59 protein-coding genes, 1 tRNA gene and 1 pseudogene (1 of these 61 running past the window's edge) are annotated in these 54773 nt (G+C 71.2%); 42 read left to right on the top strand and 19 right to left on the bottom strand.

What is annotated here, in order from left to right; translation table 11 throughout:
* Positions 1-71: the final stretch of a DUF202 domain-containing protein gene (locus ABZ215_RS22410; RefSeq protein WP_237339533.1), read on the top strand. It extends 214 nt beyond the left edge of the window; 71 of the gene's 285 nt are visible here — the last part of the coding sequence; the start codon falls outside the window, past its left edge; its stop codon occupies positions 69-71.
* On the opposite strand, the gene ABZ215_RS22405 is transcribed toward ABZ215_RS22410, so the two are convergent.
* Positions 40-1443 carry a PLP-dependent aminotransferase family protein gene (locus tag ABZ215_RS22405; RefSeq protein ID WP_354951293.1) on the bottom strand — a complete coding sequence of 468 codons (1404 nt, stop codon included), beginning with the start codon at positions 1441-1443 and terminating at the stop codon, positions 40-42. The two genes, ABZ215_RS22410 and ABZ215_RS22405, sit on opposite strands and share 32 nt — an antisense overlap.
* Before the next feature lie 80 nt (positions 1444-1523).
* On the opposite strand from ABZ215_RS22405, the gene ABZ215_RS22400 reads away from it, so the two are divergent.
* The 3 genes from ABZ215_RS22400 (at position 1524) to fdhA (ending at position 4767) form a co-directional block, all read left to right on the top strand.
* Positions 1524-2138 carry a disulfide bond formation protein DsbA gene (locus ABZ215_RS22400; RefSeq protein ID WP_354951291.1) on the top strand — a complete coding sequence of 205 codons (615 nt, stop codon included), beginning with the start codon at positions 1524-1526 and terminating at the stop codon, positions 2136-2138.
* A gap of 160 nt (positions 2139-2298) precedes the next feature.
* Entirely contained in the window at positions 2299-3507 is a 1209-nt protein-coding gene (locus tag ABZ215_RS22395) for an MFS transporter (RefSeq protein ID WP_354951289.1), read from the top strand.
* A gap of 39 nt (positions 3508-3546) precedes the next feature.
* Positions 3547-4767, top strand: coding sequence for a formaldehyde dehydrogenase, glutathione-independent (gene fdhA / locus ABZ215_RS22390; protein ID WP_354710409.1), 1221 nt, complete (start codon positions 3547-3549; stop codon positions 4765-4767).
* Positions 4768-4809: 42 nt separating this feature from the next.
* Here fdhA and ABZ215_RS22385 read toward each other — a convergent pair whose 3' ends face one another.
* Entirely contained in the window at positions 4810-5424 is a 615-nt protein-coding gene (locus ABZ215_RS22385; RefSeq protein WP_354951287.1) for a TetR/AcrR family transcriptional regulator C-terminal domain-containing protein, read from the bottom strand.
* A gap of 66 nt (positions 5425-5490) precedes the next feature.
* Here ABZ215_RS22385 and ABZ215_RS22380 point away from each other — a divergent pair, with 66 nt between their 5' ends.
* Together ABZ215_RS22380 and ABZ215_RS22375 are read left to right on the top strand one after the other, a co-directional pair.
* Positions 5491-6873, top strand: coding sequence for a DHA2 family efflux MFS transporter permease subunit (locus ABZ215_RS22380; protein ID WP_354951285.1), 1383 nt, complete (start codon positions 5491-5493; stop codon positions 6871-6873).
* Positions 6870-7679 (top strand): SDR family NAD(P)-dependent oxidoreductase, encoded by an 810-nt coding sequence (locus ABZ215_RS22375; RefSeq protein ID WP_354951283.1) that lies wholly within the window; start codon positions 6870-6872, stop codon positions 7677-7679. Before ABZ215_RS22380 ends, ABZ215_RS22375 begins: the two co-directional genes overlap by 4 nt.
* Here ABZ215_RS22375 and ABZ215_RS22370 read toward each other — a convergent pair.
* Together ABZ215_RS22370 and ABZ215_RS22365 are read right to left on the bottom strand one after the other, a co-directional pair.
* Positions 7639-8316 (bottom strand): phenylalanine--tRNA ligase beta subunit-related protein, encoded by a 678-nt coding sequence (locus ABZ215_RS22370; RefSeq protein ID WP_354951281.1) that lies wholly within the window; start codon positions 8314-8316, stop codon positions 7639-7641. The genes ABZ215_RS22375 and ABZ215_RS22370 overlap by 41 nt on opposite strands.
* The gene (locus tag ABZ215_RS22365) at positions 8313-8912 is read right to left on the bottom strand and encodes a LysE family translocator (protein ID WP_020417758.1); all 600 of its coding nucleotides are present in this window, start codon (positions 8910-8912) and stop codon (positions 8313-8315) included. The genes ABZ215_RS22370 and ABZ215_RS22365 overlap by 4 nt, the downstream gene beginning before the upstream one ends.
* A 28-nt stretch (positions 8913-8940) precedes the next feature.
* Here ABZ215_RS22365 and ABZ215_RS22360 point away from each other — a divergent pair, with 28 nt between their 5' ends.
* Genes ABZ215_RS22360 through ABZ215_RS22350 form a run of 3 tightly spaced genes read left to right on the top strand, consistent with a single transcriptional unit; the run spans position 8941 to position 11563 of the window.
* The gene (locus ABZ215_RS22360) at positions 8941-10401 is read left to right on the top strand and encodes a PLP-dependent aminotransferase family protein (RefSeq protein ID WP_354951278.1); all 1461 of its coding nucleotides are present in this window, start codon (positions 8941-8943) and stop codon (positions 10399-10401) included.
* The gene (locus ABZ215_RS22355) at positions 10398-10520 is read left to right on the top strand and encodes a hypothetical protein (RefSeq protein WP_272883812.1); all 123 of its coding nucleotides are present in this window, start codon (positions 10398-10400) and stop codon (positions 10518-10520) included. The genes ABZ215_RS22360 and ABZ215_RS22355 overlap by 4 nt, the downstream gene beginning before the upstream one ends.
* Positions 10517-11563 carry a C45 family peptidase gene (locus tag ABZ215_RS22350; RefSeq protein ID WP_354951276.1) on the top strand — a complete coding sequence of 349 codons (1047 nt, stop codon included), beginning with the start codon at positions 10517-10519 and terminating at the stop codon, positions 11561-11563. The genes ABZ215_RS22355 and ABZ215_RS22350 overlap by 4 nt, the downstream gene beginning before the upstream one ends.
* A gap of 71 nt (positions 11564-11634) precedes the next feature.
* Here the strand turns inward: ABZ215_RS22350 and ABZ215_RS22345 are convergent.
* The 3 genes and pseudogenes from ABZ215_RS22345 to ABZ215_RS22335 form a co-directional block, all read right to left on the bottom strand.
* A pseudogene (locus tag ABZ215_RS22345) lies at positions 11635-12042 on the bottom strand (substrate-binding domain-containing protein); the annotation flags it as partial.
* 65 nt (positions 12043-12107) lie between these two features.
* Positions 12108-12206, bottom strand: a complete 99-nt coding sequence (locus tag ABZ215_RS22340; RefSeq protein ID WP_354951274.1) for a hypothetical protein — start codon at positions 12204-12206, stop codon at positions 12108-12110.
* Positions 12207-12282: 76 nt separating this feature from the next.
* Complete coding sequence (locus ABZ215_RS22335) at positions 12283-12825, bottom strand: hypothetical protein (RefSeq protein WP_354951272.1); 543 nt, start codon at positions 12823-12825, stop codon at positions 12283-12285.
* 323 nt (positions 12826-13148) lie between these two features.
* On the opposite strand from ABZ215_RS22335, the gene ABZ215_RS22330 reads away from it, so the two are divergent.
* On the top strand, positions 13149-14054 hold the full coding sequence (locus tag ABZ215_RS22330; RefSeq protein WP_354951270.1) for an NADP-dependent oxidoreductase: 906 nt from the start codon (positions 13149-13151) through the stop codon (positions 14052-14054).
* An 18-nt stretch (positions 14055-14072) separates the two neighbouring features.
* On the top strand, positions 14073-14255 hold the full coding sequence (locus ABZ215_RS22325; RefSeq protein WP_354951268.1) for a hypothetical protein: 183 nt from the start codon (positions 14073-14075) through the stop codon (positions 14253-14255).
* On the opposite strand, the gene ABZ215_RS22320 is transcribed toward ABZ215_RS22325, so the two are convergent.
* Positions 14252-14653: a VOC family protein gene (locus ABZ215_RS22320; RefSeq protein ID WP_354951266.1), complete on the bottom strand. Its 402-nt coding sequence runs from the start codon at positions 14651-14653 to the stop codon at positions 14252-14254. The genes ABZ215_RS22325 and ABZ215_RS22320 overlap by 4 nt on opposite strands.
* A 55-nt stretch (positions 14654-14708) precedes the next feature.
* A complete protein-coding gene (locus ABZ215_RS22315) occupies positions 14709-15161 on the bottom strand; it encodes a DUF1801 domain-containing protein (RefSeq protein WP_354951264.1) in 453 nt (150 codons plus the stop codon).
* Between the two features lie 106 nt (positions 15162-15267).
* Here ABZ215_RS22315 and ABZ215_RS22310 point away from each other — a divergent pair, with 106 nt between their 5' ends.
* Positions 15268-15876 carry a TetR/AcrR family transcriptional regulator gene (locus ABZ215_RS22310; protein ID WP_354951262.1) on the top strand — a complete coding sequence of 203 codons (609 nt, stop codon included), beginning with the start codon at positions 15268-15270 and terminating at the stop codon, positions 15874-15876.
* A 359-nt stretch (positions 15877-16235) separates the two neighbouring features.
* On the opposite strand, the gene ABZ215_RS22305 is transcribed toward ABZ215_RS22310, so the two are convergent.
* Positions 16236-16308, bottom strand: a tRNA-Arg gene (locus tag ABZ215_RS22305).
* A 189-nt stretch (positions 16309-16497) separates the two neighbouring features.
* On the opposite strand from ABZ215_RS22305, the gene ABZ215_RS22300 reads away from it, so the two are divergent.
* Positions 16498-17415 (top strand): cation diffusion facilitator family transporter, encoded by a 918-nt coding sequence (locus tag ABZ215_RS22300; RefSeq protein WP_354951260.1) that lies wholly within the window; start codon positions 16498-16500, stop codon positions 17413-17415.
* A 377-nt stretch (positions 17416-17792) separates the two neighbouring features.
* Here the strand turns inward: ABZ215_RS22300 and ABZ215_RS22295 are convergent, their stop codons facing one another.
* Positions 17793-18500 carry a DUF305 domain-containing protein gene (locus ABZ215_RS22295; protein ID WP_237339549.1) on the bottom strand — a complete coding sequence of 236 codons (708 nt, stop codon included), beginning with the start codon at positions 18498-18500 and terminating at the stop codon, positions 17793-17795.
* Between the two features lie 5 nt (positions 18501-18505).
* On the bottom strand, positions 18506-19300 hold the full coding sequence (locus ABZ215_RS22290) for a DUF3105 domain-containing protein (protein WP_354951258.1): 795 nt from the start codon (positions 19298-19300) through the stop codon (positions 18506-18508).
* 102 nt (positions 19301-19402) lie between these two features.
* Here ABZ215_RS22290 and argS point away from each other — a divergent pair, with 102 nt between their 5' ends.
* The 6 genes from argS to rho all read left to right on the top strand — a co-directional run bounded on the left by argS (position 19403) and on the right by rho (position 28089).
* The gene (gene argS / locus ABZ215_RS22285) at positions 19403-21058 is read left to right on the top strand and encodes an arginine--tRNA ligase (protein WP_237339550.1); all 1656 of its coding nucleotides are present in this window, start codon (positions 19403-19405) and stop codon (positions 21056-21058) included.
* A gap of 6 nt (positions 21059-21064) precedes the next feature.
* Complete coding sequence (gene lysA, locus ABZ215_RS22280; RefSeq protein WP_020417774.1) at positions 21065-22501, top strand: diaminopimelate decarboxylase; 1437 nt, start codon at positions 21065-21067, stop codon at positions 22499-22501.
* A gap of 5 nt (positions 22502-22506) precedes the next feature.
* A complete protein-coding gene (locus ABZ215_RS22275) occupies positions 22507-23814 on the top strand; it encodes a homoserine dehydrogenase (RefSeq protein WP_020417775.1) in 1308 nt (435 codons plus the stop codon).
* Entirely contained in the window at positions 23811-24875 is a 1065-nt protein-coding gene (gene thrC, locus ABZ215_RS22270) for a threonine synthase (protein WP_123683642.1), read from the top strand. Before ABZ215_RS22275 ends, thrC begins: the two co-directional genes overlap by 4 nt.
* On the top strand, positions 24872-25753 hold the full coding sequence (gene thrB / locus ABZ215_RS22265) for a homoserine kinase (RefSeq protein ID WP_237339551.1): 882 nt from the start codon (positions 24872-24874) through the stop codon (positions 25751-25753). Before thrC ends, thrB begins: the two co-directional genes overlap by 4 nt.
* Positions 25754-26145: 392 nt before the next feature.
* Positions 26146-28089, top strand: coding sequence for a transcription termination factor Rho (rho, locus tag ABZ215_RS22260; protein WP_354951256.1), 1944 nt, complete (start codon positions 26146-26148; stop codon positions 28087-28089).
* Positions 28090-28152: 63 nt separating this feature from the next.
* Here rho and ABZ215_RS22255 read toward each other — a convergent pair whose 3' ends face one another.
* Positions 28153-28653 (bottom strand): CHAP domain-containing protein, encoded by a 501-nt coding sequence (locus tag ABZ215_RS22255; protein WP_354710390.1) that lies wholly within the window; start codon positions 28651-28653, stop codon positions 28153-28155.
* Between the two features lie 220 nt (positions 28654-28873).
* On the opposite strand from ABZ215_RS22255, the gene rpmE reads away from it, so the two are divergent.
* Together rpmE and prfA are read left to right on the top strand one after the other, a co-directional pair.
* Positions 28874-29104 (top strand): 50S ribosomal protein L31, encoded by a 231-nt coding sequence (rpmE, locus tag ABZ215_RS22250; RefSeq protein ID WP_017987296.1) that lies wholly within the window; start codon positions 28874-28876, stop codon positions 29102-29104.
* 82 nt (positions 29105-29186) lie between these two features.
* On the top strand, positions 29187-30266 hold the full coding sequence (gene prfA, locus ABZ215_RS22245) for a peptide chain release factor 1 (protein WP_020417780.1): 1080 nt from the start codon (positions 29187-29189) through the stop codon (positions 30264-30266).
* A gap of 3 nt (positions 30267-30269) precedes the next feature.
* Here the strand turns inward: prfA and ABZ215_RS22240 are convergent, their stop codons facing one another.
* A complete protein-coding gene (locus ABZ215_RS22240; protein ID WP_354951253.1) occupies positions 30270-31031 on the bottom strand; it encodes an alpha/beta fold hydrolase in 762 nt (253 codons plus the stop codon).
* 59 nt (positions 31032-31090) lie between these two features.
* Here ABZ215_RS22240 and ABZ215_RS22235 point away from each other — a divergent pair, with 59 nt between their 5' ends.
* From ABZ215_RS22235 to ABZ215_RS22170, 14 genes are all read left to right on the top strand, one after another.
* A complete protein-coding gene (locus tag ABZ215_RS22235; protein WP_020417782.1) occupies positions 31091-31438 on the top strand; it encodes a MerR family transcriptional regulator in 348 nt (115 codons plus the stop codon).
* Between the two features lie 22 nt (positions 31439-31460).
* Positions 31461-32324, top strand: a complete 864-nt coding sequence (prmC, locus tag ABZ215_RS22230) for a peptide chain release factor N(5)-glutamine methyltransferase (protein WP_020417783.1) — start codon at positions 31461-31463, stop codon at positions 32322-32324.
* A 220-nt stretch (positions 32325-32544) separates the two neighbouring features.
* Complete coding sequence (locus tag ABZ215_RS22225) at positions 32545-33195, top strand: L-threonylcarbamoyladenylate synthase (RefSeq protein ID WP_354951251.1); 651 nt, start codon at positions 32545-32547, stop codon at positions 33193-33195.
* Positions 33195-34355 (top strand): MraY family glycosyltransferase, encoded by a 1161-nt coding sequence (locus tag ABZ215_RS22220; RefSeq protein ID WP_020417785.1) that lies wholly within the window; start codon positions 33195-33197, stop codon positions 34353-34355. Before ABZ215_RS22225 ends, ABZ215_RS22220 begins: the two co-directional genes overlap by 1 nt.
* Positions 34352-34783 carry a hypothetical protein gene (locus tag ABZ215_RS22215; RefSeq protein ID WP_020417786.1) on the top strand — a complete coding sequence of 144 codons (432 nt, stop codon included), beginning with the start codon at positions 34352-34354 and terminating at the stop codon, positions 34781-34783. Before ABZ215_RS22220 ends, ABZ215_RS22215 begins: the two co-directional genes overlap by 4 nt.
* A 370-nt stretch (positions 34784-35153) precedes the next feature.
* On the top strand, positions 35154-35936 hold the full coding sequence (gene atpB, locus ABZ215_RS22210; protein WP_027935824.1) for a F0F1 ATP synthase subunit A: 783 nt from the start codon (positions 35154-35156) through the stop codon (positions 35934-35936).
* 63 nt (positions 35937-35999) lie between these two features.
* Positions 36000-36257, top strand: coding sequence for a F0F1 ATP synthase subunit C (locus ABZ215_RS22205; RefSeq protein ID WP_020417788.1), 258 nt, complete (start codon positions 36000-36002; stop codon positions 36255-36257).
* Positions 36258-36286: 29 nt separating this feature from the next.
* Positions 36287-36841 carry a F0F1 ATP synthase subunit B gene (locus ABZ215_RS22200; RefSeq protein ID WP_017987306.1) on the top strand — a complete coding sequence of 185 codons (555 nt, stop codon included), beginning with the start codon at positions 36287-36289 and terminating at the stop codon, positions 36839-36841.
* A gap of 11 nt (positions 36842-36852) precedes the next feature.
* Positions 36853-37671 (top strand): F0F1 ATP synthase subunit delta, encoded by an 819-nt coding sequence (locus ABZ215_RS22195; protein WP_027935825.1) that lies wholly within the window; start codon positions 36853-36855, stop codon positions 37669-37671.
* A 49-nt stretch (positions 37672-37720) separates the two neighbouring features.
* Positions 37721-39364, top strand: coding sequence for a F0F1 ATP synthase subunit alpha (gene atpA, locus ABZ215_RS22190; RefSeq protein WP_020417790.1), 1644 nt, complete (start codon positions 37721-37723; stop codon positions 39362-39364).
* A gap of 8 nt (positions 39365-39372) precedes the next feature.
* Positions 39373-40320, top strand: coding sequence for a F0F1 ATP synthase subunit gamma (locus ABZ215_RS22185; RefSeq protein WP_354710421.1), 948 nt, complete (start codon positions 39373-39375; stop codon positions 40318-40320).
* On the top strand, positions 40321-41745 hold the full coding sequence (atpD, locus tag ABZ215_RS22180; RefSeq protein WP_354951249.1) for a F0F1 ATP synthase subunit beta: 1425 nt from the start codon (positions 40321-40323) through the stop codon (positions 41743-41745).
* Between the two features lie 114 nt (positions 41746-41859).
* Positions 41860-42225 (top strand): F0F1 ATP synthase subunit epsilon, encoded by a 366-nt coding sequence (locus ABZ215_RS22175; protein ID WP_027935827.1) that lies wholly within the window; start codon positions 41860-41862, stop codon positions 42223-42225.
* Between the two features lie 24 nt (positions 42226-42249).
* Positions 42250-42684 (top strand): DUF2550 domain-containing protein, encoded by a 435-nt coding sequence (locus tag ABZ215_RS22170; protein WP_020417793.1) that lies wholly within the window; start codon positions 42250-42252, stop codon positions 42682-42684.
* Between the two features lies 1 nt (position 42685).
* On the opposite strand, the gene ABZ215_RS22165 is transcribed toward ABZ215_RS22170, so the two are convergent.
* The 3 genes from ABZ215_RS22165 to ABZ215_RS22155 form a co-directional block, all read right to left on the bottom strand.
* Positions 42686-43132: a protein-tyrosine phosphatase family protein gene (locus tag ABZ215_RS22165; protein WP_020417794.1), complete on the bottom strand. Its 447-nt coding sequence runs from the start codon at positions 43130-43132 to the stop codon at positions 42686-42688.
* A gap of 71 nt (positions 43133-43203) precedes the next feature.
* The gene (locus ABZ215_RS22160; protein ID WP_017987314.1) at positions 43204-43776 is read right to left on the bottom strand and encodes a cob(I)yrinic acid a,c-diamide adenosyltransferase; all 573 of its coding nucleotides are present in this window, start codon (positions 43774-43776) and stop codon (positions 43204-43206) included.
* Between the two features lie 10 nt (positions 43777-43786).
* Positions 43787-45292: an insulinase family protein gene (locus tag ABZ215_RS22155; RefSeq protein ID WP_354951246.1), complete on the bottom strand. Its 1506-nt coding sequence runs from the start codon at positions 45290-45292 to the stop codon at positions 43787-43789.
* 153 nt (positions 45293-45445) lie between these two features.
* Between ABZ215_RS22155 and murA the strand changes: the two genes are divergently transcribed.
* Both murA and ABZ215_RS22145 read left to right on the top strand, forming a co-directional pair.
* Positions 45446-46720 (top strand): UDP-N-acetylglucosamine 1-carboxyvinyltransferase, encoded by a 1275-nt coding sequence (murA, locus tag ABZ215_RS22150; RefSeq protein ID WP_237339558.1) that lies wholly within the window; start codon positions 45446-45448, stop codon positions 46718-46720.
* Between the two features lie 235 nt (positions 46721-46955).
* On the top strand, positions 46956-47252 hold the full coding sequence (locus ABZ215_RS22145; RefSeq protein WP_354951244.1) for a Uma2 family endonuclease: 297 nt from the start codon (positions 46956-46958) through the stop codon (positions 47250-47252).
* Between the two features lies 1 nt (position 47253).
* Here ABZ215_RS22145 and ABZ215_RS22140 read toward each other — a convergent pair whose 3' ends face one another.
* Positions 47254-47883: a LysE family translocator gene (locus tag ABZ215_RS22140; RefSeq protein ID WP_020417798.1), complete on the bottom strand. Its 630-nt coding sequence runs from the start codon at positions 47881-47883 to the stop codon at positions 47254-47256.
* 126 nt (positions 47884-48009) lie between these two features.
* Here ABZ215_RS22140 and ABZ215_RS22135 point away from each other — a divergent pair, with 126 nt between their 5' ends.
* From ABZ215_RS22135 to ehuA, 5 genes are all read left to right on the top strand, one after another.
* Positions 48010-50031 carry a protein meaA gene (locus ABZ215_RS22135; protein ID WP_354951242.1) on the top strand — a complete coding sequence of 674 codons (2022 nt, stop codon included), beginning with the start codon at positions 48010-48012 and terminating at the stop codon, positions 50029-50031.
* 154 nt (positions 50032-50185) lie between these two features.
* The gene (ehuB, locus tag ABZ215_RS22130; protein ID WP_027935830.1) at positions 50186-51079 is read left to right on the top strand and encodes an ectoine/hydroxyectoine ABC transporter substrate-binding protein EhuB; all 894 of its coding nucleotides are present in this window, start codon (positions 50186-50188) and stop codon (positions 51077-51079) included.
* A gap of 22 nt (positions 51080-51101) precedes the next feature.
* On the top strand, positions 51102-51809 hold the full coding sequence (gene ehuC, locus ABZ215_RS22125; protein ID WP_354710380.1) for an ectoine/hydroxyectoine ABC transporter permease subunit EhuC: 708 nt from the start codon (positions 51102-51104) through the stop codon (positions 51807-51809).
* The gene (gene ehuD, locus ABZ215_RS22120) at positions 51809-52465 is read left to right on the top strand and encodes an ectoine/hydroxyectoine ABC transporter permease subunit EhuD (protein ID WP_237339872.1); all 657 of its coding nucleotides are present in this window, start codon (positions 51809-51811) and stop codon (positions 52463-52465) included. The genes ehuC and ehuD overlap by 1 nt, the downstream gene beginning before the upstream one ends.
* A 1-nt stretch (position 52466) precedes the next feature.
* Entirely contained in the window at positions 52467-53231 is a 765-nt protein-coding gene (gene ehuA / locus ABZ215_RS22115; protein WP_020417803.1) for an ectoine/hydroxyectoine ABC transporter ATP-binding protein EhuA, read from the top strand.
* On the opposite strand, the gene ABZ215_RS22110 is transcribed toward ehuA, so the two are convergent.
* Positions 53170-54597 (bottom strand): serine hydrolase domain-containing protein, encoded by a 1428-nt coding sequence (locus ABZ215_RS22110; RefSeq protein WP_354951240.1) that lies wholly within the window; start codon positions 54595-54597, stop codon positions 53170-53172. The two genes, ehuA and ABZ215_RS22110, sit on opposite strands and share 62 nt — an antisense overlap.
* Between the last annotated feature and the right edge of the window lie 176 nt (positions 54598-54773).

Genomic DNA, 54773 nt, shown 5'->3' with positions numbered 1-54773 from the left:
TCGGCGCGGCGACCATCGCGGTCGTTCTGGCCGGTCTCCTCACCGCGGTCCAGGTCGTCCTGCTGCCCTGAACGCGTCGCGCAACAGGCGGAGACCGGCCACGATCCCGTCCGGCGACACGGCCCCGTAGCCGAGCGCGAGCCCCTGCTCGGGCGGCGAATCGGCGTAGTAGGTGTGCAGCCGGTCGAACGCGACACCCGGGGCGTGCAGGGCCGACGTGTCGACCACCGACCTGGCGCACACGTGCAGGCCCGCGGCCGAGGGCACGAGCCGGAGCCAGTCGCCGAATTCCCGCTCCAGCGTGCGCACGATCAGCTCGTGCCGGGCCGCGTACTCGCGAGTGGCCTTCCGGACGTGCCGGGTCAGCAGGCCCTCGTCCAGGAACCGGGCGAGCGCGGCCTGCGTGGTGAGGTCACCGTGCCAGTCGGTGAGCTGTTTGGCCTTGAGCAGCGCGGGCCGCAGCGCGGCGGGGGCGATCAGGAAACCCAGCCGCAGCATCGGCAGCAGCGTCTTGGAGAACGACCCCACGTAGATGACCCGCCCGGCGCGGTCGAGGCTCTGCAACGGGTCGAGTGGCCGCCCGGCGAAGCGGAACTCGCTGTCGTAGTCGTCCTCGACGATCACCGCGTCCCGCCGCCCGGCCCACTCGAGCAGGGCGGCCCGGCGCGCCGGCGACATCGGTGTGCCCAGCGGGAACTGGTGCGACGGCGTCACGTACACCAGCCGGGCGGCGTTCGGGATCCGGTCCACGACGATCCCCTCGCCGTCCACCGGCACTCCGGTGACCCGCGCGCCGAGCGATGCGAGCAGCCGCCGCGCCGGGGGATAGCCGGGTTCCTCGACCGCGACGCACGCGCCCGGTTCGACCAGCACCCGGCCGACGAGGTCGAGCGCCTGCTGCGCGCCCTGCGTGACCAGCACGTCCTCGGCCGCCGCCCGCACCGACCGCGCGATGCCGAGGTGACGCGCGATCGCCGCTCGCAGTCCACTGTGGCCGGACGGATCACCGTAGCCGGCCGGGATCTCGTGACCTCGCAGGCTCTGCGAGACCAGGCGCCGCCAGGTCTGCAGCGGGAACAGGCTCGCATCCGGGACGCCGACGCGGAAGTCGTAGCGCACCGGCGGCGCCTCGACGGGGTCCGGCAGCGTGTCCCAGAACGGCCGCGCGGCGAGCACGCCCCGGGGCGCCCGGCGGGGCTGCCGCGGTGCGGTGCCCGCGACGAACGTCCCGGCCCCGACGCGGCCGGTCAGTAGACCCTCGGCGGTGAGCCGGTCGTAGGCGGCGGCGACCGTGTTGCGGGAGACGGCGAGGGTCCGCGCGAGCTCCCGCGACGGCGGCAGTCGCTCGCCTGGCCGGAGGCGTCCGTCGGCGATCGCGTCGCGGACCTGGCGGTAGATCTGCGCGACGAGGTCACCGCCGGTCAGGCTGATGTGCAGGTCCACCACGGCTCCGAAAATGGCCCAAACAAGCAGATAGGAATTGGAGCTTACCTCGGGCCAATCGGCTGTCTAGCGTTTCCGCCATGACGACAGCCGACCTCTGGTTCGACCCGAAGTGCCCGTGGGCCTGGATCGCCTCGCGCTGGCTGCTGGAGGTGGAGCGGGTGCGGGACGTGCGGGTCCGGTTCCACGTGCTGAGCCTGTCGCTGCTCAACGAGGGGCGTGCGGTCGAGCCGTGGTACCGGGAGTGGCTGGACAGCGCCTGGGGCCCGGCGCGGGTCGCGATCGCCGCGGAGCGCAGGTGCGGCAACGAGGTGCTGCGTGACCTCTACACCGCGCTGGGCAGGCGGATCCACCTCGACCGCGCGCCGCTCGGGCCCGACCTGTACCGCGAGGCGCTGGCCTCGTGCGGCCTGCCGGTGGACCTCGCGGAGGCCGCCGCCACCACCGAGCACGACGAGGCGCTCCGCGCGAGCACGGCGGCGGGGCTCGGGCCGGTGGGGGAGGACCTGGGCACGCCGGCGATCCACGTGACCGGCCCCGACGGCGAGGTCAACGCCTTCTTCGGCCCGGTGGTCACGCCGGTCCCCCGCGGTGCCGCGGCGGGCCGGCTGTGGGACGGCGTTGTGCTGGTCGCGGGCACCGACGGTTTCTTCGAACTGAAGCGGGCCCGCACACGGCGCCCGGTGACGTCATGACCGCCGCGGGGCTGCTCGTTGTGGCGCAGCAGGCCAATTCGTTGCGCGGCGGCGCGTATTACGTCGCGTCCGCCCTTGGGCTGCCGCTCGGCTGGGCGGCCGTCGCAGGAGTGGGTGTGGGCCACCGCGCCGACGGGTACGGGCCGCACCGGGGCGTGTCATGACCGCCGCGCGGCTGCTCGCCACGGCGCAGCTGGTCAACTCGCTCGGCGACGGCGCCTACTACGTCACCTCCGCCCTGTACTTCACGCTGGTCATCGGTCTGCCGCCGGCCCAGGTGGGGCTCGGGCTGACGCTCGGCTGGGCGGCAGGCGCGATCGCCGGGGTGGGGGCCGGTCACCTCGCCGACCGGTACGGGCCGCGGCGGGTCGCGGTGCTGCTCGCGCTCGGCACGGCCGTCGCGCTCGGCGGGTTCGTCTTCGCCACCTCGTTCCCCGCCTTCCTCGCACTCGCGGGCGCCTACGCCTGTGGCCAGAGCGGGCTCGCCGCCGCACGGCAGGCGCTGCTCGCCGGTCTGGTCGAGCCCGCCGGCCGCACCCGGGTGCGCGCCCACCTGCAGGCGGCCACGAACGCGGGGCTCGCGATCGGCGCCGCGGCCGGGGGCGTCGCGCTGCAGGCCGGCACCGCGCTCGCCTACCAGGTGGTGTTCGCCGCCGACGCCGCCGGGTTCGTGGTCGCGGCGGTGATCCTGTCGCGCGTGCCGGAAGTCGCCGTGGTCCGCGACAGCCCGCGACGGGCGGTGCTGCGCGACCGGCCGTACGCGGTACTGGCCCTCCTGCACACGATCATGATGCTGAACATGCCGCTGCTCAGCCTGGTCATTCCACTGTGGATGGTCGAGCGAACGGACGCGCCTGCCTGGCTGGTGTCGGTCCTGCTGCTGGTCAACACGGTGAGCGTGGTGCTGTTCCAGGTCCGGGTCGCGCGCCGGGTGTCGGGGCTGCGCACCGCCGCCCGTGCCGCGCGCGGCGCCGGGATCCTGATGCTGCTCGCCTGCGCGGTGTACGCGTCGTCGGCGGGCGTCTGGGTGGTGCTGCTCGTCGCGGCCGTCATCCAGGTGGCGGGGGAGATGCTGCTCGCCGCGGGCGCCTGGGAGATCAGCTTCACGCTCGCGCCCGACGGGAAACAGGGCCAGTACCAGGGGTTCTTCGCCTCCGGCGTGGCGATCGCCCGGATGGCGGGGCCGGTGCTGCTGACGACGTTGGTCCTCGGCGGTGGTGTGGTGGGGTGGCTGGTCCTCGGCGCGCTGTTCCTGCTGACCGGTCTCGGGTTCGCGCCCGTGACGCGGTGGGCCGCTCGCGAGCGCTTCCCGGAATGGTCTTCCGGCCCTAGGCCCGGCGCCGCGCACGTTCCTAGCATCGGGTCCTGACCGTTCAACGGCGAACGAGGAATCGAGGCGGCAGAACTCATGGCGGGCAACAAAGCGGTCACCTATCTGGGACCCGGCAAGGTCGAGGTCGACACCATCGACTACCCGACCTTCTCGATGAAGGACGGCCCCGGCGTGCACCAGGCCAACGTGGGGCGGGAAACCCAGCACGGTGTCATTCTCAAGAACGTCGCGACCAACATCTGCGGCAGCGACCAGCACATGGTGCGTGGCCGCACGACCGCGCCGGAAGGGCTGGTGCTGGGCCACGAGATCACCGGCGAGGTGGTCGAGACGGGCCGGGACGTCGAGTTCATCAAGGAGGGCGACCTGGTCTCGGTGCCGTTCAACATCGCCTGCGGACGGTGCCGCAACTGCAAGGAGGGCAAGACCGGGATCTGCCTCAACGTCAACCCGGACCGGCCCGGGTCGGCCTACGGTTACGTCGACATGGGCGGCTGGGTCGGCGGGCAGGCCGAGTACGTGATGGTGCCGTACGCGGACTGGAACCTGCTGAAGTTCCCGGACCGCGACCAGGCCATGGAGAAGATCCTCGACCTGGCCATGCTGTCGGACATCTTCCCGACCGGTTTCCACGGCTGCGTCAGCGCGGGCGTCGGCGTCGGGTCGACCGTGTACATCGCGGGCGCCGGACCGGTCGGGCTGGCCGCGGCGGCGTCGGCGCAGCTGCTCGGCGCTGCGGTGGTGATCGTCGGCGACCTCAACGCCGACCGGCTGGAGCAGGCCCGCAGCTTCGGCTGCGAGACGGTGGACGTGTCGAAGGGCGACCCGAAGGACCAGATCGCCGAGATCCTCGGCGTGCCCGAGGTCGACTGCGGTGTCGACGCCGTCGGGTTCGAGGCGCGCGGGCACGGCAAGGAAGCGTCCGACGAGCACCCGGCGACGGTGCTGAACTCGCTGATGGACATCACCGCGGCGGGCGGCGCGCTGGGCATCCCGGGCCTGTACGTGACCGGCGACCCGGGCGCGGCCGACGAGGCCGCGCGGCACGGCTCCCTGTCCATCCGGATCGGCCTGGGCTGGGCGAAGTCGCACGCGTTCACCACCGGACAGTGCCCGGTGATGCGCTACCACCGGCGCCTGATGATGGCGATCCTGCACGACCGGGTCCAGATCGCGAAGGCGGTCAACGCGACGCCGATCCCCCTGGCCGAGGCCCCGCGGGGCTACCAGGAATTCGACCACGGCGCGGCGCGCAAGTACGTGCTCGACCCGCACGGGTTGCTGGCCAACGCCTGAGGGGGTGCCGTGCCGGGGGCGCGCTGCTCCCGGCACGGCCGGTCAGCCGTAGGCGCGCAGGAAGGTGTCGACAGCCGCGGCGGCGACGGCGTTCCGTTCGGCCGCCGGGAGCGCCCGCGTGCCCAGCCGGGTCCGCGACTCCAGGGGCGCGGTGAGCAGCGCCCCGAACTGCTCCGCCGCCCGCGCCGGGTCCGTGATCTTCAGCCGGCCCTCCAGGGCGAGGCGGGCCAGGCGGTCGGCGAGCGCGTCGGTCACGACGTTGGTTCCGGCGCGCGTCTGGACGGTGTCCAGCAGTTCCGGGAAACGTGCCAGTTCGGCCTGCAGGAGCCGCCGGAACGCCCACGACCGGTCGTCGGTGTAGCAGTCGATCAGGCGGCGGCCCACCTGCTCCAGCGCGGCCCGCAGGTCCTCGCCCGCGTCGCGGAGCCGGTCCACCGCCGCCAGGTTGTCCGCGATCGCCTTGGCCGCCTCCGCCGTCATCGACTCGCGGAACAGGTTCGCCTTCTCGCTGAAGTGGTTGTAGACCGTCGGCTTCGCCACGCCGGCCTCGGCCGCGACCTCGGCGACGCACGCCTGCGCGTAGCCCTGCCGCGCGAACACCGTGAACGCCGCGTCCAGGATCGCCTGCCGTTTGTCGATGCGTCCACGCGTGGCCATACCCGCATGCTACTCGAATTGAACCCGTGGGTTCACTTGTTCTGACGAGTAAGCTAACTTGAACCCATGAGTTCAATCAGCGCGGACGAACGCCTCGACCAGGCGCTCGTCCGGATGATCACCGCGGTCCTGCTCGGCGGGATCCTGGGCATCCTCAACAGCACGATGGTCGCCACCGGCACGGATGTCCTCGCCGCCGACTTCGGCGCCTCGCTGAGCACGATCGGCTGGGCCACCACCGGTTTCCTGCTCGCCGTCACCGTCGCCATCCCGTTCACGACCTGGGCCGTGGACCGCTTCGGCGGACGCCGGATGTGGCTGTCCGGGCTGGCCGTGTTCCTGGCCGGCTCGCTGGCCGCCGGGTGCGCGTGGGACGTCGGCAGCCTCATCACCGCGCGGGTCGTGCAGGGTCTCGGCGCCGGCATCCTCGACCCGCTGGTCCTGACGCTGCTCGCGCGCGCCGCCGGACCCGCTCGCGCCGGGCGCGTGATGGGCCTGATGGGCGTGGTGCTCTCGCTCGGGCCGGTGCTCGGCCCGGTCGCCGGAGGCGCGGTGCTGGACGTGCTCCCCTGGCGGTGGATGTTCCTGCTCAACGTGCCGCTCGGGCTGGTCGCCGTGCTGCTCGCGCTGCGCTCCGTCCCGCGCGACGACGGTCCGGCAGTGGCCCCGGCGCCGCTCGACGTGCGTGGGCTCGCGCTGCTCGGCCCGGGGTTCGCTGCCCTTGTCCTGGCGCTGTCGCAGGCCGCGGAGCACACCGCGTTCGCCACCGCGTCCGTGCTCGTCCCGCTCGTCGCCGGTGTCGTCCTGCTGCTCGCGTACGGTGGGCACGCCAGGCGCGCCTCGGCGCCGCTCATCGATCTGCGCCTCTTCGCGCGGGGCGGGTTCACCGCGAGCGTCGCGGTGATGGCGCTCGTCGGGCTCGGCACGTTCGCGAACCTGTTCGTCCTCCCGCTCTACTACCAGCAGGTGCACGGCCACGACGTGCTCGCCGCCGGGCTGCTCGTCGCGCCGGTCGGCCTCGGCGGGGCGCTGTCGATGCCGCTGGCCGGGCGGCTGTCCGACCGGATCGGGGCGCGGGTGCTGGTGCGCGCGGGCGCGGTCGTGGCCCTGCTCGCCGGGCTGGGCTTCACCTGGATGGGCCCGGACGCGGGTCAGGCGTGGCCCGCGGTGGCCGCGTTCGTCATGGGCCTGGGGCTCGGCTTCGTCGGCGCGCCCACGATGGGCTCGCTGTACCGGACGCTGCCCGCGGAGCTGGTGCCGCAGGGCAGCTCGGCGCTGTACATCCTCAACCAGCTCGGCGCGTCGATCGGCGTGGTCGTCGTGACGCTGATCCTGGAAACCGCGGGTGACGCGATGGCCGGTTTCCACGGCGTGTACTGGTTCGCGGTCGGCGCGCTCGTCGTGGTGCTGGCGGCGAGCCCGCTGCTGCCCGGGAGGGCGGAGCGGTGAAGACGGTGGTCATCACCGGTGGCACAGACGGGATCGGCGCGGGAGTGGCGCGCGAGCTGCTGGGGCGCGGCGACCGGGTGGTCGTCGTGGGCCGGAACCCGGCGAAGGCGCCGCCGGGCGCGGAATTCGTGCCCGCCGACCTGAGCCTGGTGGCGGCGGCGCACGCGGCAGCCGACGAAATCACCGCGAAGCACCCGCGGATCGATGCGCTCGTGCTGTGCGCCCGGTTCTTCCGCGCCCGCAGGCACGTGACCCCCGAGGGCTTCGAGGACAACTTCGCGCTGTTCTACCTGAGCCGGTTCGTGCTGGCGGAGCGGCTGGCCGGTGCACTGTCCGGAGCGGACACCCCCGTGATCGCGAACGTGGCCGGGCCGGGCGCCCCGTTGGACGTCGTGAACCGGGACGACCTCCAGTTCGCCCGGCACTACGATCCGGTCGGCGCGATGGTCCAGGGCGGCAAGCTCAACGACCTCCACGGTGTCTCGTTCGCCGAGCGGCACCCGCGGATCCGCTACGTGCTGGTGCACCCGGGCGTCACGGCGACCAGCTTCGCGGGTGAGTACGACGCCGCGAGCGCCCGGCAGCTGGACCGGATGAAGCGGTTCGGCAAACCGGTGGGTGAAGCGGTGGCCCCGATCGTGCGGGTGCTCGACTCGCCGCCCGCCGAACCGTTGAGCGCGTTCGTCGAGGGCAGGCGCATCGCCGTGGACGGGCCTGCCTTCGACGTCCAGGTGGCGAGGTGGTTGCACGCCGAAACGCTGCGGCTCAGCGGAGTTTCACCCGAAACTCCGGCGCGTCCGGGCTGAGCACCGTCGCCTCCGAGCCCGGCAGTTCGGCGCTCAGTGCGTCGAGCAGCCGGGGCACGTCGGCGGCCGCCGTGGTGTGCAGGGCTTCCGCGACGATCAGCACCGACCGCGTCGCCGGGGTGACGGCCGATCGCGCGCTCTGCCGGTGCGTCCACCGGCGGGCGTGCGCCCGGCCGTGCTCGTCCGCGAACACGATCTCCCCCGGGGCCGGGTGCTCGGTCGCGCCGGAGAACGCCGCGTACTCCTCGGTTCCCGTCGCGTACCGGACTTCCAGCAGACCGTCGAGCGCGTCCGCGTCGAACACGGCGACCGGGATCGCGAACGCGAGCGAAACCGCGTTGCCCAGGTCGATCATCGGGTGGATCGACGGCAGCGACCCGTCCTTGCGGAACCGGCGCAGCAACGATTCCGCCGCGCACCGGTACCGCGTCGGTTTCAGGCCCATCCGCGCGAACGCCTGCCGCCACGCCTGGATCTCCGGCAGCGCGGACTCCGGGCCGGCCGCGAGCCGCTCCGCCGCGATCCGCCAGTAGCGCGACGGATCACTGGACGGCCGCGCGCTCTCCGCGTACAGCACACCCGGGACCGTCTGCGGGAAGTCCGACCAGATCGCGTCGGAGTGCCGGAAGCGGATCATTCGGCGGCCAGCCGGACGGCGAGGGCGGCGAACGTGCCCGCGAAGACCCGGCGCATCCACGCCCGCACCCGCGGCCGGGACAGCACGCGGTCGCGCATCGCCGCGGCGGCCACTCCGTAGGCGACGAACACGACCAGCGTCAGCGCCATGAACACCGCGCTCAGCTCGGCCATCGTCAGCAGCGAGCGCGGATCACCGGGGTGCACGAACTGCGGCAGGAACGCGAAGAAGAAGATCGTGAGCTTCGGGTTGAGCACGTTGACCAGCACCGCGGACACGATCACCCGGGCGGCCGACCGCGGCGCGGGCGCCTCCGGCGGCCGGTCCGGCTCCCGCAACGCCGACCACGCCAGGTAGAGCAGGTAGGCCACCCCGGCGTACTTGATCACCTGGAACGCCACGGGGCTGGCGTGCAGCAGCGCGGCGAGGCCGGTGATCGCGGCGATCGCGTGCGGAACGGTGCCCAGCGTGCAGCCGACCGCGGCGATGACGCTCGCCCGCGTGCCGTGCGCCAGGCCGGCGCTCATGGTCAGCAGCGCACCGGTGCCGGGTGTGGCCACGACGACCAGCGCGGTGAGCAGGAATTCTACGGACATGGGACCACCATGGCGGGATACTGGTCCGGTGGACAGGTCCAAACCCGAGCCCGTCGAGCGGTCCATAACGGGATCGGACTTCCTCCAGCTCGACATCGGCGAGGCCCCGCCGGGCGGGCGGTCGGCGTGGCTGGCGGCGCGCCTGCGGGACGCGATCGCCGACGGGCGCCTGCCGGTGGGCAGCAGGCTGCCGCCGACGCGGACGCTGGCCGCCGAGCTGGGCGTGTCACGCGGGGTGGTGACCGAGGCGTACCAGCGGCTCGTCGAGGACGGGCACGTCGCCGGGCGCGGCCGGGGCGGGACCGTCGTGGTGGCGGTGCCCGTCACCGCGTCGCCCGCACCGGCTCCCGCGCCGAGCGCGGACGTCGTGTTCGAGCCGCGGCCGGACGTCTTCGACCGGTTGCGCGCCGCGCCGGCCCGCATCGACCTCACCCCCGGCGTGCCGGATCTGGCCGCGTTCCCGCGGGTGGCGTGGCTGCGCGCGGAACGGGCGGTGCTCGGCGGGCTGTCGGCGGCCGACTTCGGATACGGCGACCCGCGGGGCGCGCCGGCGTTCCGGCTGGCGGTGGCGAACTGGCTGGCCCGCAACCGCGGCATCCGCGCCGATCCCGCCGACGTGGTCGTGGTCGCCGGGGTCGCGCAGGCGCTCGGCCTGCTCGCGACGGTGTTCCGCGCGCACGGCATCGGCGAGGTCGCGGTGGAGGACCCCGGTTCGCTTGGCGCGCGGCAGCACCTCCGCAACAGTGGCCTGGCCACCCCGCCGGTGCCGGTCGACGACAAGGGCGTCCGGGTGTCCGAACTGCGGTCGCCCGCGGTGTTGTTGACGCCCGCGCACCAGTTCCCGGCGGGCGTGGTGCTCGGCGGCGAGCGGCGGCGCGAGCTCATGCGCTGGGGCGGCCTGATCGTCGAGGACGACTACGACGCCGAGCACCGGTACGACCGCCCGCCGGTGCCCGCGCTGCGCGCGATGCTGCCGGAGCGGGTCTGCTACGCGGGCAGCATCTCGAAGCTGCTCGCCCCGGCGCTGCGGATCGGCTGGCTGCTGGTGCCGCCGCGGTACCAGCGGGACCTCGTGGACGCGAAGCGGTACGCCGACCTCGGCAACGCGGTGCTGCCGCAACTGGTGCTGGCGCACCTCATGACGTCCGGCGATCTGGAGCGGCACCTGCGCTTCGTGCGCCGACGCCACCGGCGCCGCCGGGACGTGATGATCGACGCGGTCCGCCGCCACCTGCCCGGCGTCCGCGTGCACGGCGCGGCGGCCGGCCTGCACCTGATGATCACTTTCGACCGCGAGCTGTCCGATGTGGACCTGGCGACCGCGGCGCTGTCCCGCGGCGTCAAGGTGCAGCCGCTGTCCTGGCACCGCCAGCTCCCGGGCGCGCCCGGCCTCGTGCTCGGCTACGGCGCCAGGCCGCCGGGCGAAATCGAGGAGGGTGTGCGGATCATCGCGGAGCTGGTGGCCCGGCCTCGGGGAACACGACGTTGACGGTCGTCATCACCAACGCGAAGCTGGGCGACGTGACACTGAAGCAGTTAGCGACGACCGGGCTGGGCGCGCCGGCCTCCGAGCCGGCGTGGGACACGGTACTGGCGAGCACCCGATGAAGGTCGTGGTGGCCGACGACCCGCGGACGCTGGGCGCGGAGTGCGCCGGCGAGATCCGGGCGGCCTTCGACGGTTACGCGCGGCTGTTCGCCGCCCACGGCATCGGGTTCGAGCAGGTGCGGGCGTTGGGCGCGGCGGCGCTGGCGGAAACGAGCGAATGGGCGCCGTCGCTGGGGGAGGAGCTGCTCGGGGTGGCCGAGGGCAGCGGGCTCGCCGGGTGGCAGCTCGGCGCACTGAACGGGCGCACCGAGATCCTCGCCGCGGCGGCCGTGACCGGCGAGGGGGAGTGCTCCACGTCGGTGGTGCTCGCGGACGGCTCGCCGCGCACGGTGCAGACCTGGGACTGGCACGACACCCTGCGCGACGGCATGACCGTGGTGTCCTGGCCGGGCGTGTGCACGTTCACCGAGGCCGGGGTGGCCGGCAAGATCGGCGTGAACTCCGGCGGGCTCGGCGTGCACTTCAACGTGCTGCGGCACGCCTCGGACCACGCGGACATCGGGGTGCCGGTGCACGTGGTGGCGCGGCGGATCCTGGACGAGGCGTCGACCGTCGAGGAGGCCACCGAGCTGGCCCGCTCGGCGCGGTTGTCGGCGTCGTCGGTGATCACCGTCGTGACCGCCGACCGGGCGCGGTGCCTGGAACTGAGCCCGGCCGGGGTCGGCGTGGTCGACCCGGTGGACGGAGTTCTGTGGCACGCCAACCACTTCCTCGACGCGGCGCTCGCTCCCGGAGAGCGGACGACGGTCGACGTGTCGACGACGCTCGCCCGCGGCTCGTGGCTGCGGTCGCACGCCGCGGAACTCGGCGCGGCGGACCTCACCGCGCGGGCGCGTTCGCTGTGCGCGCACACCGAGGACGGCGCGGCGGTCTGCGCGCACCCGGACATGTCGCTGCCCGCGCACGAGCGGTGGGAGAGCCTGGCGACGATCTCGCTGGACGTGGTGGCGGGGCGGATGCACGTGCACACCGGCGGGCCGTGCTCGGTGACGCGGGAGAGCTGGGCGGAGTTCGCGGTCAGACCCGCTGTGTCCGTTCGATGAGGCCGATCGCCTGGGGTGCGCACGGTCCCGGGCGGCGCCTCGCCGGACAGGATGTCGAACAGCAGCCGCGCGCAGGAGTCGCCGGCGTCGCGGGGCCGCAGGTCGATCGCGGTGATCGGCGAGTCGGTGTGCGCCGGCGCGGTGCTGTCCACACAGGACGCGAGCAGCAGGTCCCTGCCGATCGTCCGGCCGGGGGCGCGGATCACCGGCAGCACCGCGGCCGCGGCGCCGTCCGGCGCCCACACCAGCGCGTCGACGTCCGCGTCGGCGTTGAGCAGCGCGCGCACGTTGTCCTGCATGACCGTGCTGGGCGATCCGAACGCCATCTCCCACAGCCGCGGCCGGCGCCGGTGCCGCTCGGACCAGTCGAGGTAGGTGCGCTGCAGGGTGCGGCCCCAGTCGGTGACCGTGCTTGAGGCGAGCAGCGCGATGTGCTGCGCACCGGCCGTGGCAAGGTGGTCGAGGAGCTGTTCGAGCACCGCCGCGTGGTCGGACAGCACGACGCCCGCCGGTTCGCCGTTCGAGCGCGCGGCCGGTTCGGGGTTCAGCCGAGCCGCCGTGCCACGGCGACCACGTGCTGCTTCGTCCGCTCCGACACCCGGCCGGAATCACGCAGCGCGTCTGAGGCGGTCGTCCTGGACACCCCGGGCGGCCTTCGCCACGGCGATCAGCGTGACGGGCTCATCCTTGCGAACCCGACGACGATATCCGTGCGCTGATCAGGGCTGCGGCGGGTAGGGGCCGGTGTTCAGGTCGATCTCGCTCTGCTCGCGGTCGGACAGCGACGCCTCCCGGTCCTCCCGTGACGCGGACCGGTCTTCCCGCGCGGACCTGCGGTCCCGCGCGGCCTGCTGCCGGGAAGTTCTCGCCATGCCGTGGTCGTTCGCCGTCCGGTTGAGGTATTCCCGGAGGGCGTAGCGGTCCTCGGCCGCGGCGGCACGGTCGTCGGCCGCCGCCAGCCGGTCCGACTCGGCGTCCGCCATGAACGCGGCCACCGCATCCGGATCGTCCGCCGCCAGTTCCTTCTCCCGGCGGGTCGCATCGGCTTCGCGCTGCAGGGCCACGCGCTCCCGGGCCTCGGCGTCGCGGAGGGCCTTCGAAATCGTGTGCCGTTCGTGCCGGTCCTGGGTCTCGCCCACGTCCGCCAGCCCGTCCCGCTCGACGGCCGCCCTGTCCCGGCGGTCGGCCGCCCGGTCGCGGGCGTCGGCCAGGTCGTCGCGCTCGTTGGCCGCGCGGTTCCGGTCCTCGGCTCCCTCCGTCATCTCCCCATGTTCACACGTCAGCGCGCCGGGCGCTGCCACTCCTCGCAAGACTCGTGACTCTATTTTCAGCCGTTTCGCTTCGTCGCGGTGACGGGCGGCTGTCGCTCGCTCACCGGCTGCCTGGTCGCAGGTCGCGTTGGCGTGCAGCCGCGCGGCGGTGGCCGTGATGGTGATCTCGGTGCTGGTGCAGCACGCCCGGGCGGCGCCGGTCAAGACGGGGTCGTCCGGCCGTTCGGTGGCCATGTACGGGTGTGCCCGCGCACGAACCGGCGAAACTCGCCTGCGGTGGAATATCCCGTCGCGGGCCCGCCGTTGCGCCGGACATGAAGGCAATCGCACTGCAGGAGTACGGTTCGGCGGACGACCTCCGGCTGGCCGAGCTCCCGGATCCCAAGGTCGGTCCGGGGGAGGTCCTGGTCAGGGTCAAGGCTGCCGGTGTCAACCCGGTCGACTGGAAGCTCGCCGCGGGCGGGCTGGACGGCCTGATGGAGGTCCGATTCCCGCTCGTGCCCGGCTGGGACGTGGCCGGGGTGGTCGAGAAGGTGGGATTCGACTCCGGGGAGTTCGCCGTCGGCGACGAGGTTTTCGGCTACGTCCGCAAGGACTGGGTGCAGCAGGGCGCCTACGCCGAGCTGGTGACCGCGAACGTGCGGATGCTCGCGAAGAAGCCGCGTTCGCTGGACTTCGCGCAGGCGGCCGGCGTGCCGCTGGCGGGGCAGACGGCGTACCGCTCGCTGAAGCGCGTCGGGCTGCGGGCCGGTGAGACGGTGCTGATCCACGCCGCGGCCGGTGGCGTCGGGTCGTTCGGCACGCAGATCGCGGTCGCGCTCGGCGCGCGGGTGATCGGCACGGCGAGCGAGCGCAACCACGACTACCTGCGTGAGCTGGGCGCGGAGCCGGTCACCTACGGCGAGGGCCTGGCGGACCGGCTGCGTGAACTGGGCCCGATCGACGCCGCGGTGGACTTCGTGGGCGGCGACGCGGTGGAGGTGTCCCGCGAGTTCGTGAGCCCGGACCGGATCGCGTCGATCGCCAACCCGGAGGTCGGCGCGCACGGCTACGTGTGGGTCCGCCCGGACGGCGCCGAACTGACCGAGCTGGCGAGCCTGGCGGACGAGGGCAAGCTGACGGTGCACGTCGAGCGGACGTTCCCGCTCGCCGAGGCCGCCGACGCGTGGCGCCTGAGCCAGCAGGGCCGCACGCGCGGGAAGATCGTGCTGACGGTCTAGCCGTAGGGATCATCGACGTTGTCGATCGAGGCGAAGACCTCCGTGTCGGGTGCTGCCACCTGCGCCGACTTCTTCCGCCGCGCCGCCGCCCACGGCATTCCCGCCATCCTCGAACGACCGCACGGCAGCACTGCCCACACCGCCCTCAACGGCCAACCACCCATCACCGGCGTCAGCAACCTCGCGGGGCAAAACGGCTAGCCGACGAAGATGCAGAACGGGTGCCCGGCCGGATCGGCGTAGACGTACAACGGTTCGTCGGGGTCGTCGCTGCGGTCGCGGAGCAGCCGGGCGCCGAGGCGAAGGGCCCGCTCGTGCTGGGCTTCCAGTTCGGCTTTGGTGGGCACGGTGAGGTCGAGGTGCAGCTGCTGCGGCACGGGGCCGTCCGGCCACGTCGCCGTCGGCAGGGTGTCGACTTGCTGGAAGGCCAGCTGGGGGCGGCCGTCCGGCGTGCGGAGCACGAGCCAGTCGGCGTCGCCGTCCTCGTCGCCCGGCCGGTACACGAGCCCGAGCAGCTCGCGGTAGAACTCCGCGAGCCGCCGGGTGTCGGTGCAGTCGAGGACGACCTGGCAGAACATCGGCAGGGTCATGCCGATCATCCTGCCGCAGCCCGTCCGCCGCGGCAGGACAACGTGATCCGGCCCGGCTCGCCGGTCAGCTCACCGCGCGCTCGACCAGCGCCGCGATCTTCTCCTCCACCTCGGAAGTGACACCGGTCAGGGCGAAACCGGTCGGCCACATCGGACCGTCGTCGAGCGACGCCTGGTCGCTGAACCCGAGCGTGGCGTAACGCGCCTTGAACTTCTCCGCGCTCTGGAAGAAGCACACGACCTTGCCGTCCAGAGCGTAGGCGGGCATGCCGTACCACAGCTTTGGTTCGAGGACCGGCGCGGCGGCCCGGACCACGGCGTGGACGCGCTCGGCCATCGCTCTGTCCGACGGCGCCATCGCGGCGATCTTCGCGAGCACGTCCTGCTCGGCCTGCGCCGCCTTGTCCGCCCGGGAGCCGCGACGGGCCGCGGCCTTCAGCTCCTTCGCGTGGTCCCGCATCGCGGCCCGTTCTTCGGCGCTGAAGCCCTCGTGCTTCGTGCCCGCACTGCTGCCCATGGTGACCTCCTTCAGGTTATCGGCACGCACCGTGCCGTTGCGCCTCATGATGCAGCGAGCCTGTCTGGCTGTCAACGGCACGCAGCGTGCCGATAGGATGCGGGACATGACCGACCAGCCTCGGCGCCGCGGCGCCGCCCGGACGGACGAACTGCTGCAGGTGACGCTCGACCTGGCCACGGAGGTCGGGTACGCGGGCCTCAACATCGAGGCGGTCGCGCGCCGGGCCGGCGTCGGGAAGCACACGATCTACCGGCGCTGGCCGTCGATGGCCGCGCTGCTGCTGGACGCGCTCAGTCGCGTGTGGACGACCGACCTGGACTACCACGACACCGGCGACGTCCGGGCCGACCTGCGTGAGCAGTTCCTGCGGTCCGCGCCCGCGCTCTCCCAGCCGCCGATCGGGCCGGTCTACCGCGCGGTGATCGCCGAAGCCCAGTCCGACGCCGCGTTGCGGGAGACCCTGCACGAGCGGTTCCTGGCGACCGTCGAACAGAGCACCTTCGAGCGGATCACGCGAGCCCAGCGTGCCGGCGAACTGGTCGCCGACGCGGATCTGCGCTTCCCGGCAGAGGTTCTCTGCGGCACCCTCTACTACCGCTGGTTGCTGTCCACGAAGCCGATCGACGAGGAGGCCGTGAACAGCCTGGTCGACATGTTCATGGCCGCCTACGGCGCAGGTTCACGCGTCTCCGGCGGACCGGCGACCCGGTGATCGGGGCGATCGCCCGAGGGGACTTGTCGGCACGGTGCCGAGCGCTCGGCGACGAGCGCATCCGTATAGACGCTCTTGCTTGAACGCTTCGGCTACGGCCCCGACGGGCGCCTGGTCGTCGACGAGCGCGGACCGCTCGCGCGGCGGCCCTGCGACTTCCGCCACGCCGCGGTGAGCACCTGGCTGGGGCGGGGTTCCGCGGCCACGGCGGCGCAGTGGGCGGGGCAGTCGGTCTCCGTGCAGCGTGCCCACAGATTGCGCACAGATCCCCGATCTTGATCGGGGTCCGCCGGTGAACATGAATCGGCCCCTACCGCGTTCTCGCTGGTAGGGGCCGGTTTTGTGTGTTGGAACCTGGGTGCCCTCGGCAGGATTCGAACCTGCGACACCTGCCTCCGGAGGGCAGTGCTCTATCCCCTGAGCTACGAGGGCCCATCGCTGGGCGACGTGACACAGCCTAGCGCACCCGTGTTTCCACCTTGTGAGCGGCTACCCCTTCGGAGGGGGCGGCGCGGCCGCCGCTCGGTTAGGCTGCGCGAAGAAGGCAAGCCTTACCTGCCATTGCATACATGCGCATATCACTATATATTCCGGGTGCGGGACAGAGGAGGACACCAGCGCATGGGACACGGCCACGGACACGGGCACCAGCCGCCCGGTAGCGCGTCCGCCCGCTATCTGCCACGGCTCGCCGCGGCGCTCGGGATCGGCCTCGCCTTCCTGTTGCTCGAAGTCGTCGTCGGGGCGGTCACCGGGTCGCTCGCGTTGATCTCCGACGCCGGGCACATGCTCACCGACGTCCTCGGGCAGGCGATGGCCCTCACGGCGATCGTCCTGGCGCGGCGGTCCGGGCCGACCTACCGGCGCACCTTCGGGCTCTACCGGGCCGAGGTGCTCGCCGCGCTGGCCAACGCCGTCCTGCTTTTCGGGGTGGCAGGTTACGTGATCTTCGAGGCCGTCGAGCGGCTCGCGAACCCGCCGGAGGTGCCCGGCCTGCCCGTGCTGCTCGTGGCGGTCGCCGGGCTCGCCGCGAACCTCGTCGCCTTCGCCCTGCTCCGCGACGGCTCCAAGGAGAGCCTCAACCTGCGCGGCGCGTACCTGGAGGTGCTCGCCGACCTGATCGGGTCGGTCGGCGTCCTCGTCAGCGGCGTGATCACCCTGACCACCGGCTGGCGCTACGCCGACGCCCTCATCGGTGTCGCGATCGGACTGTTCGTGCTGCCGCGCACCTTCACCCTCGCCCGGCGGGCGCTGCGCATCCTGTTCCAGCACGCCCCCGCCGAGGTGGACGTCGAACGCATCAGCGCGGACCTCGCCGAGCTCGCCGGCGTGTGCGACGTGCACGACCTGCACGTGTGGACGCTCACCTCGGGCATGGAGGTCGCCTCCGCGCACCTCACCCTGGAACGCACCGCGCAGCCGGCCGAGGTGCTCGCCGCCGCGCAGACGCTCCTCAAGGACCAGTACTCGATCGAGCACGCCACGCTGCAGTGCGAACCACGCGAATCGGCGGCGCGCTGCCAGGAACTCAGCTGGTGACCACGGCTGGGCTTGCTCCGCTCTGCACCCTCAATCCGCCGTAGCAGCCGCCGGGTCTCCGTCTATCCACCAAGCCGGAGGCCACCCGGGCAGGGGAGGGGCACCGAAAGCCGCGACTTTCCACTCCTCGCCGATCTTGTGCATCAGCAGATCCATCGAAACCGGCAGCACGGAGGGGGTGCACCAAGTACCCGTCCGAGTGCGTGCCGAGTGGTGCCATGCGGACGAGTTCATCTTCGACGGCGAGAAATCGCAGTTTCTTCATGCCAGTTCGATTCGCTGATAAGCCACGCTTCGGCATACCGCCGGCCATAGCGGACTGGTGAGAACGGACAGGACGGTAAGGAGCAGGCCCACCAGGCCCCCGAAACAGGGCGTCAGGGGAAGGGCAGCGGCTGCGCGCCCCGCGCGGTGAGCATGTTCCGCATCACCGTCATCTCCGCCCCCTGCGAGGTCAGGATGCTCTGCGTCAGCGCCTTCACCGCGGACACCGACGTGTGATCGTGCGCGTACTGCGCCATCTCGGTGCCGCCCTGGTGGTGCCTCAGCATCAGCTGCAGGAAGTACACGTCCAGCTCGGTGCCGGACAGCGAGCGCAGCTTCGCCAGCTCGTCGTTGGTCGCCATGCCCGGCATCGGCGCGCCCGCGGCCGCCGCGGCCGACGACGACGGCGCCATCGCCATGTGGTCGTGCCCGGCGTCGGCCGTCATCCACGTCATGTACTCGCCCGTGGCCTGCTCGGGCTGGCCCCACAGCATGAGCCAGCCCTTCATCCGGCCGACCTGCTCGCGCTGCGTGGACTCGATGTCGAACGCCAGCTGCTTCAGCTGCGGATCGCTCGTGTGGTCGCGTTCCCAGCTGGCCATCGTCACGGCCTGCAGGTGGTGCACCGACATGTCCTGCGCGAACCCGACCTCGACCGAACCCTCCGCGGGCGTGGCGGAGGTCCCCGGGCCCTTCGCCAGAGACGTCAGGAACATCCCGAGCACCGCGCCGACCAGCAGCACCACGACCACCGTCGCGCCGATGACGACCGGCCGGGGGCCCGGCCGGTCCGCCACCGGGGCGTCTTCTTCGTCCGCCATCAGGATCAGGACGTCGGCATCGTGCTGGTGTCCTGCTGCGTGCCTGCGGAACCCTGGTAGTCCATCGGCTTCGCGTCCGGGCCCGGCGGCGTCGGGTCGAACGGCGGCGGGTTGTCCGGGTCGAAGGCGCCCGCGCCGAGGGCGTCGCACGAGGCACCGACCTCCGGGTAGGTGTTCTGGTTGGTCCGCAGCGCGGTGATGAACTGGTCGATCCGCTCGTCGGTGGCCGAGTCGAGCTTCAGCTGGTGGCCCCACGACTGCAGCGAGATCGGCTTGTCCAGCCCGGGGTAGGGCGACATCATCGTGTACGGCTTGCCCTCGACCTTGGACTTGAGCGTGTTCAGCGCGTCACCGGTCACCTGGTCGGGGTTGTAGGCGATCCACACGGCCCCGTGCTCGAGCGAGTGCACCATGTTCTCCGTGCGCACCGCGACGGGGTAGACGACGCCGTTGCACGCCGCCCAGTAGCCGTCGTGCGGGCCGCCGTAGGGCGGCGAGTGGTCGTAGGCCACCCGCTCGGTCGGCAGGATGTGCACGCTGGCCTGGTACTGGCCGGTGACGATGCCGGGGATGGTCAGCGACGGGTCCGGGTTGTCCGCGGTGGGCGCCCAGCTGGCCAGCGCGCGCTTGGGCGCCGACTGGACGAGGTAGTAGGTGACCACCACGGCGGCGAGCGCGACCACCGCGACCACCGAGATGATCGTGCCCCAGGGCACACCCTTCTTGGACACCACCGAGCCGCGGGCCGCCTTCACGCTGCCCTTCTTCGGTGCGCCCTTCTTCTTAGTGCCGCTGGCCATGGCTCCCGCGTCTCCCGTCAAGTGGATATACCCGGGTAGAGTTTAGGGACCCCGTGTTCGGTCCCTGTCAACGGCCGAGGTCGCGGCCCTTACACTCGGCTGGTGACTCCCGAGGCCCTAGCTGACCTGGTCCGTACGTCCGCCGCGCAGGTGCTCACCGCCCGTGGCGCCGACCCCGCCGTGTTGCCCGCCACGGTGACCGTCGAGCGCCCGCGCAACCCGGAACACGGAGACTACGCCACCAACATCGCGCTGCAGGTGGCGAAGAAGGCCGGCCTGGCCCCGCGCGACTTCGCCCAGGAGCTGGCCGACGCGCTCGCCGCCACGGACGGCATCGACTCGGCCGAGATCGCCGGCCCCGGGTTCGTGAACCTCCGGCTGGCCGCCGACGCCCAGGGCGAGCAGATCCGCCAGGTCCTCACCCTCGGCGACGCCTACGGCCACGGCACCGCGCTGGCCGGCCGCAAGATCAACCTCGAGTTCGTGTCGGCGAACCCGACCGGCCCGATCCACCTCGGCGGCACCCGCTGGGCCGCGGTGGGCGACGCGCTGGGCCGCGTCCTGCAGGCGCAGGGCGCCGACGTCACCCGCGAGTACTACTTCAACGACGCCGGCGCGCAGATCGACCGGTTCGTCCGGTCCCTGATCGCCGCCGCGAAGGGCGACCCCGCGCCGGAGGACGGCTACGCGGGCGCCTACATCAGCGACATCGCCGCCGAGGTCCTGCGCCAGGAGCCGAGCGCGCTGTCGCTGCCGGAGGACGAGCGCAACGAGACGTTCCGCCGCATCGGCGTCGACCTGATGTTCGGCGAGATCAAGAAGAGCCTGCACGAGTTCGGCACCGACTTCGACGTCTACTTCCACGAGGACTCGCTGCACCAGTCCGGCGCGGTGGAGAAGGCCGTCGAGAGCCTCAAGGAGAACGGCAGCCTCTACCACGCCGACGGCGCCTGGTGGCTGCGCTCCACCGAGTTCGGCGACGACAAGGACCGCGTGGTCATCAAGAGCGACGGCGCGCCCGCCTACATCGCCGGTGACATCGCCTACCTGCAGGACAAGATCGGCCGCGGCTTCGACCTGTGCATCTACATGCTCGGCGCCGACCACCACGGCTACATCGCGCGGCTCAAGGCCGCCGCGGCGGCGATGGGCCACGACCCGTCCGTGGTCGAGGTGCTCATCGGCCAGCTGGTGAACCTGGTCAGCGAGGGCAAGCCGGTCCGGATGAGCAAGCGCGCCGGCACGGTGATCACGCTGGAGGACCTCGTCGAGGCGGTCGGGGTGGACGCGGCGCGCTACGAGCTGAACCGGTACTCGGTGGACTCCAGCATCGACATCGACCTCGACCTGCTGCGCAAGCACAGCGACGAGAACCCGGTCTACTACGTGCAGTACGCGCACGCCCGGCTCGCCTCGCTGCAGCGCAACGCCGCCGACCTCGGACTGAAGTTCGACAACGACGCCGACTTCGGGCTGCTCACCCTCGACCGCGAGGGTGACCTCATCCGCACGATCGGGGAGTTCCCGACGATCGTGCAGCGCGCCGCCGAACTGCGTGAACCGCACCGCGTGGCGCGTTACCTGGAAAGCCTCGCCGGCGCGTTCCACAAGTTCTACGCCGTCGCGCAGGTCCTGCCCAAGGGCGACGAGGAAGCCACCCCGCTCACCTTCGCCCGCCTCGCCCTGTGCGAGGCGGCGCGCCAGGTGTTCGCGAACGGCCTCGCCCTGCTCGGTGTCTCAGCTCCGGAACGGATGTAATCCCCCATGGCTCACCCCGCCGGCCCGCGGCACGCGGAGGTCTACCCGCACGCCGACACCTCCGGTTTCCCCCCGTCCAGTTCCGAAGAGCTCGACCGGCTCTACCCGAAGGTCTGGCCCCGCAACTCCTACCGCGCCCCAGACGGCGTGGTGCGGATCGCGGGCGTCGACGTGCGGCAGCTGGCCGAGACCTACGGCACGCCGTTGTTCGTCGTCGACGAGGCCGACTTCAAGTCGCGCTGCGCCGAGTACGCCGAGGCGTTCGACGACCCGTCGCTGGTGCACTACGCGGCCAAGGCGTTCCTGTGCACCGAGGTGGCCCGCTGGGTCGCCGCGCAGGGCCTGAGCCTGGACGTCGCCAGCGGCGGCGAGCTCGCGGTCGCGCTGCGCGCCGGCTTCCCGCCGGAGCGGATCACCTTCCACGGCAACAACAAGTCGGTCGCCGAGCTGGAGACCGCGGTCGGCGCCGGGGTCGGCACGGTCGTGCTGGACTCCTACTACGAGATCGCGCGGCTGGCCGACGTGGCGGCGCGGCTCGACGTCGAGCAGAAGGTGCTGATCCGCGTCACGGTCGGCGTCGAGGCGCACACGCACGAGTTCATCGCGACCGCCCACGAGGACCAGAAGTTCGGTTTCTCCCTGGCCGCCGGCGACGCCGCGGAGGCGGTGCGCCGGGTGCTCAACGCGCCGTCGCTGCGCCTGGTCGGCCTGCACAGCCACATCGGGTCGCAGATCTTCGACGCCGACGGCTTCGAGGTCGCCGCGCGCCGGGTCATCGGGCTGATGGCCGAGCTGGTCAAGGAGCACGGCGAGCAGCTGCTGGAGCAGCTGTCGCTGGTGGACCTCGGCGGCGGTTTCGGCATCGCCTACACCGACAAGGACAACCCGCCGCCGCCTGCCCAGATGATCACGCAGATCCGCGAGATCGTCCGCAAGGAGTGCGAGTTCGCCGGGCTGCCGGTGCCGCGCATCGCGGGCGAGCCCGGCCGCGCCATCGCCGGCCCGGGCACCGTCACGCTGTACGAGGTGGGCACCATCAAGGACGTGTCGCTGGGGGACAACGAGTCCCGGCGCTACGTCAGCGTGGACGGCGGGATGAGCGACAACATCCGCACGCCGCTCTACGACGCGGTGTACGACGTCCGCCTGGTGTCGCGCGCGAGCGACGACGGAACGAGCGAGCAGGTCGGCGCGGCGCTGAGCCGCGTGGTGGGCAAGCACTGCGAGTCCGGCGACATCGTCGTGCGGGACTGCTGGCTGCCGGACACCCTCGCCCCCGGCGACCTGCTCGCCGTCGCGGCGACCGGCGCGTACTGCTACTCCATGGCCAGCAACTACAACCGGCAGCCGCGCCCCGCGGTCGTCGCGGTCCGCAACGGCAGCGCCCGGCTGCTCCTGCGCCGCGAGACGATCGACGACATGCTGCAGCTGGAGGTGTCGTGACTGCAATGTCCACTGTAGACGGCAAGACGGTGCGCGTCGCGCTGCTGGGCTGCGGCACGGTCGGCGCCGAGGTCGCGCGGCTGCTCACCGAGCAGGCCGACGAGCTCGCCGCCCGCGCCGGCGCCCCGGTCGAGCTGGCCGGCATCGCGGTACGCCGCCCGGACAAGCACCCCGAGCTGCCGCAGCACCTGCTGACCAACGACGCCGCCGCGCTCGTGGAGTCCGATGTGGACGTCGTGGTCGAGCTGATCGGCGGCGTCGACCCGGTGCGCGAGTGGCTGCTCACCGCGCTGCGCAAGGGGAAGTCGGTCGTCACGGCGAACAAGGCGCTGCTGGCCGAGTACTCCGCGGAGCTGTTCGAGGCGGCCGACTCCAGCGGAGCCGACCTCTACTTCGAGGCGGCGGTGGCCGGTGCGATCCCGCTGCTGCGCCCGCTGCGCGAGTCGCTGGCCGGCGACCGCATCACCAAGGTGATGGGCATCGTCAACGGCACCACCAACTTCATCCTGTCCGCGATGGACTCCACGGGCGCCGGCTACGCCGAGACCCTGGACGAGGCCAGCCGCCTCGGCTACGCGGAGGCGGACCCGACGGCGGACGTGGACGGCTACGACGCCGCGTCCAAGGCGGCCATCCTCGCCTCGCTGGCGTTCCACACCCGCGTCACCGCGTCCGACGTGCACCGCGAGGGCATCTCGAACGTGTCAGCTTCGGACATCGCGGCGGCGAAGGCGCTGGGCCGCACGGTGAAGCTGCTCTCGATCTGCGAGCGCGTCGAGGGCGAGGACGGCACGGAGTCGGTCTCCGCTCGCGTGCACCCGGTGATGCTCCCGCGCACCCACCCGCTGGCGAACGTCGGCGGCGCGTTCAACGCCGTTTTCGTCGAGGCGGACGCGGCGGGCAGCCTGATGTTCTACGGCCAGGGCGCCGGTGGCGCGCCGACGGCCAGCGCGGTGCTCGGCGACCTGGTCGCGGTGGCCCGCAACCGGGTGGTCGGCGGCCGCGGCCCGCGCGAGTCGGCGCACGCCCAGCTGCCGGTGCGGCCGATGGGCCAGACCCCGACCCGCTACCACGTCAGCCTCGACGTGGCCGACAAGCCGGGTGTGCTCGCGCAGGTCGCGCAGGTGTTCGCGGCCCACGAGGTGAGCATCGCCGCGGTCCGGCAGCGTGACCGGCACGACACGGCCAGCCTCGTCATCGTGACGCACCTCGCACCGGACGCGGCGCTCGAGGCCACCGTCGAGGCCATCGGGAAAATGGACGTCGTCAACGAGGTCGTGAGCGTGATGCGGGTGGAAGGCGAGGATTCATGACTGCGAAGGCCGGCTGGCCCGGGATCATCGAGGCGTACGCCGACCGGGTACCGGTTCCGGCCGGGGCGGAGGTCATCACCCTCGGCGAGGGCAACACGCCGCTGATGCCCGCCCCGCACCTGTCCGAGCTGACCGGCTCGACCGTCTACCTCAAGGTCGAGGGCGCCAACCCGACCGGGTCGTTCAAGGACCGCGGCATGACCGTGGCGATCACCCACGCGAAGGCCAGCGGCCTGCAGGCGGTCATCTGCGCCTCGACCGGCAACACGTCGGCCTCGGCCGCGGCCTACGCCGCGCGCGCCGGACTGACCTGCGCTGTGCTCATCCCGCAGGGCAAGATCGCGATGGGCAAGCTCGCGCAGGCGATCCTGCACGGCGCGCGGATCCTGCAGATCGACGGCAACTTCGACGACTGCCTCGAACTCGCCCGCAAGACCGCGATCGACCACCCGGTCACGCTGGTCAACTCGGTCAACCCGGTGCGACTGATCGGCCAGAAGACCGCGGCGTGGGAGATCTGCGACGTCCTCGGCCAGGCGCCGGACATCCACTGCCTGCCGGTCGGCAACGCGGGCAACATCACCGCCTACTGGGCCGGGTACTCCGAGTACGCCGCGGACGGTGTGGTGAAGAACACCCCGCGCATGTTCGGGTTCCAGGCGGCCGGCGCGGCCCCGCTGGTCAAGGGTGAGCCGGTCGCCGAGCCGGAGACGATCGCGACCGCGATCCGCGTCGGCAGCCCGGCCTCCTGGGAGGGCGCCGTGAAGGCGAAGAACGCCTCCGGCGGCCTGTTCGAGGCGGTCACCGACGAGAAGATCCTCGCCGCGTACCGCCTGCTGGCCAGCAAGGAGGGCGTGTTCGTGGAGCCGGCGTCGGCGACCAGCGTCGCGGGCCTGCTCGCCACCGCCGCCGACGGGCGCCTGCCCAAGGGCTCGACGGTCGTGTGCACCGTCACCGGACACGGCCTCAAGGACCCGGGCACCGCGCTGGAGGGCAACGTCGAGGTCGAGCCGCTGGCGGTGGACCCGCGGGCCGTGGCCGCCGCGCTGGAGCTGACGTGACCGCTCTGAAGGTGACCGTCCCGGCGTCGAGCGCGAATCTCGGCCCGGGCTTCGACGCGCTCGGGCTGGCGCTCGCGCTGCACGACGTCGTCGAGGTGCAAGTCACCGACGCCGGTCTCAAGGTCGAGGTGTTCGACGCCGGGGCCGGCGGGGTCGAGGATGTGCCCACCGACGAGACGCACCTGGTGGTGCGGGCGCTGCGGCGCGCGTGCGAGCACCTCGGCGTCACGCCGCCGGGGCTGCACCTGCGGTGCTTCAACAAGATCCCGCACGCGCGGGGGCTCGGTTCGTCGGCCGCCGCGGTGGTCTCCGGGATCGCCGCCGGGTACGCCCTCGCGGAGCGGCCGCTGGACGGCGACGCGGTCCAGCTGGCCGCCGAGTTCGAGGGGCACGCGGACAACGCCGCCGCCAGTCTGCTGGGCGGGTTCGTCCTGGCGTGGTGTGAGAAGGGCCGCTTTCACGCGGAACGGCTGACGCCGCACCCGTCGATCCGCCCGGTGGTGGCGGTGCCGTCGGTGAAGTCGTCCACCGAGGCGACGCGCGGGCTGCTGCCGGAGAAGGTGCCGCACTCCGACGCCGCGTTCTCGGCCGGCCGCGCGGCGCTCGCCGTGCACGCCTTGACCAGCGATCCGTCGCTGCTGCTGCCCGCGACCGAAGACCGCCTGCACCAGGACTACCGCGCCCCCGCCTACCCGGCGACCGGGCGCCTGGTGCACGACCTGCGTGCCGCCGGAGTCGCGGCGACGGTGTCCGGCGCGGGTCCGACCGTGCTGGCACTCACGGTCGACGGAATAATTCCGGCGCCGGTGGACGTTGCAGGATTCGAAGTCATCGAGCTGCCGGTCGACCAGACCGGGGTTCAGGTCACGAGCCGGTAGATTCCGTGCGGAGATTCGCGGCACGCCGGGGGGTGGTTGTTGCACCTCGTGCCCGGTCGGTCTACCCTCGGGGGCGTTCGATCACCGCGCGCAATCCGCACCCGGTGTCGGTCCCGGGGGTTTCGTCCCGGATCGCATTCTCTCGTTGAGTCGATAATTCCGCATAGCTGGTGCAGGGATTGACCTAGGCGGGTTTCCGGTAGCCACGGTGACACGAATTCGGCGCGTTCCACCTGGAGCACGCGAGAACCCCGTGTGGCGGCTCCGCCGCTGTGACCTGCGTGTCCCGGCCGGGGAAGCCACACCGGGCAGGAGCAGACCGCCTCGCGATCGGACGCGGGCGGTAGTCCGCTGATCCACCTGGAGGCGTGGATCGGTCAGGAAGGACATGTGTGAGCAACACCGATCTTTTGAGCGGCGACGTGGCGACCGCCGCGACGAACGCTGAGCCAGGGGAGAGCAACGGCACGGCCGCGCCGAAGCGCCGCAGCGGTGGCCTGTCCGGCATGGTGATCGCCGACCTGCGGGAACTCGCCACCCAGCTGGGCATCGGCGACACCAAGGGGATGCGCAAGGGCGACCTGATCGCCGCGATCCGCGAGCGCCAGGGCAAGGCCCCGCGCAAGCGCGCCGCCGACGAGACCCTGCCCCTCGACGGCATCGCCGCGAAGGTGGAGGCTCCGGCGCCCGCCAAGACCGCCGAGAAGGCGCCCCGGCAGGCCGCGGCCCCGGCCGACAACCCCGCCCCGGTGGTGGAGAAGGCCGAGAAGCCGGCCCAGGTCGAGAAGCCCGTGAACGGCGCCGACGCGCCCCAGCAGGGTGAGGACGCTCCTCGTCGCGAGGGCGGCGCCCGCCGTCGCCGCGGCGCGAACCGCGCCGCCGGCAGCCCGGACAACCGCGGTGGCGGTGACCAGCGCGGCGGCGACCAGCGCGAGCAGCGCGGTGGGGACCAGCGCGAGCAGCGCGGTGGCGACCAGGCCCAGCAGGGCGGTGGCGACCAGCGCAAGCAGAACAACCGCGACTCCGGCTCCGGTGGCGGCCAGTCCAAGCAGAACGCGGGCGGCGGCCAGAACTCCGGTGGCGGCCAGAACAACGCGGACGACGACGAAGGCGGCCGTCGCGGCCGCCGGTTCCGGGACCGCCGCCGCCGCGGCAACCGCGGCGAGGGCGGCACGGACACCGAGATCCGCGAGGACGACGTCCTGCTGCCGGTCGCCGGCATCCTCGACGTCCTGGACAACTACGCGTTCGTGCGCACCTCGGGCTACCTGCCCGGGCCGAACGACGTGTACGTGTCGCTGTCGCTGGTCCGCAAGCACGGCCTGCGCCGCGGTGACGCGATCACCGGTGTCGTCAAGCAGCCGCGCGAGGGCGAGCAGCAGCGCCAGAAGTTCAACCCGCTGGTGCGCGTCGACAGCGTCAACGGCCTGGACCCGGACGAGGCCAAGCGCCGCCCCGAGTTCACCAAGCTGACGCCGCTCTACCCGAACGAGCGGTTGCGCCTGGAGACCGAGCCGCACAAGCTGACCACCCGCGTGATCGACCTGGTCATGCCGGTCGGCAAGGGGCAGCGCGCCCTGATCGTGTCGCCGCCGAAGGCGGGCAAGACCACGATCATGCAGGACATCGCGAACGCGATCACCACGAACAACCCCGAGTGCCACCTGATGGTCGTCCTCGTCGACGAGCGTCCGGAAGAGGTCACCGACATGCAGCGGTCGGTGAAGGGCGAGGTCATCGCCTCGACCTTCGACCGCCCGCCGTCAGACCACACCTCGGTCGCCGAGCTGTCCATCGAGCGGGCCAAGCGGCTCGTGGAGATGGGCATGGACGTGGTGGTCCTGCTCGACTCGATCACCCGCCTCGGCCGCGCCTACAACCTGGCGGCCCCGGCGTCCGGCCGGATCCTCTCCGGTGGTGTCGACTCGACCGCGCTGTTCCCGCCGAAGCGCTTCCTCGGCGCGGCGCGCAACATCGAGAACGGCGGCTCGCTGACGATCTTCGCCACGGCGATGGTCGAGACCGGGTCGACCGGTGACACGGTGATCTTCGAGGAGTTCAAGGGCACCGGCAACGCCGAGCTCAAGCTCGACCGCAAGATCGCCGAGCGGCGCGTCTTCCCGGCGGTGGACGTCAACCCGTCCGGCACCCGCAAGGAGGAGCTGCTGCTCTCGCCGGACGAGCTGGCGGTCACGCACAAGCTGCACCGGGTCCTGCACGCGCTGGACTCGCAGCAGGCCATCGATCTGCTGCTGTCCCGCCTGCGCAAGACGAAGACCAACATCGAGTTCCTGATGCAGGTCAGCAAGACGGCGCTCGCCTCGGACGACGACTAGTCGTTCGTAGCACGCGAAACGGCCACCCTCCCCCAGGAAGGGTGGCCGTTTTCGTTGTGGTTCCTACTGGTGGGGGACAGCGGCCGGGGTCCAGCCGCGGTAGTTGCTGTAGTAGCTGTAGCCGCCCTGGGCCTTGGTGACGTGCCCGATCTTGCCGCCGACGCTGGTCGCGTAGAACCCGCCGGCGCCGTCGGAGATGCCGACGTGCCCGTAGTTGCTGATGTTCCAGTACACGAACGCGCCCAGTGGCGGGTTGCGGTCACCGGCGTGCTTGGGGCTGGCGCCGAACCAGTGCGCGTTGGCCGAGGCCCACACCCCGGTGGTGCCGTAGGCGTTCTCCACGGCCTTCTCGCACAGGCCCTGGTAGGCGGTGCTGCCGATGCGGGCCTTGAACCACGCGACGGCGCCCGCCGGCGTGCCGTCGCCTGCGGCGAGGATCGAGACGTCGCTGTTCGGGGCGACGGTGGCGAGGGTGGCGGCCTGGCTCGTGGCCGGCACGAGGGCGAGTGCCGTGGCGGCGAGCGCGGCGACGGCGGCGGACTTGGCGGTGCGCGAAAGTGACATCGGCTCCTCCTCACCCGGCGGGTCCGGGTCTCGGCCAGGAGCCTCGCGTGCGCCCGTACAAAACCCGTACACGTCCCGTACCCGGAATATGCGTCGCCCGGGGGGCGTTGACCTGCATGTCAGCGCGTCTGGCAGAATCAATCCGCTAACGTCCGGCTCCGGTTCACCCCACGTGTCGAAGAACGCCGCGGGGACCCGGCGGCCACCGAGAGAGGACTCCATGAAGAGCGGTATCCACCCCGAGTACGTGCCCACCACCGTCACGTGTGGTTGCGGCAACACCTTCACGACCCGCAGCACCAAGACCTCCGGCGCCATCACGGTCGAAATCTGCTCGAACTGCCACCCCTTCTACACCGGCAAGCAGAAGATCATGGACACCGGTGGCCGGGTCGCGCGCTTCGAGGCGCGCTACGGCAAGCGGGCCGGCAAGAAGGCCGACGCCAAGTAGCTCCACCGCCGGCGCCCACTCCCGACCATCGGGGGTGGGCGCCGCTTTTGTGTCCTGAGGCCATCAAGAGGAAGGTTCGGTCGTGGATTCGTCTTCCCTGCACGGGCTGCTCGCCGAGTACGCCGATCTGGAAAAGCAGCTGGCGGACCCGGCCGTGCACGCCGACCAGGGCCGGGCGCGCAAGCTCGGCCGCCGCTACGCCGAGCTGAGCCCGATCGTCAAGGTCATCAACGAGCTGGACCAGGCGCGGGACGACCTGGGCACCGCGCGTGAGCTGGCCGACGAGGACGCGGGCTTCGCGGCCGAGGCCGAGGAGATCGCGGCCCGCATCCCGCAGCTGGAGTCCCGGCTGACGGAGCTGCTGCTGCCGCGCGACCCGTACGACGGCTCGGACGTCCTGATGGAGATCAAGTCCGGTGAGGGCGGCGAGGAGTCGGCCCTGTTCGCCGGCGACCTGCTGCGCATGTACCTGCGCTACGCCGAGCGGCACGGTTGGAAGGCCGAGGTGCTCGACGCGGTGCACTCCGACCTCGGCGGCTACAAGGACGTCACCGTCGCGGTAAAAGGAAAGGGCGCCGTGACTTCAGCCGCCGACGGCGTGTGGGCGCGGCTGAAGTTCGAGGGCGGCGTGCACCGCGTGCAGCGCGTGCCTGCGACCGAGTCGCAGGGCCGCATCCACACCTCCGCCGCGGGCGTCCTGATCTACCCGGAGCCGGAGGAGGTCGAGGTCGAGATCGACCCGAACGACCTGCGGATCGACGTGTTCCGGTCGTCCGGCCCCGGCGGGCAGAGCGTCAACACCACCGACTCGGCCGTGCGCGTGACGCACCTGCCCACCGGGATCGTGGTGTCCTGCCAGAACGAGAAGTCGCAGATCCAGAACCGGGCCCGCGCCATCCAGGTGCTGCAGGCGCGGCTGCAGGCGATGGCGGAGGAAGAGGCCGCCGCCAAGGCCGCCGACGCGCGGAAGTCGCAGGTCCGGACGGTCGACCGCTCCGAGCGGGTGCGCACCTACAACTTCCCGGAGAACCGCATCTCGGACCACCGGGTGAACTACAAGGCGTACAACCTGGACCAGGTCCTGGACGGCGACCTGGACGCCGTGCTCGACGCCCTGGCCGCCGCCGACCGCGAGGAGCGCCTGGCCACCGCGGGCCAGTGACGCCTACCGGTCCAGGAAGTCCCTGATCCGGGCGAGCCACTCGTCGCGGGCCTCGGCCTGCATCGAGTGGCCGCTCGCGATCTCCACGTACTCCGCGCCCGGGATCCCGTCGGCCAGCTCGCGCTGCACGCCGATCGGCACCAGCACGTCCTGCCGCGTGCCGATGACCAGCGTCGGCACGCTGATCCGGCCCAGCTCCGGGCGGGTGTCCACCGACGCCACCAGGTCCACGTGCTCCGGCGTGCCCTCGGGGACGGCCAGCCCGGCCAGCGCGGCTTCGAGTTCCTGCGGCGACAGCGCGTTCAGGTACGCGGCGCCGACCCCCGCGAAGGTCACGTACTTCGCCAGCAGCTCCTTGTTCCCCAGGTCCAGCAGCTCCCGCCACACGTCGACGGCGAGCCGCATCTGGTTCGTCGGGTGGGCGAACCCGGCGGTCAGCACCAGGCCGGTCACCCGCTCCGGGTGCCGGGTGGCCGTGCGCACCGCGACCGCCGTCCCGAGCGAGTAGCCGAGGATCGTGAAGCGCTCCACGCCTGCGGACACGGCGGTCGCCACCAGGGAGTCGGCCAGCCCGTCCAGGGTCAGCGGCTCGTCGCTGCGTGGTGTCGCCCCGCTGCCGGGGTAGTCCGGGCCGACCACGGTGTGCGTGCCGGCGAGGTCGTCCAGGATCGGGCCGAAGTTCGCCTCGATGCCGCCGCCGGCGCCGTGGGCGAGCAGCAGGCCGGGGCCGGATCCGCGGACGACGTGCGAGAAATGTTCGGTCATGCGGCGACGTTAGGAACTGACACCGGTGTGAAGGTCAACTTTGGAGTGAGCGAGGTCGCATGCGGATCGGGGAGCTGTCCGCCCGGACCGGGGTCAGCCAGCGGTTGCTGCGGTACTACGAGGAGCAGGGGCTCCTGGTGCCGCGCCGGGACGCCAACGGTTACCGGGTCTATGACGACGACGCCGTGGTCACGGTCCGGCAGATCCGCGCGCTGCTGGCGGCCGGGCTGTCGACGTGCGTGATCGCGAAGCTGCTGCCGTGCGCGCGGGGGGAGAAGCCGGACCTGGAGCTGTGCCCGGAGGTGGTGCGCACGCTGCGTGAGCAGCTCGACGCACTGGACGAGCGCATCGACGGTCTCCGCCAGACGCGCGGGGCGCTCGCGGCATACGTCCCCGCGAGCGGATGACCGCTGTGGAAAAGTTGGGTGCGTGAAGCGGCAACCGTTGCGACTGGCGATCCTCGAGGCGATGCGCATCCTGGAAGAGGCGGGGGTGGCGTCTCCGCGCGCCGACGCCGAACTCATCGCCGCGCACGTGCTCGGCGTCGACCGCGGTCGCCTGCCGCTCGTGCCCCTCGTCGACCCGCCCGTGGTCGAGGCCATCGGCAAGCTGGTGGCGCAGCGCGCCAAGCGGGTGCCGCTGCAGCACCTGACCGGGTGGGCCGGGTTCGCCGGCATCACGCTGGACGTCGGGCCCGGCGTCTTCATCCCGCGGCCGGAGACGGAACTGCTGGTCGAGTGGGGGTTGCGGCTCATCCACGGCCGCGAGTACCCGGTGGTGGTCGACCTGTGCACCGGTTCGGGCGCGCTGGCGCTGGCGATCGCGCACGAGCGGCCGGACGCGGTGGTCTACGCCGTGGACATCGACCCGAACGCGCTCGCGTGGGCGCGCCACAACGCGGACAAGCAGGCCGCGGCGGGGGACACGCCGATCCGCCTGTACTCCGGCGACGTCGGGGACAGCACGATCTTCGCCGAGCTGGACGGCCTGGTGGACCTGGTGGTGTGCAACCCGCCGTACGTCCCGCCGGGCGGCGATCTGCCGCCCGAGGTGGTCGACTTCGACCCGCCGCAGGCGGTCTTCGCCCCGGACGGCGGCCTCGCGGTGGTCCGGCAGGCCGTGGCGACCGCCTGCCGGCTCCTCAAGCGCGGCGGCGGAGTGGCCATCGAACACGACGACACGCACGGCTCGGCCGCCCCGGCGCTGGTCGCGTCCCGCAAGGTGCTGACGGACGTCCAGGACCACCGCGACCTCGCCGGACGCCCCCGTTTCGTCACCGCCCTCCGCGGCTGACCCAACCACCGCCACCGCTCACCACCCCACCCACACCGCCACCCCAGCCACGCTCGCCTGCAGCAGCCAACACGCCACCCCGAGGGGCCAACACGCGCGTGACGGCGTCTTGGCCGGTGGGTGCGGTGAGCCGGCCGGTCGCGGGGGCGTGCCGCACGGGCGGTGCGGTGAGCGCCACCCGCAACCAAGCCGTTACCCGACCGGGAATAGTCTTCACCCCATGAGCGCGGTGTACGACTGCAGCCGTCCGGAGACGCGGGCCGAGGGGCTGGCCGCGGCGGCGAGCGCGGTCCGTTCGGGGCGGCTGGTCGTGCTGCCCACGGACACGGTCTACGGCATCGGGGCGGACGCCTTCGAGTCCGCCGCCGTGCGTGCGCTGCTCCGGGCGAAGAACCGCGGCCCGGACCTGCCGGTCGGCGTCCTCGTCGGCTCTTGGTCCACAGTGGACGGTCTGGTGCTCGGCGTTCCGCCGCAGGCGCGCGCCCTCATCGAGGCCTTCTGGCCCGGCGATCTGTCCATTGTGCTCCCGCACGCGCCGAGCCTGCGCTGGGACCTGGGCACCACCCGCGGCACCGTGATGCTCCGGATGCCGCTGCACCCGGTCGCGCTGGAGCTGCTCCGCGACGTCGGCCCGATGGCCGTCTCCAGCGCCAACGTCGCCGGGCGGTCCCCGGCGTCCAGCGCGCAGGAGGCGCGGGAGCAGCTCGGCGAGTCGGTCTCGGTCTACCTCGACGGCGGGCCCAGTGGGCAGCCGGTGCCCTCGTCGATCGTCGACCTGACCGGCGACGAGCCCGTGCTGCTGCGGGCGGGCGCGGTGAGCGCGGAAGCGGTGAGCGAGGTGCTCGGCGCACCGGTGAAGACCGCGGCCTGATGACCCCCGTAACCACCGCAGGCCTCCCGATCCGGGAGTACATCCTCGTCGGCCTCATCGCCGCGACCCTGACGTTCCTGCTCACCGGCGTCATCCGGCGCCTGGCGATCCGCCTCGGCGCCATCGCCAACCCGCGCGCCCGCGACGTGCACGTCATCCCGATCCCGCGCATGGGCGGCGTCGGCATGTACCTGGGCGTCGTCGGCGGCATGGCGATGGCCCACCAGCTGCCGGTGCTGCGCCGCGCGTTCGACTTCTCCCTCGACCCGGTCGGCGTGCTGATCGGCGGCGGCGTCATCGTGCTGATCGGCGCGCTGGACGACCGCTTCGAGATCGACGCCTGGACCAAGCTCGCAGGCCAGGTGATGTGCGCGGGCATCCTGGTCATCTTCGGCGTGCAGTGGAACGTCTTCTGGGTGCCGTGGGGCGGCAACGGCGACGCGCTCGGCTCGGTGGTCACCCTGGACAACAACCAGGGCGGGCTGCTGATGGTGCTGCTCGTCGTGCTGCTGGTGAACGCGCTGAACTTCGTCGACGGGCTGGACGGCCTCGCCGCCGGGCTCGGGTTCATCGCCGCGGCCGCCACCTGCGCGTTCTCGCTCGGCCTGCTCAACTCCCAGGGCGGCGACGTCGGCGTCTACCCGCCGGCGCTGATCGCCGCGACGCTGGCCGGCGCGTGCCTCGGCTTCCTGCCGCACAACTTCCAGCCCGCGAAGATCTTCATGGGCGACTCCGGCTCGATGATGATCGGCCTGATGCTGGCCGGCGCCACCACCTCGGCCTCCGGCAAGATCAACTACACCCGGTTCGGCGGCTCGGACGCGCTGGCGCTGCTGTCCCCGCTGCTGGTCGTCGTCGCGGTGCTGTTCCTGCCGGTCCTGGACCTGCTGATGGCGGTCGTCCGGCGCACGCGGCGCGGCGAGAGCCCGTTCGCGGCCGACAAGATGCACCTGCACCACCGCCTGCTGGAGATCGGCCACTCGCAGCGCCGCGCGGTGCTGCTGATCTACCTGTGGGCGGGCCTGCTCGGCTTCGGCGCGGTCTCGGTGACGCTGTTCGACACGACGGCGGTACTCTGGATCGTCGGCGCGGGACTCGTCCTCGCCGCGATCGTGTCCGTCATTCCGCGCCTGAGGTCGCGGAACCAGGGAGTGTCATGACCGACAACACCGAGAACCCGCACGCGCAGTCGGTGCTCAAGCTGGCCGACGCGATGCTGCGCTTCGCGCTGTGGCCGGGGCTGGCCACGGTCGTGATCGGCGTGGTCGTGTCGACGATCCTGTCCGGCGTGCCGGGCCTGCTGGGCTCGCTGGTAGGCGGCGCGATCGCGTTCGCGTCGTCCCTGGTCACGCTGTTCATGATGCGCAAGTCGGCCGCGCTGGACCCGTTCATGGTGATGGCGGTGGCGATCGGCGGCTACATCCTCAAGGTGCTGGTGCTGTTCGGCGTCATGACCGCCCTCAAGGGCGTCGACGCGTTCAACCGCTACGCGCTGGCGTTCACCACGCTGGCGGTGATCCTGGTCTGGGCCGCGGCGGAGTTCCTGGCCTTCCGCAAGACCAAGATCCCGACGATCATCCCGAGCTGACTTCCGCAGGTCAGCGCCGGATTCCGGCGGTACTCCGACGGGTGGGAACCCATTAAGGAGTACGCCCGTACGGTGTCGATTTACCGGCTGGTATCGTCCGCACTGTGGAGGTGGGGCCTTCGGGCCGCGCTCCCGATGCAGAACCCGACCGGCAACGTGGCGATCGAGACGGATGGCCCCTGAGCTGGCTCGGCCGATTCTGCCGTCGGAGATCGTAGTGCCGAAACCCCCAGGTGGCTGAAAGTACACGCGTTGTTCACTGAGGGGATCCGCCTCCAAGCACCCGAAACGTATCGGGTACGTTAAGTCCAGATCGTGACGATTCCCCCGGCGGAGTGAACGCCGGCCGGGAGAACCGGAAGGAGCCCAGTTGGGCGCGCTGGTATTGGCCGAGGGCGAAACGTTCGCGCCCCCGGGTGCCGGAGACTTCGACCTGCCGCCGATCTTCCTCGGCGTCACCAAGCCGATGATCCTGGTCGTGCTGTCGGTGATCATCATCGCGGCCTTCTTCCTGCTGACCTCGCGCAAGCTGAAGGTCGTGCCGGGCAAGGCGCAGTTCGCCGCCGAGTACGTCTACGACTTCGCGCGCAACGGCATCGCGCGTGAGCAGATCGGGTCGAAGGACTTCAAGCCGTTCATCCCGCTGGTGCTGACGCTGTTCAGCTTCGTGCTGATCAACAACCTGTTCGGGATCATCCCGATCTTCCAGTTCCCGACGTTCTCGCACATCGGTTTCCCGATCGCGCTGTCGCTGCTGGTGGTCTACCCGGTGTACCACTACGTCGGGTTCAAGCGGCACGGCTTCGTGGGCTACCTCAAGCACGCGACCGTCCCGCCGGGCGCGCCAGGCCCGATCTACATCCTGCTGACGCCGATCGAGTTCCTGCAGAAGTTCGTCCTCAACCCGCTCACCCTGGCGGTCCGGGTGTTCGCCGCGATGTTCGCAGGCCACCTGATCCTGCTGGTGTTCACGCTCGCGGGCGAGTTCCTGCTGCTCCACGCGGGCGGGGTCTTCAAGCCCATCTCGCTGGTCTCGTGGGCGTTCGCCATCCTGATGACCTTCGTGGAAGCGCTGATCCAGGTGATCCAGGCGTATGTGTTCGCCGTGCTGTCGGCGAACTACATCGGCGCCGCGCTCGCCGAAGACCACTAGAAGAAAACGAACCGAAAAGCCCCCGATCCGCGTGGTAGCGGACCGAGTGAAAGGGAAACGCAAGTGAGCAACATCGTTCTTGCCCAGGCCGCCGAGACCGCTGTCAACCTCAACCCGGGTCTCGCCGCCATCGGCTACGGTCTGGGCGCGATCGGCCCGGGCATCGGTGTGGGTCTGATCTGGGCCGCCGTCATCAACGGCACCGCCCGTCAGCCGGAGGCCCAGGGCAAGCTCATGGGTATCGCCTGGACCACCTTCGTGCTTACCGAGGTGCTCGCCCTGATCGGTCTGGTCGTCTACTTCATCGCCTCCGCCGCCTGAGTTAACCGCTCACCGCTGAAGGAGTCGTTGTGGTGAAGACCCAGATCGTGCTGGCCGCGGAAGAGGCGCCGAACCCGGTGCTGCCGCATCTCAGCGAGATCATTCTCGGCCTGGTGGCCTTCCTGATCCTGCTGTGGCTGCTCAAGAAGTTCGCCGTGCCGCGCTTCGAGAAGATGTACGAAGAGCGCACGGCGGCCATCGAGGGTGGCATCGCCAAGGCGGAGAAGGCACAGGCCGAAGCCGAAGAGGCGCTCGCGAAGTACCAGGCACAGCTCAAGGACGCCTACTCCGAGGCCGCCAAGATCCGTGACGACGCTCGCCTCGAGGCGGAGCGGATCAAGGAGGAGCTGCGGGCCGAGGCCCAGGACGAGGCCGCCCGGATCATCGCCCAGGGCCACGCCGCGCTGCAGGCCCAGAAGGCACAGATCGTCACGGAGCTGCGCAACGAGCTGGGCCGCAACTCGATCGAGCTGGCGAGCCGGATCGTCGGGGAGCACCTCGAGGACGAGGTCCGTCGCCGTGGCACGGTCGACCGGTTCCTCGCCGAGCTCGGCAGCAGCGCCGGTAACGGAGCAGGAAAGTAGTCCAGATGACGCTGACGCTGCACGCCGCGAGCCGCGAAGCGCTCGCCTCCGCCGAGACCCGGCTCGCCGAGGTCAGCGGCGAGGCCGGCGCGGACTCGGCCGCCCTCGGCAACGAGCTGCTGGCCGTGGTCGACCTGCTCGGCAGGGAGATCGGGCTGCGCCGCGCGGTCGCCGACGCCTCGTCCGACCCGGAGGCCCGCACCCGGCTGGTCCGCGCGCTGCTGACCGGCAAGGTGTCCGAGCAGGCCCTGCGCGTGCTCGACGCCGTGGTCGCGGCCCGCTGGTCCAGCCCGCGGGAACTGGTCGACGGGGTCGAGTCGCTCGGCCGCAACGCGCTGCTCACCAGCGCGGAGAAGGCCGGGAAGCTCGACGCCGTCGAGGACCAGTTGTTCCGGATCGCCCGTATCGTGGTGAGCAACCCGGAGCTGGAGCAGACGCTGTCCGACCAGACGGCACCCGGTGACGCGAAGCGCAGGCTGGTGCGCGAGCTGCTGCAGAGCAAGGTGGACGACATCACCCTTGCCCTGGTGGAGCAGGTCGTGGGCCGGTCGGCGGGCCGCAGCGTCGGGTTCAACCTGGACCAGCTGGTCAAGCTGGCCGCGCAGCGCCGCGAGCGCTCGGTCGCGTACGTCACGAGCGCGAGCGAGCTGTCCGCGGAGCAGCGGGAGCGGCTGGCCGAGCAGCTGCGCCGGATCTACGGGCGGCCGATCGGGCTGCACGTCGAGGTCGACGCCCGCCTCGGTGGTGGGCTCGTCGTCCGGGTGGGCGACGAGGTCATCGACGGCAGCACCGCCGGCCGGATCGCCGAGCTGCGCAGGCAGCTGGCCTGACACCACACAAGACTTTGCACACCTGCAGGAACGAGAGAGCGGGAACGACATGGCGGAGCTGACGATCTCCTCGGACGAGATCCGTAGCGCGATCGAGAACTACGTCTCGAGTTACTCACCCGAAGTCAACCGGGAAGAGGTCGGCGTCGTCGTGGACACCGGCGACGGCGTTGCCCACGTCGAGGGTCTGCCCTCGACCATGGCCAACGAGCTGCTGGAGTTCCCCGGCGGGATCCTCGGCGTGGCCCAGAACCTGGAGCCGCGCCAGATCGGTGTCGTCATCCTCGGCAACTACGAGAAGATCGAGGAGGGTCAGGAGGTCAAGCGGACCGGCCAGATCCTCTCGATCCCGGTCGGCGAGGGCTTCCTGGGCCGCGTCATCGACCCGCTCGGCAAGCCGATCGACGGGCTCGGCGACATCGTTGCCGAGGACCGCCGCGCGCTCGAGCTGCAGGCCGCCTCGGTCGTGCAGCGCCAGCCGGTGTCCGAGCCGCTGCAGACCGGCATCACCGCGATCGACGCGATGACCCCGATCGGCCGCGGCCAGCGCCAGCTGATCATCGGTGACCGCAAGACCGGCAAGACCGCGGTCTGCGTCGACACGATCATCAACCAGAAGGCCAACTGGGCGACCGGCGACCCGAGCAAGCAGGTCCGCTGCATCTACGTCGCGGTGGGCCAGAAGGGCTCCACCATCGCCGGTGTCCGCAAGTCCCTCGAGGACGCGGGAGCGCTGGAGTACACCACCATCGTCGCGGCCCCCGCGTCGGACTCGGCCGGCTTCAAGTGGCTGGCCCCCTACACCGGTTCGGCGCTGGGCCAGCACTGGATGTACCAGGGCAAGCACGTCCTGATCGTGTTCGACGACCTGAGCAAGCAGGCCGACGCCTACCGCGCCCTGTCGCTGCTGCTGCGCCGCCCGCCGGGCCGCGAGGCGTTCCCCGGCGACGTCTTCTACTTGCACTCCCGGCTGCTCGAGCGCTGCGCGAAGCTGTCGGACGAGCTGGGTGGCGGCTCGCTGACCGGTCTGCCGGTCATCGAGACCAAGGCCAACGACATCTCGGCCTACATCCCCACCAACGTCATCTCGATCACCGACGGGCAGTGCTTCTTCCAGTCCGACCTGTTCAACTCGGGTCAGCGCCCCGCGGTCGACGTGACCACCTCGGTCTCCCGAGTCGGTGGTGACGCGCAGATCAAGGCGATGAAGACGGTGTCCGGTTCGCTGCGGATCGACCTGTCCCAGTACCAGGAGCTGCAGGCGTTCGCCGCCTTCGCCTCCGACCTGGACCCGACCTCGCGCGCCCAGCTGGACCGCGGTGCCCGCCTGTACGAGGTGCTCAAGCAGCCGCAGTACTCGCCGGTCCCAGTCGAGCAGCAGGTCGTCACCGTGTTCCTCGGCACCAAGGGGCACTTCGACGACGTGCCGGTGGAGGACGTGGCTCGCTTCAACACCGAGCTGCTGGAGAACATCCGCCACAAGCACGACGACATCCTCGCCGAGATCCGCGACAAGGGTAAGTGGACCGACGAGCTCGCCGAGCGCGTCGCCGCCGCGGCCGCCGAGTTCAAGAAGGGCTTCACCACCTCTTCCGGTGAGCAGCTCGTGAACGAGGCCGAGGCCGAGGCGATGGACGCCGACAAGGTCGGGCAGGAGACCGTCAAGGTCAACAAGCCCGCCCCGACGAAGTGACCGGATAGCTGATGGCGCAACTTCGCGAGCTCCGGGCAAAGATCCGGGCGACGAAATCGATCGGCAAGATCACCAAGGCGATGGAACTGATCGCCACCTCGCGGATCGGCCGTGCCCAGGCGCGGGTCGAGGCTTCGCGCCCGTACGCCGAGGAGATCACCAAGGTGCTCTCCGCGCTGGCGGGCGGGGCCGCGAGCCTCGACGACCCGTTCCTCGTCGAGCGGCCCAACCCCAAGCGGGCGGCCGTGCTGGTGGTGACCAGTGACAAGGGCCTGTGCGGTGGTTACAACACCAACGTGCTGCGGGCCACCGAGGAGCTGCTCTCGCTGCTGCGCTCCGAGGGCAAGGAGCCGCAGGTCTACGTCATCGGCGGCAAGGGCCTGAACTACTACCGGTTCCGCAACCGCGAGGTCGTCGACAGCTGGACCGGCTTCTCGGACCAGCCGCACTACGAGAACGCCGCCGCCGCGGGCGAGACGCTGACCAAGGCGTTCCTCGCCGGCGCGGACGACGACGCGAACGGGCCGGGCGAGGACGGCATCCTCGGCGTGGACGAGGTGCACATCGTGTACACCCAGTTCAAGTCGATGCTGACCCAGACCCCGGTCGCCAAGCGGATGGCGCCCCTCGAGGTCGAGTACACCGAGGAGGGCGCCGAGCCCGCCGCTGGCGAGATCCTCCCGGCGTACGAGTTCGAGCCCAGCGCGGACCGGCTGCTGTCGGCCCTGCTGCCGAAGTACATCAACACGCGGATCTTTTCGGCTCTGCTCGAGTCGGCCGCTTCCGAGCTGGCCGCCCGGCGCACCGCCATGAAGTCGGCGTCGGACAACGCCAGCGAGCTGGTGGAGACCTACACCCGGCTGGCGAACCAGGCGCGGCAGGCTCAGATCACGCAGGAGATCAGCGAAATCGTCGGTGGGGCCGATGCGCTCGCCGCTGTAGGAAGTGATGAGTAGATGACCACCACTGAAACCCGGACCAAGGGCCGGATCGTCTCGGTGACCGGCCCGGTCGTCGACGTGGAGTTCCCGCGCGGCGCCGTGCCCGAGCTGTTCAACGCGCTGAAGGTCGAGGTCGAGTTCGAGCAGCTGCGCAAGACGATCACCCTCGAGGTCGCGCAGCACCTCGGCGACAACCTCGTCCGCACGATCTCGCTGGCCCCGCAGGACGGTCTCGTCCGCGGCGCCGAGGTGATCGACACCGGCGCCCCGATCTCGGTGCCGGTCGGCGACGAGGTCAAGGGCCACGTCTACAACGCGCTCGGCGACTGCCTCGACCAGCCGGGCTACGGCGCGGACCTGGAGCGCTGGAGCATCCACCGCAAGCCCCCGGCGTTCGACCAGCTCGAGGGCAAGACCGAGATGCTGGAGACCGGCCTCAAGGTCATCGACCTGCTCACCCCGTACGTGCAGGGTGGCAAGATCGGCCTGTTCGGCGGCGCCGGCGTGGGCAAGACGGTGCTGATCAAGGAAATGATCACCCGTGTCGCCAAGAACTTCGGTGGCACCTCGGTGTTCGCCGGCGTCGGCGAGCGCACCCGTGAGGGCACCGACCTGTTCCTGGAGATGAGCGAGGACGGCGTCATCAACGACACCGCGCTCGTCTTCGGCCAGATGGACGAGCCGCCGGGCACCCGTATGCGGGTCGCGCTGTCCGCGCTGACGATGGCGGAGTACTTCCGCGACGTCAAGAACCAGGACGTGCTGCTGTTCATCGACAACATCTTCCGGTTCACCCAGGCCGGGTCCGAGGTGTCGACCCTGCTGGGCCGCATGCCGTCGGCCGTGGGTTACCAGCCGACGCTGGCCGACGAGATGGGTGAGCTGCAGGAGCGGATCACCTCGACCAAGGGCCGTTCGATCACCTCGATGCAGGCGATCTACGTGCCGGCGGACGACTACACCGACCCGGCCCCGGCCACCACGTTCGCCCACCTGGACGCCACCACCGAGCTTTCCCGGTCGGTGTTCCAGAAGGGCATCTTCCCGGCCGTGGACCCGCTGGCCTCCACGTCGACCATCCTCGACCCGGCCGTCGTCGGTGAGGACCACTACCGGGTGGCCTCCGAGGTCATCCGGATCCTGCAGAAGTACAAGGAGCTGCAGGACATCATCGCCATCCTCGGTATGGACGAGCTGTCCGAAGAGGACAAGCTGACCGTGCAGCGGGCCCGCCGCATCGAGCGGTTCCTGTCGCAGAACATGCTGGTCGCCGAAACCTTCACCGGCCAGCCGGGGTCGACCGTGCCGCGCGCGGAGACCGTCGAGGCGTTCGACAAGATCACCAAGGGTGAGTTCGACCACTACCCGGAGCAGGCGTTCCTGGGCATCGGTGGCCTCGAGGACCTCGAGAAGAAGTACAAGGAACTCACCGGCAAGTGATGTCGGGACGACGGCGGGGCGGGTGTCCTTTATGGACTCTCACCCCGCCGTTGTCGTAACCGGTCGCGAACCTATTAGACTGCGCTCATCGGCGCGGGAACGAAGGAGAACCACGTGGCTGAGATGACCGTCGAGCTTGTCGCCGTCGAACGCCGTCTCTGGTCCGGTCAGGCGACGTTCGTGGTCGCGCAGACCACTGAGGGTGAGATCGGCCTGATGCCGGGTCACGAGCCGGTACTCGGTCAGCTCGTCGAGGGTGGCGTCGTCAAGGTGACGACCACGGACGGTGAGACCGTCCGCGCCGCGGTCCACGGTGGCTTCCTGTCCGTGACCGCCGAGCGGGTGAGCATCCTCGCCGAGTCGGCCGAGCTCGCCGACGAGATCGACGTCGAGGCCGCCCGGTCCGCGCTGAGCGGTGAGGACGAGGCCGAGCGGGCCAGAGCAACCGCCCGGCTCCGCGCGGCCGGTCAGTCGGTCTGACCCGGCGACGAGCAGGAGCCGGCCGTGGAAATCACCCTCGTTGTCCTGGTCGTCCTGCTCGGTCTTGCCGTCGTCGCGTTCTGGTACAGCTTTCGCTGGGGACGGATGCGGCGGCAGGGCGGCGTGAGCGTCGCGTTGCGCTGGGACCCGGACAACGCCCGTGCGGGCTGGCACCTGGGTTTGGGGCGCTACGAGGGTGAGGTGTTCGCCTGGTACCGGGTGTGGAGCTTGCGCACCGGCCCGGACCGGGTGTTCGAACGTGAGACGTTGATGATCGCGGACCGCCGCGACCCGGTCGGCACCGAGGCGTACGCGGTGCCCTCGGACGCGACGGTCCTGCGCTGCGAGTCGGCCCTCCAGGAGCCCATCGAGATCGCGATGGGCCCGGACGCGCTGACCGGGTTCCTGTCCTGGCTGGAGTCCGCTCCGCCGGGCCGCCAGATCCCGCGCGCTTCTTGATCTAGCCCGGGGTGAACCGGCGCACCCATCGGCGTTGCCCCGGCGTTTCGACCGCGCGGGGGTGGTGGTGCTGCCGCGTCCAGGCAACAGCCTCAGCGGGGTCCACGCCGCTCAGAACGGCGAGGCAGGCGATGACCGTGCCGGTCCGCCCGACCCCACCCGCACAGGCGACCTCGACCGCCTCGCCGCCGCGTGCCCGCTCGTGCAGGGCGCGGATCTCCCGGACAGCGGCGTCCTCGTCGCGGGGCAGCCGGAAGTCCGGCCAGTCCAGCCAGGTGTGCGGCCACCCCAGATTGGCGTCGTGTTCGCGGCGCAGCCGCGCGGAGCCCAGGTAGAGGCCGAATTGGGGCGCCGGGCCGGTCGGCTGGGGGCGGCGCAGGCCGCGCCCGCGGACCCAGGACCCGTCCGGCAGCCGGATGCTGCCCGGCAGGGGTGCGTTGTCGCTCATGGCACGAACCTAGATCGCCGTGCGGGTGGCGGACATGAGGATGACCGCAGGCTCGCCGCGAATCGGACCGGTCAGGCCTCTCCGCCGGGCTTCCAGAGCACGTCGCCGTCCGGGTTGGCCAGCCGGGCCAGGATGAAGAGCAGGTCGGAGAGCCGGTTGAGGTACTTCACGGCCAGTACGTTCGTGCGGTCCGCGTCCGCCTCCACCAGCGCCCACCCGGCCCGCTCGGCCCGCCGGCTCACCGTGCGCGCCTGGTGCAGGAACGCCGCGCCCGGGGTGCCGCCCGGCAGGATGAACGACGTCAGCTTCGGCAGGCGCTCGTTGAACTCGTCGCACCAGCCTTCGAGCCGCTCGATGTAGGCCTCGGTGATGCGCAGCGGCGGGAACTCCGGATCGGGCACCACCGGCGAGCACAGGTCGGCGCCGACGTCGAACAGGTCGTTCTGCACGCGCCGCAGCACCACCGCGATCTCCTCGTCGAGGCCGCCCATCGCGAGCGCCAGCCCGACCACCGAGTTCGTCTCGTCGACGTCGGCGTAGGCCGCCAGCCGCGGGTCGGTCTTCGGCACGCGCGAGCCGTCGCCGAGCGCGGTCGTGCCGTTGTCGCCGACCCTGGTGTACACGCGGTTGATCCGTACCGGCATACCGAGAACCTTACGACTGCTCGAACAACCGCATGGCCTCCGGCGCTTCGAAACACACCGCGGAATCGATTCGCGCCCGCAGGTCCCGCACCAGCGCCCGGCCGCCGCGCCAGTCGCCCGGCCGCACGGTGATCGCCCCGCCGTGCGTGCCGAACAGGTGCAGGATCGGCAGCTGCCCGTCGGTGTGCTCGATGCCGACCCCGGCGAGGTCGTCGAACCGCACGACGGCCGCCGGTGACGGGTTCTGCCCGAAGTACGTGGACAGGCCTTCGTCGCCGACCACGAGCCGGTAGCCGCGCGGCGCGGTCGAACCGACCAGCGCCCGCTTCATCTCCCGGCCGGGCGGCGCGGGCAGCGGGCTGCCCGGCAGTTCCGGCAGGTCACGCGGCACGTGCCGCTCCGGCGCGCACAGCACCAGCCGTCCGGCCAGCTCGCGGGCCGCTGCCGCGACCGCGGCCGGGTCGAGCCCGGCCAGCACGCGCTGCTGGTGCTCCGCGGCCGACGGCCAGCCGGTCAGCTCGCTCATCGCCGCGTCGAACGCCCGGTAGACCGCGAAATCCCGCTCGGCGACCTCCTCGGCGAGCCCGGCCCGGTCGACGGCCAGTTCCTCGTCCGTCGGACCGCTGCGGCCCAGCTCGGCCAGCTCGGTGCGGATCGCGTCGACGACCCGGGCGGCCTGCTTGTCCGGCACGTCGGTGCCGAAGCCGAGGACGGCCCGGCGCGCGTCGACCATCTGGTGGTCGAAGGCGATGTCGTAGACCAGGCCCTCGAGGTGCCGCAGGCGGTCGGTGAGGCGGTGGATGAGGATGCCGGCCGCGCACGCGACCTCCGCGGTCCACTCGACCAGCGCGCAGCCCACGACGCCGTTGGGGATGCTCGTCTGCGCCGGGGTGGGCAGGTCGAACGGCTCGGCGGTCACCGGCTGCCGCGGCGGGCCCGGGGGCAGCGGGAGCTTCAGACCGGCCGGGGGAGGGCCGGACAGCACGAGCGCGGCGTTGCCGCGGTGGAACCAGCGCGCGCACCACTCGCGCGCCTGCTCGGGGCCGGCGTGAACGGCGGCCAGCTGGACGTTGCCGGTCAGGCCGAACGCCCGGTTGCCGAACCACAGGGCCGACGGCAGCCACGCGGTCACGCCCGGGCCGTCGTTGCCGCGCTCCTCGGCCAGCAGCACGCCGCGCTCCAGCCGCAGCGGCCCGGTGTCCAGGTCCGCCAGCGACTCGCACACGCGCCGCAGGTGCTCCGCCACGGTCTCCGGGCTGCTGGTGACGTCGAAACTGGTGTGCAGGACCTCGGTGGAGGCGTTGTTGTCGTATCGGCTCGTGCGCACGCGCCGCATCGCCAGGTGCTCGACGAGGTGCGTGATCCCGGTCTGCAGGAACGACTCGTGGGCGAGACCGACCCCGAACAGCAGGCTCGCGCTGAGCCTGCCCGGCTGGTCGGTCCAGAAGACCGGCACGCCGTCGATCTCGGCCCGGTGCACCTCGGGCAGGGACGGAGGCGCGGGCGGGGTCAACATTTCGCTCAAGGTTCCCCCAGTCGAGTGGGACGCACGGGCGCGTTATCGCCGCGAGGGAGCACAGTGTTTCACACGATAGTGCGAACTCGGTCGCCCTCTGTTATGTCCCGCCCCTCCGTTCGAGTGCCTGAACCGGAAGGCATGATGACGGCCATGAGCGAGCACTTCGACGTGCACGGTGGTGCGCGGCTGGTGGGCGAGGTCGAGGTCGTCGGAGCCAAGAACAGTGTTCTGAAGCTGATGGCGGCCGCACTCCTCGCCGAGGGCACCACCACCATCACCAACTGCCCGCAGATCCTGGACGTCCCGCTGATGGCGGACGTGCTGCGCAGCGTCGGGTGCGAGGTGGTCCTGGACGGCGACACCGCGAAGATCACGACCCCGTCCGAGCTGTCCCACCGGGCCGACTCGCCCGCGATGGGCAAGCTGCGTGCGTCCGTGTGCGTGCTCGGCCCGCTGGTCGGCCGTCTGAAGCAGGCCGTGGTCGCGTTGCCCGGCGGTGACGCGATCGGGTCCCGGCCGCTGGACATGCACCAGAACGGGCTGCGCGCGCTGGGCGCGACGAGCACCATCGAGCACGGGTGCGTCGTCGCCACCGCCGACCACCTCAAGGGCGCCCAGATCTGGCTGGACTTCCCGAGCGTGGGCGCGACCGAGAACATCCTGATGGCCGCGGTGCTGGCCGAGGGCACGACAGTGATTGACAACGCCGCGCGCGAGCCGGAGATTGTCGACATCTGCGTGATGCTGAACCAGATGGGCGCGAAGATCGAGGGCGCCGGGACGTCGACGCTGACCGTGCACGGCGTCACCGAGCTGCACCCCACCGAGCACCGCGTGATCGGCGACCGGATCGTGGGCGCGACGTGGGCCTTCGCGGCCGCGATGACCCGCGGTGACCTGACGGTGAAGGGCGTCAACCCGCACCACCTGGACCTGGTGCTGGAGAAGCTGCGGATGGCCGGCGCGGAGATCACGACGTTCGACGAGAGCGGTTTCCGGGTGGTGCAGCACGACCGGCCCAAGGCGGTCGACTTCGTGACGCTGCCCTACCCGGGGTTCGCCACGGACCTGCAGCCGTTCGCCGTCGCGTTGTCCGCGGTGTCCGAGGGCACCTCGATGATCACGGAGAACGTGTACGAGGCGCGGTTCCGGTTCATCGAGGAGATGGTGCGCCTGGGCGCCGACGCCCGCACGGACGGCCACCACGCGGTGGTCCGCGGGGTCGAGAAGCTGTCCTCCGCGCCGGTCTGGGCGTCCGACATCCGGGCGGGCGCGGGCCTGGTGCTGGCCGGCCTGTGCGCCGACGGGGTCACCGAGATCTGGGACGTGTTCCACATCGACCGCGGATACCCGTACTTCGTCGAGAACCTGAACCGGCTGGGCGCGCGCGTGGAGCGGGTCGTCGGCGCGGCGGAGCGCTGCTGACCGCGCTGCCCGGATGGCTGGCGCTGCCGCCGGAAGGGCTGACACACGAGGAGCACCAGGCGCTGCCCGAGGAAGTGCGCGCCCGGCTCGAAATCGTCGACGGCGCTGTGGTGGTGCGGCCCGCGCCGCCGAGGGCGCACGAGCAGGTCGTGCGCAACCTCGTGTCCGTGCTGACCGCGGCTCGCCCCGTGGGCTACGAGGTCGACACCGGCGTCGGCCTCGCAGGCCGGATCTGGTGGTGCACGACTCGCCGGACCGGGCGGCTCCGGCGCCGGAGCACTGCCTGCTGGTCGCCGAGGTGGTGTCCCGGGATTCGCTGGCCGCGGACCGCACGAGCAAGCCGGCCCACTACGCGGCCACGGGTGTCCCGCACTTCTGGCGGATCGAGGGCCTGGACCGGGGGGAGATCGCGCTCTTCCGCTACCGCCTCGACCCCACCACTCGTGTCTACGCCTCTGCGGGTGTGGACACCGGCAAGGTCAGCCTCCACGACCCGTTCCCCGTCACGATCGACCTCGCCGCGCTGCTCTGACTCACTCCGCGGCCAGGCCGACGCCGAAGCCGATCAGCGCCGTGCCGGTCACCGCGTCCATCGCGCGGCGGACGCGTCGCCGGTTCAGCCAGCCCTTCGCCCAGCGGACCAGGAACAGCAGCGTCAGCTGCCACACCGTGCCGACCACCAGCACCGTGTACGCCAGCAGCAGCGCCTCGCCCGCGCCGGTCGTCGCCGGGTCCAGGAACTGCGGCAGCACCGACAGGTAGAACGCCATCACCTTCGGGTTGGTGATGTTCGACAGGAACCCCTCGCGGAACCGCCGCAGCCCGCTCGCCCGGCGCCGGTCCAGCTCGTCCAGCGCGTCGTAGTTCCCGCGCCACGCGCCGCGCAGCGCCTGGAACCCCAGCCAGCACAGGTAGGCGACCCCGGCCCACCGCACGGTCTCGAACAGCGGGCGCACCTGCACGATCAGCGTGCCCAGCCCGAGCCCGACCGCGGTGGCCTGCACCAGGTTGCCCAGCGCGATGCCGGAGCAGGTGAACAACCCGCCCCGCGCGCCGCCGGCCAGCGCGTTCTTCAGCACGACCATCGTGTCCGGACCCGGCACCACCGCGATCAGCAGGGCGAACACCAGGTAACTCGCGTACAGGCTCCACGTCACACCCACGAGGCTAACTCGGCCGTCATGATGGGGTCAGGCTGATTTCGCACCCAGTGAGATGCGTCCTTGCGGGGCTGCGCGCGAAGTTACCGACGAGTACGCTCTGTGTGTCGTTCATCTGGAGGTGCACCGATGCCCTACCCCACGGATCGCGAGCGGGACCGCCCCTGGGTCATGCGCACCTACGCTGGACATTCGTCCGCGGCGGCCTCGAACGAGCTGTACCGCCGCAACCTCGCCAAGGGCCAGACCGGCCTGTCGGTGGCCTTCGACCTGCCGACCCAGACCGGCTACGACCCGGACCATCCGCTGGCCAAGGGCGAGGTGGGCAAGGTGGGCGTCCCCATCTCGCACATCGGCGACATGCGCCGCCTGTTCACCGGCATCCCGCTGGCCGAGGCCAACACCTCGATGACGATCAACGCGCCGGCCATGTGGCTGCTCGCGCTCTACGTCACCGTCGCGCAGGAGCAGGCCGACGCCGAGGGCCGCGACCGGGCCGAGGTGCTCGCCAAGCTCACCGGCACCACGCAGAACGACATCATCAAGGAGTACCTGTCCCGCGGGACCTACATCTTCCCGCCTGCGCCGAGCCTGCGCCTGATCACCGACGTGATCGCCTGGACGGTGCACCACATCCCGAAGTGGAACCCGATCAACATCTGCAGCTACCACCTGCAGGAGGCGGGCGCGACCCCGACGCAGGAGGTCGCCTACGCGTTGTCCACCGCGATCGCGGTGCTCGACGCCGTGCGCGACTCCGGCCAGGTCGAGCCCGCCGACATGGCCAAGGTCGTCGGCCGCATCTCGTTCTTCGTCAACGCCGGGGTCCGGTTCGTCGAAGAGATGTGCAAGATGCGCGCGTTCACCCGGCTCTGGGACGAGATCACGCGCGAACGCTACGGGGTCGAGGACCCGAAGGCGCGCCGCCTTCGCTACGGCGTGCAGGTCAACTCGCTCGGCCTGACCGAGGCGCAGCCGGAGAACAACGTCCAGCGGATCGTGCTGGAGATGCTCGGCGTCGCCCTGTCGCGGGACGCCCGTGCCCGCGCGATCCAGCTGCCTGCCTGGAACGAGGCGCTCGGCCTGCCGCGGCCGTGGGACCAGCAGTGGGCGCTGCGCATGCAGCAGGTGCTCGCCTACGAGACGGACCTGCTGGAGTACGAGGACATCTTCGCGGGCTCGCACGTCATCGAGTCCAAAGTGGACGAGATCGTGGCCGGGGCGCGCGCGGAGATCGAGCAGGTGACCGACCTCGGCGGCGCGGTGGCCGCGGTGGAAAGCGGTTACATGAAGTCGCAGCTGGTGGCCTCGCTGGCCGAGTACCGGCGCGAGGTGGAGTCCGGCGGGCGCGTCATCGTCGGGGTCAACAAGTTCGACACCACCGAGCCCAGCCCGCTGCAGGCCGAGGGCGCCAAGGCGATCGAGACCGTCGACCCGGCGGTGGAGAAGCAGGCCGTCGCGGCGCTGGAGGAGTGGCGCCAGCAGCGCGACCAGGCCGCGGTCGACGCGGCGCTGGCGCGGCTGCGCGAGGTCGCGAAGACGTCGGAGAACCTGTTCGACGCCACGCTCGCGTGCGCGGCGGCCGGCGTGACCACCGGCGAGTGGGCCGGCGCGCTGCGCGAGGAGTTCGGCGAGTACCGGGCGCCGACCGGCGTGTCGGCGGCGGCCATGTCGGGCGACGCCGCGGAGCTGTCCCGGGTGCGCGACCGCGTGCGGGCGACCGGCGAGGAGCTGGGCGAGAAGCTGCGGATCCTGGTCGGCAAGCCGGGCCTGGACGGGCACTCCAACGGCGCCGAGCAGGTCGCGGTGCGGGCCCGTGACGTCGGGTTCGAGGTCGTCTACCAGGGCATCCGGCTCACCCCGGAGCAGATCGTGGCCGCCGCGGTGCAGGAGGGCGTGCACGTCGTCGGCCTGTCGGTGCTGTCCGGCTCGCACCTCGAGGTCGTGCCGCAGGTCGTCGACGGACTGCGGGCGGCGGGCGCCGGGGACATCCCGGTGATCGTCGGCGGGATCATCCCGCCCGAGGACGCGCGGCTGCTCACCGAGCGCGGGATCGCCCGGGTGTTCACGCCCAAGGACTACGAGCTGACCGAGATCATGGACGAAATCGTTTCGGTGGTGCGGGAACGCCACGAGTTGCCGCAGGACTGAGCCAGTTCTGTCACTTTCCGTGCGCATCGTCCACACTCAACGTTGATCTCTTTCCGATAACAGCGAGTGGCGATCTCGTTGCTTCTTTTGACCCCATCGGACGCACCGCCTACGTTCGGTGAACCGGCGGAACCGAATAAGGGGTGCGACGAAAATGACGCACGGTCAGTGGACACGACGGGATTTCTTCCGGCGATCGGCGGTCGTCGGCGCAGCGGCTGTGGCGGGACCGACGTTGTTGGCAGCCTGCCAGAGCACCGAAAGCGGGGACACCCTCGAATCGGCGAGAAGCGCCAAGACGATCAGGATCGGCATCGCCAACGAGGCGCCCTACGGTTTCGCCGACACCTCCGGGAACACCACCGGTGAAGCGCCGGAAGTGGCCCGCGCCGTGTGCAAGGCCCTCGGGATCGACACCGTGCAGGCCAACGTCGTGCCGTTCGACCAGCTGATTCCCGCCCTGAACGCGAAACAGTTCGACATCGTCGCGGCGGGCATGAACATCACTCCGACGCGCTGCAACGCGGCGTTGTTCTCGGATCCGGACTACTCGGCGCTGACCGCGTTGCTCGTGCCCAGCGGCAATCCGCAGGGTGTCAACACCCTCGCCGACGTCGCCGCCAAGAAGGTCAAGGTCGCGGTGCTCTCCGCCGCGGTGGAAAAGGGTTTCGCCACTTCCGCCGGGGTTTCCGAGGACCAGATCGAAACGCTGGACACGCAGGACAACATGTTGCGCGCGGTGACCGCGGGCCGCGTGTACTGCGCCGCCCTCACCGACATCTCGCTCAAGTGGCTGGTGAAGCAGAACCCGAACTCCGGTGTCGAGGTGACGCCCGGCTTCCAGCCCACCGAGAACGGCCAGCCGGTGCAGACCGCGGGCGGGTTCGTGTTCCGCAAGGACGACACCTCGCTCCGCGACGCGTTCAACCAGCAGCTGAAGACCTTGCACGACAACGGGGAGTGGCTGCGCATCGTGACGCCGTTCGGGTTCGACCAGAGCAACCTGCCCAAGGCCGACCTGACCACCGACAAGCTCTGCGCGGCCTGACGCTCGAGTCCAGGGGCGCGTCGTGTCGGACTCGACATCCAACATCATCTCGACCATCCTCAGTGGACTCGGCGCGACGGTCACGGCCGCGGCGGGCGGCATCGCGCTGACCATCGTCCTGTCGTTCATCGCCGGGCTCGCGATGCTGTCGCGGTCCCGGACGGTGCGGTTCGTCAGCCGGGTCTACGTCGAGGGCTTCCGCGGCACGTCGGAAGTCGTGCAGCTGTTCTGGCTGTACTTCGTGCTCCCGGCGCTGGTCGGGTTCAAACTGGTCCCGCTGTTCGCCGGCATCATCGTGCTCGGGCTGAACCACGGCGCGTACGGAGCCGAGATCGTGCGTGGCGCGGTGCAGTCGGTGCCGCGCGCGCAGCGTGAAGGCGCGGTGGCGCTGTCGTTCAGCCCGGCGCAGCGCATGTTCCGGGTGATCCTGCCGCAGGCGGTGGTGGAGATGCTGCCGCCGTTCAACAACCTCTTCATCCAGCTGATGAAGAGCACGGCGCTGCTGTACTTCATCTCGGCCGGGGAGATCACCGAGAAGGGCGAGCTGCTGCGACCGCTCTACGGCAGCCAGCTCGTGCTGATCTACGGCGTGGAGCTGTTGTGCTACCTGGCGATCGCGGTGGTCATCACGATGGTCATGCGCCTGCTGGAACGGGTGCTCGCCAAGCGGCTCGGGCGTGAGCCGCCGCCGCGGGAGAAGGCGTTCGCCAAGGCGGGGGTGGTCACCTGATGGACTGGGACTGGGACTACTTCTGGGACTCCGTCCCGGTGCTGCTGGAGGGGTTGCTGGTCACCGTCGAGCTGACGGTGCTCGGCTCGCTGGTCGCCTACGTGCTGGGGCTGGTGTTCGCCCTGGTGCGGCGCGCGCGGATCCCGGTGCTGAGCCAGGCGATGTACCTGTTCATCGAGCTGGTGCGCAGCACGCCGCTGCTGATCCAGGTGTTCATCGTCTTCTACCTGCTGTGGCCGGCACTGGGCATCACGCCGTCGGCGTTCCTGACCGGCGTGATCGCGCTGGGCATCCACTACGCGACCTACACCTCCGAGGTGTACCGCGCCGGCATCGACGCCGTCCCGAAAGGACAGTGGGAGGCCGCGACCGCGCTGAGCATCCCGCGCACCCGCGTGTGGACCGGCATCGTGCTGCCGCAGGCCGTGCCGCGGGTGCTGCCCGCGCTCGGCAACTACATGATCTCGATGTTCAAGGAAACACCGCTGTTGCTGGCGATCGGCGTGCTGGACGTGCTGAACCGCGCCAAGGAGCAGGGCGCGGAGACCTTCCGGGTGATCGAGCCCTACACCCTGGCCGGCATCCTGTTCCTGCTCGTGAGTTACCCGTCGTCGATCCTCGTGCGAAGGTTGGAACGCCGTGTCGGACAGCTCTGAGATGATCCGGTTCGAGGGGGTCGTGAAGAAGTTCGGCGACCACGTGGTGTTGCGGGAGCTGGACTTCTCGGTGCGGCCAGGGGAGTTCGTGACGCTGATCGGGCCGAGCGGTTCGGGCAAGACCACGATCCTGCGGCTGCTGATGACCCTGGAGCAGGTGAACGCCGGGCGCATCTACGTCGGCGGCGAATGCCTGTCGCACATCGACAAGGGCGGCCGCATGGTGCCGGCGGGGGAGAAGCACCAGCGGCGCATGCGCAGGCGGATCGGCATGGTGTTCCAGCAGTTCAACCTGTTCCCCAACATGAAGGTGCTGCAGAACGTCACCGAGGCCCCGATCCGCGCGCTCGGCCTGTCCCGCCAGGAGGCCGAGCAGCGCGGCCGGGAGCTGCTGGAGATGGTCGGGCTGAGCGAGAAGGCCGACGCCCACCCCTCGCAGCTGTCCGGCGGTCAGCAGCAGCGGGTGGCGATCGCCCGCGCGCTGGCGATGCGGCCCGAGGTGCTGCTGCTGGACGAGGTGACGTCGGCGCTCGACCCCGAGCTGGTGGCCGGCGTGTTGAAGGTGCTGAAGGACATCGCGTCGACCACGGACATCACGTTCCTCTGCGTCACGCACGAAATGCAGTTCGCGCGGGACGTGTCGGACCGGGTGCTGATGTTCGACCACGGCCAGATCATCGAGGACGCGCCGCCGGAGAAGCTGTTCACCGACCCGGACCACCAACGGACGCGGGAGTTCCTGCAAGCGGTGCTCGATCGCGGCTGAGCCGGACCAGCGCGGCGGACCGGACGGCGATCACGGCGAGCTCCGCCGCGCTCCACAGCACGAGCCAGATCACCAGCGCGGGTGAGTAGTAGGCGGTCTGCCACCAGGTCGTGTCGCGGCCGCCGAACAGCCCGCCCACCAGCTCGGCCAGCGCCACCAGCGCGACGAGCGGGATCAGCCGGGGCACCAGTCCCCGCACCACCCGCCACCGGGTGGCGCGTGCCGCCCACCGGCGGGCGCGGAGCGCGGCGCGGATGCCGAGGCCGACGCTGAGCAGCGTCAGCGCGGCCAGGACGAGGTCGACGACGAGCCGCGTCGAGGGCGGGGCCGGTGGCCGCTGACCGTGCAGGATCGCGGCGATGCCTTCGGTGAGCTGCGAGGTTCCCTCGTTGCCGAGCGAGACGCCGCTGTCCACCATCACCGCGATGCCGTAACCGTCGGGCAGCATCAGCGCGCCCGCCGTGTAGGTGAACCAAATTCCGGTGTGGCTGACCCGGCCCTGGTCGTCGGTCTGCCAGCCCATGGCGTAGTTCTCGCGCGCGGCGGTGTGCATGAGCGCGAGACCCTCGGCGGAGACGAGGCCGCCCCCGGTGCGCTGGACGGCGAGCCAGCGGGCCATGTCCTCGGCGGTGGTGATCACCCCGTCCGAGCCGGCGACGAAGCGGTCCGGTTCGGACACCGCGGGGGTGAGCCCGTAGGCGTAGAGGTGTCCGCGGTGGACGGTGGCGGGCAGGTCGCGGGGTGTCCGCGTGATGGCGGTCGTCGAGCGCATCCCCGCCGGTTCGAAGACGTGCTGCCGCAGGTAGTTGCCGAAGGCCTGGCCGCTGACGACCTCGACGAGCCGCGCCGCGAGGTGGAAGTTGGTGTTGGTGTAGTGGTACTCGGCGCCGGGATCGCTCGCCAGCGTCGCCTGGCGGGCGCGCTGCACGGCGCCGGCCAGGTCGTCCGGCTGCGGGAGGCTCTTCTCCGGCAGGGTCCCGTCGGTGAGGCCGGAGGTCTGGTTGAGCAGGTGCCGCACGGTGATCGCGCCGCCGCGCGGGTCGGCGAGGCGGAACTCCGGCAGGTAGGTGGCGACGGGGACGTCCAGGTCGAGCCTGCCGCTCTCGGCCAGCTGCACCACGGCCAGCGCGGTGAAGGCCTTCGACACCGACGCGATCGGCATCGGGGTCGTCGCCGTCGCGGTGCCGTAGCCGTGCAGGTGCACGACTTCGGTGTCCTTGGTGATCGCCACCGCGACCCCGGGATACCCGGCGGTCTCGGCGAAGTCGGCGACGTAGGAGTCGATCGAGGACGGTTCTTGGTCAGCTGTCGCCGTACCGGGGATCAGGGCGACGACCGCGGCCACCGCCGCGCACACGCGTTTCACGGGAGCCAAGGTAGGAACCGGGCGGGTGTCCGCACAGGATGCGGACGGCAGGGAAGGACCCCGACTTTCGTCATGGGTTCACCATAAGATTGTTGATGTTCAGGACGGGATGTTCTGGATGCCCAGGGCGATGGGGTGTGGCTGATGGGTTCTTGCCCCGTTGGGTGGCTTCCGAG

The organism is Amycolatopsis sp. NPDC006131, from assembly GCF_040614175.1.
GTDB classification, from domain to species: Bacteria; Actinomycetota; Actinomycetes; order Mycobacteriales; family Pseudonocardiaceae; genus Amycolatopsis_E; species Amycolatopsis_E tucumanensis.
Note: the sequence above shows the minus strand (reverse complement) of the source record. Positions and strands in the feature narration are given on the sequence as shown.

Coding starts and splice junctions, on each gene's coding strand:
- ehuD (WP_237339872.1), top strand. CDS start 51,809: ATGGACTGGGACTGGGACTACTTCTGGGACTCCGTCCCGGTGCTGCTG.
- ABZ215_RS22315 (WP_354951264.1), bottom strand. CDS start 15,161: ATGGGCAGCAGTGCGGGCACGAAGCACGAGGGCTTCAGCGCCGAAGAA.
- ehuB (WP_027935830.1), top strand. CDS start 50,186: ATGACGCACGGTCAGTGGACACGACGGGATTTCTTCCGGCGATCGGCG.
- ABZ215_RS22215 (WP_020417786.1), top strand. CDS start 34,352: ATGACCGACAACACCGAGAACCCGCACGCGCAGTCGGTGCTCAAGCTG.
- atpA (WP_020417790.1), top strand. CDS start 37,721: ATGGCGGAGCTGACGATCTCCTCGGACGAGATCCGTAGCGCGATCGAG.
- ABZ215_RS22395 (WP_354951289.1), top strand. CDS start 2,299: ATGACCGCCGCGCGGCTGCTCGCCACGGCGCAGCTGGTCAACTCGCTC.
- ABZ215_RS22385 (WP_354951287.1), bottom strand. CDS start 5,424: ATGGCCACGCGTGGACGCATCGACAAACGGCAGGCGATCCTGGACGCG.
- rpmE (WP_017987296.1), top strand. CDS start 28,874: ATGAAGAGCGGTATCCACCCCGAGTACGTGCCCACCACCGTCACGTGT.
- atpD (WP_354951249.1), top strand. CDS start 40,321: ATGACCACCACTGAAACCCGGACCAAGGGCCGGATCGTCTCGGTGACC.
- ABZ215_RS22320 (WP_354951266.1), bottom strand. CDS start 14,653: ATGATCGGCATGACCCTGCCGATGTTCTGCCAGGTCGTCCTCGACTGC.
- ABZ215_RS22295 (WP_237339549.1), bottom strand. CDS start 18,500: ATGGCGGACGAAGAAGACGCCCCGGTGGCGGACCGGCCGGGCCCCCGG.
- ABZ215_RS22300 (WP_354951260.1), top strand. CDS start 16,498: ATGGGACACGGCCACGGACACGGGCACCAGCCGCCCGGTAGCGCGTCC.
- ABZ215_RS22335 (WP_354951272.1), bottom strand. CDS start 12,825: ATGACGGAGGGAGCCGAGGACCGGAACCGCGCGGCCAACGAGCGCGAC.
- ABZ215_RS22255 (WP_354710390.1), bottom strand. CDS start 28,653: ATGTCACTTTCGCGCACCGCCAAGTCCGCCGCCGTCGCCGCGCTCGCC.
- ABZ215_RS22240 (WP_354951253.1), bottom strand. CDS start 31,031: ATGACCGAACATTTCTCGCACGTCGTCCGCGGATCCGGCCCCGGCCTG.
- ABZ215_RS22225 (WP_354951251.1), top strand. CDS start 32,545: ATGAGCGCGGTGTACGACTGCAGCCGTCCGGAGACGCGGGCCGAGGGG.
- lysA (WP_020417774.1), top strand. CDS start 21,065: ATGGCTCACCCCGCCGGCCCGCGGCACGCGGAGGTCTACCCGCACGCC.
- ABZ215_RS22235 (WP_020417782.1), top strand. CDS start 31,091: ATGCGGATCGGGGAGCTGTCCGCCCGGACCGGGGTCAGCCAGCGGTTG.
- ABZ215_RS22350 (WP_354951276.1), top strand. CDS start 10,517: ATGAAGGTCGTGGTGGCCGACGACCCGCGGACGCTGGGCGCGGAGTGC.
- ABZ215_RS22135 (WP_354951242.1), top strand. CDS start 48,010: ATGCCCTACCCCACGGATCGCGAGCGGGACCGCCCCTGGGTCATGCGC.
- ABZ215_RS22330 (WP_354951270.1), top strand. CDS start 13,149: ATGAAGGCAATCGCACTGCAGGAGTACGGTTCGGCGGACGACCTCCGG.
- ABZ215_RS22310 (WP_354951262.1), top strand. CDS start 15,268: ATGACCGACCAGCCTCGGCGCCGCGGCGCCGCCCGGACGGACGAACTG.
- fdhA (WP_354710409.1), top strand. CDS start 3,547: ATGGCGGGCAACAAAGCGGTCACCTATCTGGGACCCGGCAAGGTCGAG.
- ABZ215_RS22165 (WP_020417794.1), bottom strand. CDS start 43,132: ATGAGCGACAACGCACCCCTGCCGGGCAGCATCCGGCTGCCGGACGGG.
- ABZ215_RS22275 (WP_020417775.1), top strand. CDS start 22,507: ATGTCCACTGTAGACGGCAAGACGGTGCGCGTCGCGCTGCTGGGCTGC.
- ABZ215_RS22160 (WP_017987314.1), bottom strand. CDS start 43,776: ATGCCGGTACGGATCAACCGCGTGTACACCAGGGTCGGCGACAACGGC.
- ABZ215_RS22370 (WP_354951281.1), bottom strand. CDS start 8,316: ATGATCCGCTTCCGGCACTCCGACGCGATCTGGTCGGACTTCCCGCAG.
- ABZ215_RS22365 (WP_020417758.1), bottom strand. CDS start 8,912: ATGTCCGTAGAATTCCTGCTCACCGCGCTGGTCGTCGTGGCCACACCC.
- ABZ215_RS22400 (WP_354951291.1), top strand. CDS start 1,524: ATGACGACAGCCGACCTCTGGTTCGACCCGAAGTGCCCGTGGGCCTGG.
- ehuA (WP_020417803.1), top strand. CDS start 52,467: ATGATCCGGTTCGAGGGGGTCGTGAAGAAGTTCGGCGACCACGTGGTG.
- murA (WP_237339558.1), top strand. CDS start 45,446: ATGAGCGAGCACTTCGACGTGCACGGTGGTGCGCGGCTGGTGGGCGAG.
- thrC (WP_123683642.1), top strand. CDS start 23,811: ATGACTGCGAAGGCCGGCTGGCCCGGGATCATCGAGGCGTACGCCGAC.
- ABZ215_RS22380 (WP_354951285.1), top strand. CDS start 5,491: ATGAGTTCAATCAGCGCGGACGAACGCCTCGACCAGGCGCTCGTCCGG.
- ABZ215_RS22220 (WP_020417785.1), top strand. CDS start 33,195: ATGACCCCCGTAACCACCGCAGGCCTCCCGATCCGGGAGTACATCCTC.
- ABZ215_RS22290 (WP_354951258.1), bottom strand. CDS start 19,300: ATGGCCAGCGGCACTAAGAAGAAGGGCGCACCGAAGAAGGGCAGCGTG.
- ABZ215_RS22155 (WP_354951246.1), bottom strand. CDS start 45,292: ATGTTGACCCCGCCCGCGCCTCCGTCCCTGCCCGAGGTGCACCGGGCC.